Source organism: Paraburkholderia sp. Cpub6 (genome assembly GCF_014201065.1).
Lineage (GTDB): Bacteria > Pseudomonadota > Gammaproteobacteria > Burkholderiales > Burkholderiaceae > Paraburkholderia > Paraburkholderia tuberum.
In genome coordinates this window covers 56839-113948 of the sequence record NZ_JACHDM010000011.1, presented here as the reverse complement: position 1 = coordinate 113948, position 57110 = coordinate 56839, and the positions used below count along the sequence as shown (strand labels likewise).

The following is a 57110-nucleotide window of genomic DNA, read 5'->3' as shown; positions in this document are numbered from 1 at the left end:
CGTCGACGTCGTTCGGAAGAAACTTTCGTCCGTGCAACACAACCTCGAAGCCTGGCTCGACGTGTCGAGTTCCACCAACTTCGACCACTGACGCCTGGCAACTCATAGCCCTGGAGACGACATGTCCGCTTTGGACCCGTTCTATGCAATGCTGCGCGGTGAAAGCGACCCGTTTCGCAATCACCCCGAGAACCTTCGCGAGCTTCAGCTCGCTGCCATGAAAGAGCGCTTCGCCGAGCGCCGCGAACAGATCAGGCTACTGCGCCGCAGAGCGGAAGATGTCGGCGTCAGCGAGGTGACCCGCCATGAAGATATGGTGCCCCTGCTGTTCGCGCATCAGATCTACAAGAGCTACCCCGAGTCATTCATCGACAACGGCCGCTGGAAGCATCTTTCGGCATGGCTGCAAACGCTATCGAGCAAACGGGTAGCCGAAGTCGATCTGGACGGCGCGGACAACGTCGACGCATGGATGGACCGTCTGCGCTCAGCGGGACACCATGTTTTCAGCTCGAGCGGCACATCCGGCAAGTGCAGCTTCATCAGTCAGACGCAAGCCGATCTCGACAATGTCACCGAGTCGTGCGTGAAGCTGGGCGTCTATGGCAACGCAATGATCCGAAGAGATTTCGGCAAGCGCCCGGCTTTCCTCATGATGCCGCCTGCCGGCGCGCATCGGCATATCGAGCCGGTACTGAACGCAGCGCGACGGCTCGGCGCGGAAACCACGCTGATGTTCGACGAACCGGTGCTCGCATCCGCAACGATTTCGATGGGCCGCATGCGCCGCGCAATCGCCGACGGCTCCGCGAAACCGAGCGAGGTCGCGGCGTTTCAGGAGCAGGCGGTGGCGCGCCAGCGTCACACCGGCAAGATGATCGACCGGTTTCTCGACAAGCTAACCGCGCAGCGCGAAGTTCCGGTGCTCGTCCAGGGCAACTGGTCGTTGCACTGGACGCTCGCCGAGCGCGCCCGTCAGCGCGGCATCGCCGATGGCATCTGCCATCCGGATACGGTAATCACCACCGGTGGCGGCTTGAAGGGCACCTCGGCCCCCGCCGACTATCGGGAGCAAATCATCCGCTTCTACGGTATTCGTGCCGAGAACGTCCAGAACAGTTATGGCATGTCCGAGATGATCGGAACCGGCCCCTGGTCGGAAGTTGCGCAGGGCTATGCAATCTGCCCGTGGATCGTCCCGTTCGTCCTCGACAAGGCGGGAGAGCAACTGCTGAATCCTGCGGATGGACTGGGCGTCGTTGAGGGGCGCTTCGCGTTTTTCGATCTGCTGGCCGAAGGATACTGGGGTGGTTTCATCACCGGCGACAAGGTCGTGGTCGACTTTTCACCGGCGGAGAACACCGACGGCCTGCAAGGGCCATTGGTCCGTCAAGTCGGCCGCTACGCCGATCTCGAAGAAGGCGAAGACAAGCTCTCGTGCGCCGGCACGATGGAGTCGTATGTACGTGGCATGATCAACGTTTGAGCCCTGCTGCGCGCGGTCCGAGCCCCAGGGGCGCCATTACTGGCGCCCCCTTGGGCTCATGAGTATACTGATGTCCTGATTCCGACATCAAACACTCCCCGATGTACAAACCTATGTCAGTTCAGGCTCCCAACGGAGCCTCGCGGCTCGCTGCGGCGGACAAACCTCGAACGGCTGGCCGGCCCACCCACGACGATGCAGTTCAGTTGCGCGAGCGGCTGCTCGAAGCCGCCAAATCCGTGTTCATCAGAGAAGGTTTCGGCGCCGCCAGGGTCGAGGAAATCGCATCGCTGGCTGGCGTCAGCAAAACGACCGTGTATCGCCAGTTCGGCACGAAAGAAGAGCTTTTTCGCTCCATCGTCTGGCGCGGGATGGCCGATCTGCGGGGCAAGATCTCGGAGCACCTGGAACCGGGCCGCGATTTTTCGACGAACATGGCATCCCTTATCGATGCGCTCGTCGAACACATGGCAATACCGGACAGCATGCACACTTCACGCATGGTCATTGGCGAGGCGATTCGCTTTCCCGATGTCGCAAAGCAGTTTCTGCAGTTCGTGGTGACGATGCTGGAGCCGCTAACCGGCGTTCTGGAAGCCGCCGCGGTCAGCGGCGTAATCGCCATCGACGATCCCTCGAACGCGGCGCGCGATCTTCTCACACTGGTCACAGGCGCGCCCGAAGTGCACCTCGCGGTTCAGACCACCCGTTCCGAACGGAAACGCCGGGCTGAGCGGATTCATCGGCTTCTGTTGACCGCGTGGAGGTACCGTGCGGCACTGGATAAGGTTCGAGCCCGGTCAATGCCGTAACGTTCGCGCGGCCATCGAGGTCTCGCCGACGCACTAGCTGTCAATTTCACCCATCACCTGGAATTGCCCCGACGCCTGGGCGATGCATTTCGCATTCGCCCAGATCCGACAGTCGGAGAAAATCACCCGCTTTCCCGAACGTAGAACGTCGACGTGTGCTTCCACCCAGTCGCCCGGCTCCGCGTTCCCCATGAAATTGACCGTCAAACCCGTCGTCAACACCCTGACGGCTGGTTGACGCGAATACTTGCTCGCCCACGTGATGGCGGTGTCTGCAAGCATGCAAACAGCGCCCCCGTGCATCATCTGGCCAAGGTTGCGATGCGCTTCGCGAACGTACATGCCGACGACGTGTCCGCGTTCGCTCTTGCGAAAGTAGATGGCCTGCGAGACGGCGCCAATATTCCTTTTTCATCGATAAAACATAGCGTATCATTATTCGTACACAAGTCAACTATGTGAATGACCAATGGATACCACGTCGCTCTTTTCGCCTCTCGCCGTGCGCGGGGTCACGCTTGCCAACCGTATCGTCATGTCACCCATGACTCGCGGCTTTTCGCCGAACGGATTGCCCGGTAGTGACGTCGCCGCCTACTACAAGCGGCGTGCGCAGGGCGAGACAGGCCTGATCATCACAGAAGGCGTCGGCGTCGATCACTCCGCGGCGCTCGGCGAAGCCGGACTCGGAGAAAATTCGATTCCAGTGCTCGCCGGAGAGGAATCAGTTGCCGCGTGGCGACGCGTGACGGACGAAGTTCACGCTAGCGGCGGAATCATCTTTCCTCAGTTGTGGCATATGGGACCCATGAAAGAGGCGAATACGGGCCCCTTCCCGGCCGCCTCGCCACTGCGCCCATCGGGACTGTGGGGACCGGAAGGACGAACGACATCGCTCAACGCAGGTTACATGGAGCGCGTCATGCCGCCAACGCGCCCGATGACCGATGCCGAGATCGCGGACGTCATTGCAGCCTATGGTCGAAGCGCGCGCTATGCGACGGCCGCCGGCTTCGATGGCATCGCGATTCACGGAGCTCACGGCTATCTGATCGACGCTTTTTTGTGGGCAGAAACCAATCAACGCACGGATCGATGGGGCAAGGATCTCACGGCGCGCAGCCGCTTTGCCGCCGAGGTTGTCCGTGCAATCCGCGAAGCGATCGGTGCGACGATGCCGATCACGTTCCGCTTCTCCCAGTGGAAGCAGCAGGATTTCCGCGCGCGTCTCGCCAACGACCCGCACGAACTCGAGCACATTCTCGCGCCGCTCGCGGATGCTGGCGTCGACATCTTCGAGGCGAGCACCCGCTATTTCAACCGGGCGGAATTCGCGGGCTCAGAGATGAATCTCGCCGGTTGGGTGAAGAAGGTAACCGGCAAGCTTTCGATGACTGTTGGTGGGATCGGCATTAACAAGGGCTACTACGATTCAATGGCCGGGGCCGCGACAGCGGCGCAGCCCGACCTCACTGCCCTGCTCGATCGTTTCTCACGCAGCGAGTTCGATCTTGTTGGCGTGGGACGCTCGCTTCTGCATGATCCGAACTGGGCGCGGCGCGTACGGCTTGGCGAGCCGTTCCTCGGGTTCAGCAACGACTCGCTCGCACACCTCACCTGAAACGCGATTTGCAGTTGGCGCCTTGACTCGGACATCAACTGCTATTTCCGGTTCGGGATCTTTACGTACGCCCGGTGACAGGAATCAACGCACCGGTCACCCCCGACGCGGCGCCAGACGCGAGAAAGAGAATCACCTCGGCAATTTCTTCAGGCCGCACCCAGCGGGAAAAGTCAGCGTCGGGCATATCCTTGCGGTTCTGGGGCGTATCGATGATGCCTGGCAAGATAGCGTTGACGGTAATGGAACGGCCTTTGAGTTCTTCGGCCAGCGCCTCGGTCAAACGCATCACCCCTGACTTCGAGGCCGCATACGCTCCCATGCCCGCGCCCGCCTTCAGCGCAGCGCCGGCTCCAATATTGATGATGCGTCCGCCCTCCGCGCTGTCGGCAATATGGTCGAGTGCCGCTTTCGACGCAGTCGCCGCCGTGCGCACGTTCGTCCGGTACATCAGATCCCAGGTGTCGAGACTGCCGTCCGCCAGCGTTTCCCAGCGAAAGCCTCCCGCTACATTGACGATCACATCGAGCCTGCCAAGCTGCTCGACGACCGCGGAGAGCGCCGAGCGCGCCGCATCGAGATCGGTCAGCTCGACGCCTCCTCGCCACCAGGAAGCGTGCAGCTGCTCCGCGCTCGCGTTCTCCGGCTCGAGCGCCTTGTCGATCAGCGCGACCTTCCAGCCGTTCTCGGCAAACACGCGACCAACCGTGCGCCCAAGCGTGCCGAATCCACCCGTTATCGCCACTACCCGTTGCATGTGCATCTCTCCCTCGCCGCGCCCGGCGCCGCCTGTACCGCTGGCGCCGGACACTGTAAAAGCTCAACGTCCCTTGAACACCGGCTCGCGTTTCTCGCGAAACGCGTTGACCGCCTCTTGATGGTCTTCCGTCAGGTTCGACAGCGCCTCGTATGCAATCGACGCGTCGAGAATGGCATGCGCAAGTTGCTTCAGGCCGATGTTGATCGACGCCTTGGTCCACTGGATGGCGCGCGAAGCGCCGTTTGCGAGACGCTTCGCCATGGCGTCGACCACGGCATCCAGCTGGTCGGCCGGTACGGCATGATTGATGAGACCCAGTCGTGCCGCCTCTTCCGCGGTGACGAGATCCCCCGTCAACAGGTATTCCTTGGCCTTCGCATAGCCCACGAGCTGCGGCCAGATCACCGCGCCGCCATCGCCCGCCACGAAGCCGACTTTCACGTGCGGATCGCCAATCTTTGCATGATTGGCCGCGTAGCTAAGATCCGAGAACAGCGCGATCGTCGCGCCGAGACCAATTGCATGACCATTGATCTTGGCGATGACCGGCTTCGGACAATCCAGCATCGAGAAGACAATTTTCTTTGCACGCTGCATGCCTTCGAGAAACAGCGTGGGATTGTCGATGACCTGCTGCATATGCTCGATATCGCCGCCCGCGCTAAAAGCCCGCCCTGCGCCCGTCAACACCACGACACGGGTCTCAACGTCCTCGGCGACATCGAGAAAAAGCCGCGACATCTCAATGTCCATTTGCTCATCGAACGCGTTCAACGTTTCCGGGCGGTTGAGCGTAACGGTCAAGACGCCGCCTTCGCGTTCGAGCAATAGCGCCTGATAGTCCAAAATATTCATGGCTAACCTGTTCATAATGAAGAAATCGCGCGGGACGGACAGACCGTCTGCCGCCGCCGACCGGTACAAGGCCGATCACACGTGCAGCGGAATGAACCGGCGGCCGTTGTCGTACATGATCTTTTGCGTGTCTTCTTCCGAGAGCCCATTGCATGCTTCCGACGCGAAGTCCTTCGGTTCGGGCACGCCTTCCGCGTGCGGATAGTCGGAGCCCATCAACAGGAAGTCCGACGATCCCGTTTGAGCGATGATCTGGGCGATGTCGTCCTCCGGATACGCGACCACGAAGACATTTTCCTTGAAGATCTGGCTCGGGCGCTTCTTCAGCTGACCGCACGGCCAGTAGCCATTCTTCGCCATCCCCCGGCACTTGTCCATTTTGACGAGCAGCGAAGGCACCCATTCGGCACCGTTTTCGGCGCTGCACAGCTTGACCCGCGGGAAACGCTCGAAGAAGTTGTAGAAGATGAACGACGACAGCGTTTCCATGACCGGCCGCTCGCCGTAACCGTGCATCCAGACAAAGGCGGTCTGACGCTGGCGCGACTGCTGCACGGGTTCGCCCCACACCGCCATATGATCCTTCATGTAGATCGCTTCCGACACATGGAAGGTGACGCGCACGCCCGCTTCGTTGAGGACCGACCAGAACGGATCGAAGTACGGATCCGCAGGTGCACGGCCATTGAACGGCCCCATCGGCATCAGGATCACCCGCACACCGTTAGCAACCAGCCACCTGGCCTCGGCGACAGCCGCATCGAGATCGTCGAGCGTGACGACCGGCGTCGTGTAGATGCGGTCTTTGTAGTTGAAGCCCCAGTCGTCGAGCATCCACTGGTTATACGCATGCAACACCGCATTTGCCGCAACGGGCTCGTTGAGGTAGGAAATACACGCGACCATTTCGCCGATGTACATCGTGCAGGCTTCAACACCGAAATCGTCCATCTTCTTCAGGCGCGCGTCGCGGTTGAACATGTCTGGCGTCGGCGAAACCCGCATATCGACGTTATCCTTGCCATCCTTCATCGCGCGCAGCCATTCATGCAGCTTGCCCGGCGGCGGAACGTGCCCCTCGGCCGATGTGTATCCCTCGCTGATTTCCACCTTCCGGTCGCCCACATACATGCAGCGGTTGCCGTCTGCCGTGACACGGCTGGTAAAAGACCAGTCCTTCCTGAACTTCTCGGGCAAATGACGGTTGAATGCGTCCTCGACTTCGTAGAAGTGCGTGTCGGCGTCGTAGATCTTCCCTTGATACGTTTGCATGGTCTCGCTCCTGATTGTGGGGAGCGCTTCAGAACGTGCGCCCTTGAGAGCAGTATCGGGTCAAGCCATCGACCAAAAAACTCTCATATCGAACTCGAAAACGTCGATATCGATTTGATATCGGGCGGTGGCCTCGCGACCCTTGCGGTCGGTATCGAACTCTCCAAAAAACATCAATACGAACGACGTTCGCATATAAGTATAATCGAAACGAAGACACGCAATCGGAGACGTTTATGCAAGCCGAAGTACTCTCCCAGCCGGCACACCGAGCGCAACCGGTAGCGGGTCCACCGCGCGGGTTCACGATGGCGATCCTGCTTGCCGCGGTAGCGGCCTCGTCCGGCATCACCGTCATCTACACCGTGCTGGTCACGCTCTACAAGGCTTTTCCTGCGTCGAACTCCGTGAGCTGGACCGTCACCGCGTACTGGCTCGGCTCGGCCGTCTTTGCCGCCGTGAGCGGGCGACTCGGCGACCTGTTGGGCTACCGCCGCATCCTGCTCGTGGTGATGTCGGTCGCTGCGGCGGGTGCAGTCGTGGCCGCATGCGCGACCGATGTCGGCATGCTCGTCGCGGGGTGTGCGATGCAATCGATCGCGGCAGGCATTACGCCACTCTCCATCGGGCTGGTTCGTGAGAATCTGCCACCCGCCAGGCTGCCTGCCGCGGTCGGGTTGATCAGTGCGGCAGGCATGGTGTCGGCGGGGCTGATCTACATCTGCGCGGGCGTTGTCGTGGATCACTATTCGTGGCAGGGCGGCTTCTGGTTCAAAGTCGCGCTTTGCGTCGTGGCCGTCGCGGCGGTACGCGCGTGGGCACCGCCGTCGCCACCGAATCCCGGCGTGCGGATCGACTACATTCGAGGTCTCGCGTTCGCTCCAGCGCTTTGCGCCATCCTCTTCGCCGTGCAGCAAATCCGCACGTGGGGGCTCGCGGATCCGCAGCTGTGGGGCTTGATCGCTGGCGGGATGCTAGTGCTCGGACTCTGGGCACGCCATCAACACGGGGCGAGTCATCCGCTCATCAATGTGCGTCTGCTGAAGACGCGCGAAGTCGTGTTGGCCAATGCATGCATGGCATTCCTCGCGGCAGGCGCCATGCAACTAGGACAGGTCTTCTCGCTGCTCGCCCAGCAACCTGCCGGCACGCACGCCGGATTCGGGTTGAGCGCGACGTCAGCCGGATTACTGATGTTCAGCATCAACATCGTCGCGCTGGTCGCGAGCCCATGGAGCGGCCGGGTTGCTGCCCGCTACAAGGCCCGGCCCGCTGCCTTGATTGGCATGCTCATACTGGCCCTGGGCTGGGCCTCGCTGATCGTGCTTCATCGCAGCCTGCTGCTCTTCGTTCCCGGTGCGGTGCTGTGCTCGTTCGGCCTCGCCTTCGCAAGCACGGCGCTGTACAACCAGATCGTGGAAGCGACGCCGGCACATCAGACAGGCGAGGCAACGGGCATGCTCTACGTTTTCTTCTCGTGTTTCTTCGCGGTAGGTGCCCAGGCGGTATTTGCGCTGCTGCGCAGCGCGACGGCGGCACACGACGGTGCATCGTTTCCGGCCGATAGGGGCTATGTTTCGGTATTCGTCTACATCGCCTGCAGTTCGATCGCCGGACTGCTGGTCGCCTTCATGCTGCCGAAGCGTCGTACACACTGACGGTCGTTGCGACCGATCCGTTGCGCGCGGGTGCAACGCTTCTTCGACCGCACCGCGACCGCGGCGCATTGAAGCACCCGCTTCACTGCGCCGCCGGCCGACTGGCGAGTCACTCCTCTTCTGCCTGACCCAACGCAGACGCCCGCTGGGCGACTCTGATCATGTGCTCTTCGAGCCGGTGACGTTCGCGGTCGAAGCGTTCGAGCGGCGCACCAATTGCCATCGCCGCGATGACATTGCCATTCGGTCCGAAGATCGGCGACGACACGCCGGCCGAATCCGGCAGTAGTTCACCGCGACTCACCGACAGGCCGCTTTCGAGGATGTGGTCGAGTTCGTCACGCAACGCCTTCTTCGTCGCGATCGTTTGCGGGGTGCGGCGCTCGAATTTGACCGTCTTCATGTAGTCGGTAACGAAAGCGTCCGGTGCATGGGCGAGCAGCACGCGGCCCGCAGCCGTGCAATAGAGCGGGCGACGCAAACCGATGTGCATTGAATAGCGCACCGATTGCTCGCTCTCGATCACGTCGACATAGGTGATCTCCTTGTGTTCGACGTCAAGGACACCGACATACACGGTTTCATTGGTGCTCTTCGAGAGATCCACCAGGAACGGGCGCAGTATCTTCGAAAAATTCCACGCGGCCATCACGCCTGCCGACAACCGGAAGATCGACGGTCCCAGGCGATAGCGGCCTACGTCGTGCATCAAGTACCCCTCCGCCACCAGAGGTCTCAGCAGATTGAGCAGGCTGCTCTTCGGTGACTCGAGAGCGACATTCAGTTCTGCTAGCGACATCCCGTCCGGAGACTTCGCCAGCACATCGAAAATTCCGAGGAGTCGGGTCAGCGAGCGCGGCCCGCTGACGTCCCGGTCCGCCGGCGCTGAGGTCTCTTTCAACATGATTTTCCCCATGAATTGACTGTATCGATTATACGTGAACTATTCACATAGTTTTACATCGATCAAAATTTGGCACACTTTTGCACCACCCGAATTCGGGAATACGCCAGGGCGCTCCCTCACACAGCTTGAGATATATTTGAACGACGTTCACAAATCTGGAATTCAGAAGCATCATCTTCCAGACCCTTTACGCAATACGCTCGCGCGTCGAACAGCAACATCAACCTTCACTTCTGGATTCACTCATGTACACGAAAAAACTGGCAGAAAAGGTCGCCATCGTGACCGGAGGCGGGCAAGGCGTTGGGCTCGGCATCGCCCTTGCGCTTGCCACCGAGGGGGCGAGTCTGGTCCTCACTGGTCGCACGGAGGCCAAACTCACGCGGGCTGCTGAGGAATTGAGCGCCCTCGGTTCGCAAGTGCTGGTCGTGCCCGGCGATACGCGCAATCGCGCCGACGCCGTGCGGACGGTCGAGCTTGCCGTCGAGCGATTCGGACGTGTGGACGCACTCATCAACAATGCCCAAAGCAGCAGCCCGGGGGTGCCGCTCGAGTCCGTTACCGACGATGACTGGAGCAACACGCTCGAATCGGGCTTGTACGGCACGCTGCATTTCATGCAGGCCGCATTGCCGCGGATGAAGTCGCAGGGCCGCGGCGCCATCGTCAACTTCGGCTCGCGCACCGGTATCGAAGGCCTCAAGGGATTCGGCGCGTACGCCGCAACCAAGGAGGGCATTCGCGGGCTCTCGCGTGTTGCCGCGCGCGAATGGGGCATCTACGGCATTACCGTCAACGTCATTTGCCCGGCAGCGCTCACGCCTGCCGCCGAAGCGTACCTCGAAGCCAATCCTCAGGAACGCGCTCGCTATCTCTCTGAAATTGCGCTTGGCCGCTTCGGCGATCCTCAGCGCGATATTGGACGAACAGTTGCATTTCTATGTAGTGACGACGCTAATTTCATAACCGGGCAGACTATCAGTGTGGACGGCGGACAGTCAATGCTCTAGTGCGTCTTTTTGAACACGGTGCAATATATGAAACGTCCAGTTGCATTATCGCGAGCCTCGATCCGAGGAGTGAGCTTCCCGCCGGGCGCGTACCACGAAGCTTGAAGAGCGATCAGGTGTTTCTCCTCTCACACACTTCGCGAGAGCGTGTGGAGTTTGGCCTTGGCTGCGCGACACCGAGCCAAGGCGTTTTTTCGCCGTTACCTTTGGGACTCGATCGCGTCTGTTGAGAAATTTCTTAAAACCATTCCGACGTGAAGAACTCGCCGTTGATGTCCTTTCTATAGAACTTTCTTTTCGCGCAGGATATCGATATCCGACTGCGACATACTCAGCACATCACGCAGCACGTCGTCCGTATGTTGTCCGAGCGTCGGCGGCGCCCCATACGAATCGATAGGCGTGCCCGACATCTTGACCGGGTTGGCGACCATCCGAACCGCCTTATCCGTGAGCGGGTGCGCGACTTCGACGCACATCGCGCGTGCCTGCACATGCGGATCTGCGAACACCTGCTCCAGATTGTTGATCGGTCCGGCCGGCACCCCGGCGGCGTCGAGTGCTGCGAGCAGTTCGTCGCTCTGCCATTGAAGGATCAGCGGCTCGAACACTTCGCCCAGCGCGCGACGATTCTTCACGCGCAGCGCAATCTCGCTGAATCGTGGATCGCTAGCGAGCTCGGGGTGCCCCAGAACGTCACACATCCGCGCGTATTGCTCGTTGTTGCCCGCCACGATCATGATGTCGCGATCGGCGCAGCGGAACATGCGAGACGGCATCCCACCGTTGCCCTCGGTACCGCGCCGGATAGGAATCTGGCCGGAAACGAGATACTGGCTTGCATAGTGCGATGTGGCAGCAATCATCGCGTCCAGCAATGCCAGGTCGATGTACTGTCCCTGCCCGTTACCGCCTTGCGCCGCGTCGCGATGATAAAGCGCTGCGATGATCGCCGAAGCGGCGTACTGACCACACAGGATGTCCGCAAGACTGGGGCCGGTTTTCATTGGCCCGCCGCCCGGCACGTCGTCGCCGTTTCCGGTCACGCTCATCAGGCCACCCATCGCCTGGAAAATCGAGTCGTAGCCGGGGCGCGGGCTATACGGTCCGGTCTGACCGAACCCGGTTATCGAACAGTAGATCAGGCGCGGATTGACCAGCTTGAGGCTGTCGTAGTCGAGCCCGTAACGCTTGAGGTCGCCAACCTTATAGTTCTCGAGCAACACGTCGCAGTGCGCCGCCAACGAGCGGATCAGCGCCTGGCCTTCGGCCGTGGAGATATCGCACGTGATTGACTTCTTGCCTCGGTTCGCGCTGATAAAAAACGTCGACTCGCGCGTGACCTTTCCCTCCCGATCCATCAGGAACGGAGGGCCGAATTGCCGCGAATCGTCGCCCTTGCCCGGACGCTCGACCTTGATGACCTCCGCGCCGAGATCCGCCAGCATCTGAGCCCCCCAAGGCCCGGCGAGAATACGGCTCAGGTCGAGTACGCGAACACCCGCCAACGCGCCTTTTGTCATAGCAAACGGTCCCCTTGAATTCACACCGGCTGCGCCGGAAGCCTTGCATCAGCGTCCGACGAACTTCGCCGTACGTTTTTCGATGAAGGACTGAACCCCTTCCTTCGCGTCTTCAGTGTTGTAGAGAAACTGCTGGGTCGACTGAATCGTCGCGTAAGCATCCTGCCAGCCTTGTCCCAGCGAAACGCGCGCGTTCTGCATCGTGGCCTGCACGGCTAGCGGTGCCTGCGCCGCGATTCGCTCGGCGATCGCGAGCGCCCGGTCGAACTCCTGCCCCGCAGGCACGACATCCTGCACGAAGTTCATGTGCCGTGCCTCGTCTGCGGTGAATTCGTCGCCGGTGAGCAGTACCTTCATTGCGTTACCCCAGCCGGCTCGCTGCACCATGCGGAACGTCGCACCACAACCTGCCATGATCCCCCGTTTGACTTCAAGCTGGGAGAAACGGCAGTTGTCGGCCGCAACAGCCACTTCCGATGCAAGCATCAATTCGACCGCGACCGTGAAGCAGATTCCCTTCAGCGCAATGACGACCGGCTTGGTACGCAGCGGCGCGCGCAAGTTGAACGGATCGACCTCGCCTTCAGGAAGCAGCGGTTTCCCTTCGCGGCGCAACGGCGCGACCTTTGGCATGTCGAGCCCTGCCGTAAAGTGATCGCCTTCGGCATATACCAGCCCGCAAAAAATATCGCCGCTCTTCTCGAGCTGCGTGTAAGCCATGGCAAGCTCTCTGAACATTTTCGGCGTGAAACCATTGCGCTTTTCCGGCCGGTCAATGCCCATCAAGAGCAGGTTCCCACGCTGCTCAACGCGAATCTGTCCGTCCTCGTGACGAGTGGTCATGCAGTGTCTCCTCGCGGTGTTTTCCGTTAGCAATTCTGACCTCGCGCTCAATTGACAAAGCTGGGTCGCACATTCAGAATCATAAACGTCGTTCACAAAATTGGCAACGCGCGATACGCTCCGACGCTGCCGAGCGGCGCACCGCAGACACGCAAATCATCGGCGAGCAGGCCCCATCCGGGCCTAGGTGTTCACCCTCATTCGTTCAAGGAAGAACCATGGCCTACGAGACGATCATCGTCGAAACGCTCGGGAAAACCGGCTTGATCAGGTTGCACCGTCCGCAAGCCTACAACGCACTGAACAACCGGCTGATGGACGAGCTGACGGCGGCACTCGACGACCTCGAAACCGACCCCGCCATCGGCGCCATCGTGATGACCGGTAGCGAAAAGGCGTTCGCCGCCGGCGCCGACATCAAGATGATGAACGAATGGACGTACATGGACGTGTACAAGAATCAGTTCATCACGTCGAACTGGGAACGCACGTCGCGTTGCCGCAAGCCGGTCATCGCCGCGGTCGCGGGTCTTGCCTTGGGCGGAGGCTGCGAACTGGCCATGATGTGCGACTTCATTCTCGCCGCCGACAACGCCCGTTTCGCCCTGCCCGAAATCACGCTCGCGACCATTCCCGGCGCTGGCGGCACGCAGCGCCTTACGCGCGCGCTCGGCAAATCGAAGGCGATGGAAATGATCCTCACCGGCCGCAGGATGGACGCCATTGAAGCCGAACGATGCGGCCTCGTGAGCCGCATCGTGCCCGCCGACACGCTCGTCGACGAAGCGCTGAAAACGGCCGACGCGATCGCGCGATACTCGCAACCCGTCGTAGCGATGGCCAAAGAATGCGTCAACCGCGCCTACGAATCGAGCCTGGCAGAAGGCATCCTGTTCGAGCGGCGTATGGCGTATTCGACCTTCGCTACAGAAGATCGAAAGGAAGGCATGGCAGCCTTCGCCGAAAAGCGCAAACCTCAGTTTCGCGATTGTTGAATTGCTAAAAGGCGCCACGCTGTCGTGGCGAACAGAGCCCGCCAGGTCACGCGCGTCACGCGCATTTCTCTGGCACCCATACTTCCTATCCAGGCTACAGGCGCGCGATGAAACCGTATGTCAATCGCATTACTGAACTACTCGGCATTCAATATCCCATCATTCAAGGCGGCATGCGCTGGGTGGCGCGAGCCGAACTGGCGGCGGCCGTGGCCAATGCGGGCGGTCTCGGCTTCATCTCCGCGCACACCCATGCAAGCGCCGATGCACTCGCGCGCGAAATCGACAGGGTGCGTTCGCTCACCGACAAGCCCTTTGGAGTCAACCTGACCGTTCTCGGCGCCAATGTCGGTCTCGACTATGACGCGTATGTGCGCACGATCGTGTCTCAAGGCGTCCAGGTCGTCGAGACAGCAGGTAGCAATCCGGCGAAATACATCGCCGAGTTCAAGGCGCAGGGCGTCAAGGTCGTGCACAAGTGCGTGACGGTTCGCCACGCGGTGAAGGCCGAATCGCTCGGCGCGGACGCCGTCAGCATCGACGGGTTCGAATGCGCGGGGCACCCTGGCGAAGACGACATCCCTGGACTGATCCTGATTCCCGCCGCCGCCGACAAGCTGAAGGTGCCGATTCTCGCGTCCGGCGGCTTTGCCGATGGGCGCGGGCTGATGGCGGCGCTCGCGCTCGGCGCGGACGGCATCAACATGGGAACCCGATTCATGCTCACGCAGGAGTCCCCCGTCCACCCTGCGATCAAGCAACGGCTGCTGGAAGCGAGCGAGCGCGATACGGTGCTGGTTGGCCGCTCGATCGGCGATTCAAGCCGGGTGGTCAGGAACAGCGTGAGTCTCGCCGCGCTCGAACTCGAGCGCGCCGGCAACGTGACGCGCTCGGACCTCTACGCGCTGACCGGAGCACAGCGCTGGATGGACGCATTCGTGACAGGAGAAGTGGAAGGCGGCGCCTTCCCCGCCGGTATCGTGACCGGCCTCATTCACGACTTGCCGACCTGTGCGGAATTGATCGGTCGCATCGTGAAGGAAGCCGCCGCGATTGCGCAACGCCAGCTCGGCTTCAGCGCTGCTCTGGCATGAAACTGATCGGCCTTCGCGTCGTGGACCTGTCGCAATTCATGCCGGGTCCGTTCCTCGCCGCCAACCTCGCCGATCACGGCGCGCACGTCGTCAAGATCGAACCGGTCACCGGCGACCCCACCCGCGGCGCACCCGGCACCGACGGCGCATTCTTCGCCGCGATCAACCGCGGCAAGCGCAGCATCGCGCTCGATCTGAAACATCCGGACGCACGCGAGGTCGCGCTCAAGCTGATGAACGAGGCCGACGTCGTGATCGAATCGTCGAGGCCGGGCGTGGCCGCTCGGCTTGGCATCGACTACGACACGATCAGCCGGACGAACCCCGGAGTCGTTTATTGTGCGATTACCGCATTCGGCCAAACCGGCCCGCTCTCTCAATTGCCCGCACACGATCCGGTAGTTCAATCGCTTGCAGGCACGCTGCCGCGCGATGGCCGGGGCATCCCAATTGCCACGGGACCGTCGCTCGCTGCGCTGGCCGGTTCATTGACGGCGTTGTCCGCCGTGTTGATGGCGCTGCTGCGCGCGCGGGAAACGGGGCGCGGCGACTACATCGACATGGCGCTTTTCGATGCGGCGCTCACATCGCAGCCGTATCTGAGCGGCCGCTTGCTCAACGCGCCGGACAGCCGATTGCGAGGGCCGACTGAAGGCGACAGCGGGCTCGCGTTGCTCGACACCTATGAGACCGCCGATTCGAAGTGGCTCTGCCTTGGCGGCCGGGAACACAGCTTTGCAACCAACCTGCTTACACCACTCGGCCGTCCGGATCTCGTCGCCGACGCGATCGGCCCAGCCGGTGAAGGCCAGATACGCGTCCGGGCGTTCCTGACGCAAATCTTCCTGACTCGCACACTCGATGAATGGCTCTGCTGGTTCGAAGGCCGAAACATCAGTGTGGCGCCGGTGCTCTCGCTCGCCGAAGCGCTCGACCATCCGCATGCGCACGAGCGCGGGATGGTCCAGAGGGATCCGTCCGGAGGCAACCACGTTGCAAGCCCGATTCACTTCCGTTTGGAGCCTGGGTCGCCACCGCTCGCCGTTCCACACCTTGGCGAGCACACAGAACTCGTGCTGCGGAGCATTGGCTACAGCGACGAACGGATTGCGGAACTCGTCGCGACAGGCGCAGTACGTGGGCAGCACGACGAAGCCCAGGCCCTTGCGCAACCCGCCACCTGACGCAAACAACACCATGCCCTTACAGCTAGAGGCGGACACCGTCGATTTCGCGTCCATCATCCGCCCCGGCGATACCGTCGCATGGGGCCAATCGAACGCAGAGCCCCTTGCGCTCACGCGCACTCTACTTCAGCAGCGGCACAGCATCGGCGCGTTCCGGGTCTTTCTCGGCGCCGGCAACTACGACACCTGCCGGCCTGAGCACGCGGACTGCATCGATTTCGTTTCGTACTGCGGGAGCGGCTCCAACCGCGCACTGGCCAAGGCTGGCGCGCTTGATATCCTGCCCTGCCATTATTCGCAGTTGCCAGAGATGATGGAGTCGGGTCAGCTATCGATCGACGTCCTGCTGCTGCAGTTGGCGCCACCCGACGCGCACGGCCGCTACAGCTTGTCCGTCGCGCATGAGTATCTGATTCCGGCGCTCGAGCGCGCGCGCGTCATCATTGCGGAAGTCAACGAACAGGCACCCTGGACTTACGGCGAGCGATATCTTCGCGACGACGACCTCGACTTCATTGTCCCGACGTCGCGCGCTTTGCCCGAGAGTTCGCCCAGCGCCGTCAGCCCGACGGAGCTGGCGATTGCACAGCACACGGCCGGTTTGATCGAAGACGGCGCCACCATTCAACTCGGCCTCGGCGCGATTCCAGAAGCGATCCTCGCCTGCCTGGGCGATCGGCGAGACCTTGGCATCCATTCCGGCACGATCGGGGACAAAGTCGCCGATCTGATGGAAAGCGGCGTGATCAACAATGTGCGCAAAACCATCGACACGGGCAAGACCATTGCTGGCGTGATGATGGGGGGTCGCCGCATACACGAGTTCGCGCATCGAAACGACGCCGTGCAGTTTCGTTCGACCCGCTACACGCACGATCCGAACGTGCTCGCAAGCATCGACCGCTTCGTCGCCATCAACTCGGCGGTCGAGGTCGATCTGAGTGGCCAGATCAACGCCGAAATTGCCGGTGGCGTGTATGTGGGCGCGGTGGGCGGCGCACTGGATTTCCTGCGCGGCGCGCGGCGCTCGCGTGGCGGCGTTCCTGTCATCGCATTGCCGTCCACAGCGGGCAAGGGCGCGACCCGCATCGTCGCGTCGTTGAACGGACCGGTCAGCACGCCGCGCAGCGACGCCGCCATCGTGGTGACCGAATACGGCGTGGCCGATCTGCGCGGCCTGACGCTGCGCCAAAGGCGCGAACGCATGCTGGCAATCGCCCATCCGGACCATCGCAGCGCTCTCGATCAGATGGCGGGCGTCCCGCCTTCCAATCGCTCAAGAAGCGCGACGCTCGTCCGCTGATTGCAACCGCACCCGAATCAGAACTTCAAACTTTGCAAGGAAACGTCCGATGAAACGCGCGGCAATTGTCTCCCCCGTACGAACGCCCGTCGGCACCTTTGGCGGTAGCCTGCGCGGCGTTTGCGTCGAAGATCTCGGCGCGCTCGTCGCGAATGAAACGATCCGGCGCGCAGGACTCGATCCCGCTCGCATCGACGACGTCGTCTTCGCGCAATCGTACGCGAACAGCGAAACACCTTGCGTGGGCCGCTGGATTGCGCTGCAGGCGGGCCTGCCCGTGGAGGTGCCGGGCATGCAGCTTGACCGACGTTGCGGCGGCGGCCTGCAGGCGCTCGTCACCGCCGCGATGATGGTGCAGACCGGCGCCGCCGACGTGGTGTTGGCCGGCGGCGTGGAAAGTATGAGCAATATCGAGTACTACAGCACGGACATGCGCTGGGGCGCCCGGTCGGGCTCCGTCCAGTTTCACGACCGGCTCGCGCGAGGCCGCGAGCGCTCACAGCCGGAATCGCGCTTCGGCTTTATCTCCGGCATGATCGAGACCGCGGAAAATCTGGCCACCGACTATGGCATCAGCCGCGAGGCCGCCGACGAGTTCGCGCTGCGCAGCCATCAGCGCGCGGCCGCCGCATGGGAGTCCGGCCAGATGGCCGAAGAGGTCGTGGCGGTCAGCGTTCCTCAGAAAAAAGGCCAGCCGCTTCTGTTTTCCAAAGACGAAGGATTCCGCGCCGACGCCAGCATGGAAAGCCTCGGCAAGCTTCGCGCGTTGATGCCGGGCGGCACAGTCACCGCAGGCAACTCCAGTCAGCAAAACGATGCCGCTGCCGCTTGCCTCGTCGTCGCGGAAGACCGCCTCGAAGCGCTCGGACTCGAACCCATGGCCTGGTTGACCGGCTGGGCCGCGGCCGGATGCGAGCCATCACGCATGGGCATTGGGCCCGTGCCCGCAGCGCGGAAGCTGATGACGCGCATCGGGCTTACGCTCGAACAGATGGATCTTGTCGAAGTAAACGAAGCATTCGCGTGTCAGGTGCTGGCAGTCCTCAAAGGCTGGAACTGGCACGATACCGACCGGCTCAACGTGAACGGCTCTGGCATATCGCTGGGCCACCCGATTGGCGCAACGGGCGTGCGCATCATGACAACGCTGTTGCACGAGCTGACGCGCCGGAAAGGACGTTATGCACTCGAAACCATGTGCATCGGCGGTGGCCAGGGTATTGCCGCCGTGTTCGAGCGCGCCTGATCCTGAGCGATGAAGCGCACGGCCTTGCGCCGTGCGCCGTGCGCCCGCCCGCTCAGGCCTCCACTTCGAACATCACGAAGTCGGCCTTGGTCGCACCGCACTCGGGGCAGGCCCAGTCATCGGGGATGTCTTCCCAGCGAGTGCCAGGCGCGATGCCCTCCGCGGGAAGTCCCGCTGCTTCGTCGTAGTAAAAACCGCAAAAAATGCATTGCCACTTTTTCATGATCGTCGATGAGTCGTTGAGGGTGGGGATACTTCAGGGCGCTACGTCCCAGACGAGCGGCAGATAGAGCATGCCGTTGACGGAGCCCGAGCCGCATCGGGGCTTGTCGCCCTCGCAAATGCGAAAATCGGGAATGCGTTTGAGCCACTCCTGGAGAAAAACCTTGATCTCCGTACGCGCAAGGAACGACCCCGGGCAGCGATGCGGGCCGTTGCCGAACGCTGCGTGCAGCACTGGCTTGCGCGTCAGGTCGACGGCGAGCGGATCGCTGAACTTGCGCTCGTCGAGGCCAAACAGGGAGTTTGGCAACTGAATCTGGTCGCCCTTCCTGAACTGGATGCCCTTGTATTCCATGTCCTGCGTGATGAGCCGCGCGGTGTTCGCCACGCCAAAGCGACGAATCATCTCATCGACCGACGACACCATCAGATCGGGATTCTCGATCAGCTGCCTGCGGTGCGCCGGATTCTCCGCCAGAAAGCGCGCGATGAAACCCATCGTCGACGCGACGGTATCGAGGCCACCGAACAGCACGACGATAAACATCCCGAACATGCGCTCGGGGCTGATCGGCTTGCCGTCGATCTGCGCGTTGGCGATGAGGCTGACGAGATCGCCGCCCGCCTCTGCCTTGCGCTTGTCCACCCAGGTGGAGATATAGCCAATCAGCCGGTGCTGGGATTCGTTGCGCTGCTCGAAGTTGCCGCGCACGGCCCATTCCGCCCATTCGAGCAATTGTCCTCGATCGCTCAACGGAAGATCGGCAAGACGCAGGAAAATCACGATCGGCAGGATCTTCGAGAACTCCGAGACGAACTCGCATTCGCCTCGTGGAGCGATTTTTTCGATCAGCTCGATTGCGAGCTTGCGCACGTCGCTTTCCAGCGAGGAGATAGCTTGCGGCAGGAAAGCGGGCGTGATCAGGTTGCGGTACGCGGTATGTTCGGGCGGGTCAAGCTCGAGCGGCACGAGTTGCGTTTCGTTGAGCGGCGGGATGTTGACACTGCGATGCGAAAAATGGGTGTGGTCCTTCTGCATCGCCTCGATGTCTTCGCCGCGCGTGGCGATCCAGTGGCCGCCATGGTACGGGGACCAGACGATATCGGGCCCGGTATGCAGCCTCTTCCACGCCAGATGGACGTCGTCTTGCGCACCGGGCGGATTCATATAGTCGAAATCGACCACGAGTTCTCGCGGAACATGGTCCGGCACGGTCCAGTCTTTCGTAGGGTTCATCTCGCGTCTCCTATCATTTGGTCGTCTTCGAATGGATCAATCGTCACACTTTGCATCAACGCGCCAGCGTTCATATTATGCAACGCCGTTCAGTTTTGATATTATACCGAAGCGAGCTTTTTTACATCAACGCCTATCGAACGGAGACAAGAGTGAGCGATTTCGTCAGGGACAAGGTGGTAGTGGTAACGGGTGCGGGTGCCGGCATCGGGCGCGATTTTGCGTTGCAATTCGCGGCGAACGGCGCAAAGGTCATCGTCAACGACCTGGGTCGCAACGCCGAATCCGGCCAGTTCGCCGCAGAGCGCGTCGTCGAAGAAATCAAGGAGGCCGGCGGGCAAGCGCTTGCCTCGACGGATAGCGTCGCTGAATGGGATTGCGCGCAGAAGATCGTGCAGGCCGCGCTGGACACGTTCGGCCGCATCGACTGTGTGGTCAACAACGCCGGCATCGTGCGTGACCGCATGTTCTTCAACATGAGCCTCGACGAGTGGAAGGCCGTAGTCGACGTGCATCTGAACGGGTCGTTTTTCGTGGCACGCGCGGCGGCTCCGCATTTCAAGGCACAAAACGGCGGCAGCTTCGTTCACATGACCTCCACCTCTGGTCTGATCGGCAACATCGGACAGGCCAACTACTCCGCCGCCAAGATGGGGGTCGTCGGTCTGTCGAAGTCGATTGCCCTCGACATGGCGAAATTCAACGTGCGCTCGAACTGCATCGCGCCGTGGGCATGGACCGCAATGACGGCCTCGATCCCCTCGGAGACGCCTGAGCAAAAAGCACGCGTCGAAATTCTCAAGCGCATGGAATCGCGCAAGATCGCGCCGCTCGCGGTCTACCTTGCGTCCGACCAGGCCGCAAAGGTTTCGGGTCAGATCTTCGGCGTGCGCGCCAACGAGATCTACTTCTTCAACCAGATCCGCATGATCCGGTCGCTGCATCGCGACGGCGGCTGGACGCCCGAAGCGATTGCCGAGCAGGTCATGCCGGCGTTCGAATCGAGCTTCTTCCCGAACGTGCCGTCCATGGCGCTCACGCCCTGGGATCCGGTGTAAGCGATACCGTGTCACGCCCGCGCCACATGATGCGGTGGTGGCGCGGGCGGTGCGGCGCTCACGCGCCGCACCACTTACCCTTCCTCTGAACCTCGCACGCTTTCAGACAAGCCAACGATGCGTCTTGCCTTGAGCAATACCGGCAAGTCCACCATCCGTCCATCTACGGACACCGCCCCGCCTTCTGCCCGCTCATACGCGTCGACGATTCGCCGCGCCTTGGCAATTTCATCCGCGCTCGGGCTGAACGTCGCATTGACCGCTGCAATCTGGCGCGGGTGAATGCACAGCTTCCCGCCAAAGCCCAGCGATCGCGCCTTCGACGAATCGTGCGCGAGTTGCCGTTCGTCATCGATTGCCACGGTAACGCCATCCACGGGAGACTGAATGCCCGCTACGCGGGAGGCCAGCACGATACGCGAACGCGCGAACAACAACGCGTCCCATGAACCGTCACAATCCAGATCGAGTTCGAAGTCAACCGAACCGAATATGAGTCGCTCGACGCCGGGCATGCGCGCCACGTCCAGTGCGTTCCAGACGCCCTCGGCAGATTCGATGATCGGCAATATGGGTTTCGCCGTGGCCGCCGCGACAGCGGTCAAAGCAGCCGGATTCTCCGCCTTGGGCAACACCACGCCATCGATACCATCGAACGCTGCGAGCGAGAGGTCCCGCTGGAACGACTGCGTCCCCGCGCCATTGATGCGCAAAAGTACCCGAACCGTCGATGCCAAAAATGTACGTACCGCGTCGGCAACATATGCACGCGCCGACGCTTTGTCCGCATCTGCAACAGCGTCCTCGAGGTCCACGATCACCGCATCGGCGCCTGCCGCGAGCGCCTTGGCGAATCGTTCAGGCTTGCTGCCCGGCACAAAAAGAAACGAACGCATAAAGTCTCCCATTCAGCGTCCGGTCCGGCTATGGCGACCCCGCCATCGGACCGGCTCGACGATCAGGTCAGAACAGCCGTGGCTTCCATGCGCAACGATCCGTCGCTGCCGGCGATCCACAAGCTCACCTTGCTTTGGTCCGATTCGTGTTGCTTTCCGCAAACATAGAAAGGCGAAGTGTCCACCACCGGTTTGATCGCGCGGAACGAAAACGCTCCGACGCGCGCGCCCGGCAACTCCGATCCGAGCGAGTCCAACAGTAGCGTGGCGAGCAGCGGGCCATGCACGACGAGTCCCTCGTATCCCTCTGCGCCGATCGCGTAAGGCCGATCGTAGTGAATGCGATGACCATTCAACGTAAGCGCTGAGTAGCGAAACAGCAGCACAGGATCGGGATTGACCTCGCGCGCCCATTGAGCGCCCATCGGCGCGGCCTGTAATGCTGCGGGCTTTTCGCTGGCGGCCGGATGATCGCGATACACGATATCCTGGCGTTCGACGATCGCAAGGCCGGCAGCATCGCTGACCTCGTGCTTGACCTTCACGAACACGAGATCGCCGGTACGTCCACGCTTGTGCGCAACACTCTCGATGCATGAAAGACGCGTGATCGCACTCCCTGCTTTCAGCGGCCGTAGAAACTCGAGTTGACTGCCCGCCCACATGCGGCGAGGCAAATCGACCGGCGGCAGAAAGCCGCCGCGTTTCGGATGACCGTCCGCCCCCACCATCGACTGGCGATGAACCGGCAGAAAATAAAGCCAGTGCCACAACGGCGGCAAGTCATCGCCACGTGCTGAAAGCGCGTCATCGTGGTCAAGCATGGCGCTGAGAGCCGCCATCGGCGTGGAGGTGAGCTGGTCCTGCACTTCCTCAGTGCGCCCAGTCCATTGCTGCAAATACTCGATATCCATGCGCATCGTGCCAATCACTTCAGATCCAGTGCGTCGCGAATCGCCGCAGCGATCGGAAGCAGCGGATCTTCTTCCGGCGTGGCCGGGTTGAACAGCTTGTTATGGCAGATCGCGACGGCGAGCCCGGTATCCGGGTCCGCCCAGCCGATCGAATTGCCCTGCCCCGGATGGCACAAAGCGCGCGGCGAGCGTGCCGCCGTCACCGGCGGATGGTTGCCGCCGAACCAGAAGCCACCGATCGTGATTGGAATCGGAAAGCCGAACATCACCGGGTCGGGCTCCTCGCTATTGGCGCGTGGCGTGTTCAGCGTGGCGACGAGCTCCTTCGAGAGTATCCTCACGCCGTCCAACTCGCCGCCGCATGCCAGCATTGCCCAGAAGCGCGCCTCACTGCGTGCATTGAAGATCCCGCCAACGCCCGCTACTTCCGCGCGCCGCACGTCTGGGCGCTCGAACACTTGCGGCGCCAATGCGACCTGTTGCGGCATCGAACGCAGGAACAGCGGCGGCAGGTATTCCGCGGGAACCGGCACCATTGCATCGGTGAGACGCGCGATGCGCGGTTCGACTTCGTCGGGAATGCCGATCCATAGATCGTCGATGCCGAGTGGCATTGCAATCTCCTCCCGGACAAAACGGCCCAGCGAGCGCTTCTTCGGATCGGCGCGCCGCACCAGCTCGCCAACGATCCAGCCGAACGTCATCGAGAGGTACAGCGTCTTCGTCCCCGGCTCCGCAAGCGGCTCAAGGTTGGCGATGGCCCTGGTCATCCACTGCCAGTCACACATCAGCTCCGGTGTGACGCCTTCGGGCATTTGCGGCACACACGCGCGATGAGTCAGCACATCGCGCACCGTCGTTTTCTGCTTGCCGTGGGCACCGTACTCTGGCCAGTAGCGTGTCACCGGCGCGTCGTATTCGATGAGCCCGCGGTCGGCCAGGATATGCAACGCGGTTGCTGCAACGGCCTTCGTCACCGAATACACATTGAACAGCGTTTCGCCGTCGACCGGACGGCCGGTGGACGGATCGGCCACGCCGCTCCATGCGTCGATCATGAGCTTGCCGTTCAGATAGGCCGCCACCTGCACGCCGACCTCACCGCCTTCCCGTGTGGCGCGGTCGAGCGCCTGCTGAACGATCGCGTTGCGCTCCGTTGATGCTTGCACGACCAAGGTCATATCGTGTCTCCCATTCGTGAACATTCGCGTTGACGGGCTACCTCTTGCCGGACTGCGCGGTAATGCCGGCCAGTCCTTCTAGCGCGAGCCCGTAGCCCAGTTCGTCGACCATGCGGCGCTTGAACGGCTGCGTGAAGACCGCGCGCGTGTATCGCAGCGTTTCGATCGGCTTCGCCGCGAGTTCCTGCGCCATTTGCCACGCACGTTCGAGCAAGGTGTCGTGCGCGACGACTTCGCCGACGACGCCGAGCTCCCACGCGCGCTGCGCCGTGATGCGCTCGCCGCTGAGAAGAAAATAGCGGGCGCGGTTGTGACCAATCAGCATCGGCCAGACGATCTGCACGCCGTCCGCCGGCACGACGCCGTGAACGAAGTGCGCCTGGTCAGAGATTTCGGCGCGACTGGAGGCCAGCACGATATCGGACAACACGAGCAACTCGGCATGAATGAGTGCCGGCCCGTTGATCGCGCCGATCACCGGAACCGGAATGTCCAGCAGTTGCATCAGCAGATCCTGCCCCTCGCGCTGCAGGCGCGGCCAGACTTGCACAAGCGGCTCCGCCGGCAACTCGGCGTTATTCATCGCGTCGCAGAACGAATCGCCGGTGCCGGTCAGGATGACTACGCGATTATCGAGGTCGCGTGCGATCCGGTAGAACGCCTCGCCTAGCTGGCTGTGAATGCTGCGATCGAGCGCGCCCCACTTGAGCGGGCCGCCATCGGTATGCAGGCGCACTTGCAAAATACCGTCGCGTCGCTCGCAGTCGATGTTCGTAAAGCGCCCGCTGTAGTCTTCAAGGCGGCTCATCGCGCGTCCTCCAGGATCAGGCCGGCGGCGCGCCATGCCATCGCCATCATGGGGCCATTCGTGTTGCCGGAGATCATCGTGGGTGTTACGGAGAGATCCATCACGCGCAGGCGTTCGACACCGCGCACGCGCAGCCGCGAATCGAGCACGGCAAGCGTGTCCGATCCCATCTTGCAGGTACCGCAAGCGTGATAGCCGGATTGGCCTTCACGCCGGTAGAGGTCGAGAATCTCGTCATCGGTCTGGACGGCGGGGCCTGGGCGTGTCTCCCCTGCCAGCAGGCTGGCAAGCGGCTCGGCGGCCAGCACGCTGCGCATGAACCGGAATGCGTTGACAGCCATCTGCCGGTCGTACGGATCGGCAAGGTAGTTCGCGACGACTTCGGGCACGCGGGCGTCCGCGGACTGGATCCTGACGTGCCCTTCGCTGCGCGGGCGCAGCGGGTAGCTGAAGAGCTGCATGCCTGGGAACGACTCGAACGCGAAACCGTCCGCGCCGAAATCCATCGAGTACGGCGCCATCATCAGTTGAACATCGGGACGCATCGCATCCGCCGCGGTCTTGACGAAGCCGCCCACCTGGTACGAGCCGAGCGACATCACGCCACGGCGGAACAGCAGATACTGCATCGCGTTGCGCCATAAGCGCATGCCGCTGAACTGCCGGTTCTGCGAATCGCGCCAGTGCCGCAGGCGGGCCTGCAGCATATATAGATAGTGCTCGCGCAGGTTCCGTCCGACCCCCGGGCTTGCTGCCACGACAGGAATGCCAAGCGACCGCAGATGGCCGGGATCGCCAACGCCCGACAACTGCAAAAGCCGCGGCGACTCGATCGCGCCCGCCGAGAGCACGACCTCGCGACGCGCACGGTAAGCGATCTGCTGCCCCGCGCTTTCGCACTGCACGCCGACGGCGCGCGTGCCGTCAAACACGATTCGCGCGGCTTGCGTGCCGGTAGCGACTGTGAGGTTCTTGCGCGCCCTCGCGGGCTTCAGAAAGGCTTCGGCCGAGCTTTGCCGACGACCGTTGCGTATCGTATAGATCAGATAGGCCACGCCCTCATGATCGAGCCTGTTGATATCTTCCAAGCGCCGCACGCCGAGCGACCGGCACGCTTCGAGTACGGCCTCGCCGATTCGATTGCGCTGCGCGTACGGTGACACTTTCAGCGGGCCGCCCTCTCCACGCAGCTCATCGGCGCCGAGCGCGTGATCTTCGATGCGCCGGAAGCAAGGCGCCAGGTTCTGCCAGCTCCAGCCCTCGACACCCAGTTCGGCCCATCCGTCGTAGTCCTCGGGATGACCTCGCATATACACCATGCCGTTGATGCTGCTGGAACCGCCGAGCATCTTGCCGCGAAGCCAGATTTCGTTGCGATGCCCGTTGCCATGATCGGGCTGCACCGGAATGATCCAGGCATGAGCTGGATCGCCCAGCAGCTTGCCAAAGCCTTTTGGCATCCGGATCAACGGATTGCGATCTTCCGGACCTGCCTCGATGAGTAACACGGTATGGTGCCCGCTCTCCGAAAGACGATTGGCTAGCACGCAACCCGCCGCACCCGCGCCAATCACGATAAAGTCAAACTCGGTCATCTATGCGTTCTCCACCGTCCGTGCCTTGTCGGCCGGCCCCATCCATAGCACGCGAGGCCGGCGTTGTTCCTGTTAGCCGAAGATGACGGGAATCGAATGCGGAACGCGCATCATGATCCCGTTGATCGGTGGAGCTGGCGCGGCCGGATCGAGCCGAAGATTGGGCAGGCGATCGAGAATCGCGTTGAGCGCGCGCGTCATTTCCACGCGCGCCAGGTGCTGGCCGATGCACACGTGCGGGCCATAGGCGAATGCAAAGTGCCGGTGACCCGCCTTGCGATAGATGTCGAACCTGTCCGGATCGGCGAAACGGCTGGGGTCGCGATTGGCGCTGCCCGCCACCACGTCGAGAAATGCGCCGGCAGGAATCTCGACACCGCCGAGCGTGACATCACGCGTCGCCATACGCGACTGCATCAACACGGGGCCGTCCCAGCGCAGAGCCTCTTCGATCGCCGCCGCGACCAGCGTGCGATCCTGGCGCACCGCTTCGAGCTGTACCGGATCGCGCAGCAACGCAAGCAACAGTACGCTGGTCGCGCGATAGGTCGTGTCGCCGCCCGCATTCACCAGCTGGCGAAGAAACGAAATGACGACCTCGTCCGGTAGCCGCTCGCCGTCCACCTCCGCGGTGGCCAGCGAGCTCACCAGATCGTCGCCGGGATGACTGCGGCGCTCGTCGACGAGCCGCGCGAAATAGGTGCCCAGCTTCGTCGATGCCTCCACGCCATGCTCGACATCGATCGAAACCAGCGTCTGTGCGATGGCGAGCTTGTGAAAGATCTTCACATCTTCCGGCGGCAATGCCAGTTGCCGATAGATGATGTTGAACGGGTAGTGAAGCGTGAACTCGTTGACGAGATCCGCATGTCCGCGATCCATGAACTTCGACATCAGCTCGCTCACCACTGGGTCGACCAGCGTATCGCCCCATGCCGCGACGGTGTGCGGCAAAAAGGCCTTCTGGAAGATGCGGCGGTAGCGCGAGTGCTCGGGCGCATCCATCGTCGAGATACTGCGCCCGAAGCTGATGCCGAGATTGCGCTCGTAAGACTTGTTTGAAAACGTTGCCGGGTCGCCAAGCACCTTCGAGACTTCGTCGTATCCGAATACGGAATAGTGCGCGACATCGGACATGGTCAAGTCCGCCGCGCCGCCCATCAGCACACGGTAGTCGCCTTCCTGAACCGCAGCCTTTTCCCGCAGTTTCGCAATGCGTGGATAAGGGTCCGCATCGGCACCGTAAGCGAGTGAATCCTCGAAAAAGGGGTTGAACTCAGGATCGTCGAAGTCCTCGAGTCGCAGCGCGCCGGCCATGGTTCCTGTCTCCATTAATCGTTTGTTTGCAGGCACCTCTGCTTTTGCGTGAGGTACCAATATTTGAACTATGTTCTATTTTGCACAAGTGTGCAAGATCGATTTATCATTCGCGGAAGGGGATGTTGCGCGCTTTCTGGCTCGCGCCCCGCCATCAAAGGGAAACCATGCCGTCCAGCACCACGCACGCCGCCAGCAGACGGGCGACTGCCATCAATGAGCCGCGTGCCCCAGCGCGCAGCACGACGCCAGAGCGCATTCTCGATACGGCCGAGCGGCTGTTCGCGATGCACGGCTACTTCGGCACGTCGATTCGCGACATCATGCAGAGCTGTGGCATGGAGCTGAGCCTCGCGCGGTACCACTTCGGCAGCAAAGACGCGCTGTTTCAGCAGGCGATCGGCCGCCGCGCCGCGGTGATCAGCCGGCAGGTCATCGAATCGCTCGAGGCCGAACTGGCACCCCTGCAAGGCAAGCGCCCCGACGTGGAAGCAATCGTGACCGCACTTTCCGCACCGGCCTTCGCGCATCTGAAGAGCGGCGATCCGGGGTGGCGAAATTACTTGCGCCTGCTAACCCAGATTGGCTGTCTTCTGGAGCGCCCCGATCTCACGGCGCCGTTTTATGATCAATACGCGCCTGCGGCCGCGCGCTACCGTGACGCCTTCGCCAAGGCACTTCCCCACGTCACGCGGGAGACCGTCGAACTGGTGCAGCATTTCGTCGAGTCCGTGTTTCATCTCGTGCTCAACGAGCTTTACGCGCAGGAAGCGCGCTCCGGAGCCGAGGCACTCGCGACAGCACATATCGAGCGCATGCGCACCTATCTGATTCGTTTCGCGGTTGGCGGCATCGAGGCGATGGTCAGCTCCGCCTCGGCCCAACGGGGTTCATGAGCATTGACAGTCGCAGCGACCGTCGTTCACAATTTAGAACATTATTCAGACTTACTGTGGCCGCAGCGAGCCTGCGGCCGTGCGAGATGGAGTTAGCCTCATGACAGCTGAAGACGCAGAGAACATCGCGCTGATCGTCGGGGCGGGTCACGCAGCAGGAGAATGCGCGACCGCGATCCGAGAACAGGGATGGACGGGACGCATCGTGATGGTGGGAGAAGAACCGCATTTGCCCTACCAACGGCCGCCGCTCTCCAAGGCATTCCTGTCGGGCGAATCGACCGCCGAGCAGCTGTACCTGAAACCGCTGTCGACGTACGACAAAGCGCGTGTCGAGTTCATCCCGAACACGCGCGCGCAGCGCATCGACCGTGACGCGAAACGGGTCACGCTGTCCAACGGCAGCGAAATCAGCTATACGAAACTGGTTCTGGCCACCGGCGGCCGCGCGCGGCGCCTCGCGTTGCCGGGTATCGAAGCGACCGAGAAGCTGCAGAATTTTCACTACCTTCGCACGCTCGATCACGTCGCGCGCATTCGAAACCAGTTTCATGCCGGCTCGCGCCTCGTGATCATCGGCGGTGGATATATCGGGCTGGAAGTGGCTGCGGTAGCCGTGAAGCGCGGCTTGCGCGTCACCGTGCTGGAGGCGTTGCCGCGCGTCCTCGCGCGCGTCACGGCTCCCGAGCTTTCCAGGTTCTACGAGGAAGTTCACCGCGAAGCCGGAGTCGACATCCGTACCAACGCGATCGTGAGTGGGTTCGAACTCGACGCATCCGGCGACGCCGTTGCCGCCGTGTGCTGCGCGGACGGCACGCGCGTCGCCGCGGATCTCGTCATCGTCGGCGTGGGACTGGAGCCCGCCACCGAACTCGCGCAAGCGGCCGGCCTTGCTGTCGACAACGGCATCATGGTCGACGAACACACGCGCACGTCCGACCCGGACATCTTTGCGGTCGGGGATTGCACCAATCACCCCAACCCTTCCCTCGGACGCCGCCTGCGCCTCGAGTCGGTCCCTAACGCGCTGGAGCAGGCCCGCACCGCCGCTGCGTCGTTGTGCGGCAAGGAGCGTGTCTACAACAGCGTGCCGTGGTTCTGGTCCGACCAATACGATCTGAAGCTCAAGATGGTCGGCTTGTCCCTCGGCTACGACGAGTTCGTCCTGCGCGGCGATCCCAAAGCCCGCTCTTTCTCGGCGTTTTATCTCAAGGACGGCGTCATGCTCGCAGCCGATACGGTCAGCCGTGTACCCGAATTCGTGCTGGCCAAGCGTTTCGTTGCCGAGAAAATTCCGGTCCGCGCCGCCGATCTCGCCAACGAATCGATCCCGTTGAAAAGTCTGCTTCCCTAGTCCAATTCATTTTTCAGAGGTTCAGAAGCCATGCCGCTCATTCGATTCATCCAGCCGGACGGCAGCGAGGCCGCCGTAAGCGCCAACGTTGGCGATTCAGTCATGCAAACAGCGGTGAACAACCAGATCCCGGGCATTCTCGGCGATTGCGGCGGCAGCTGCAGCTGCGCAACCTGTCACGCGTATGTCGACGACACCTGGAGCAGCCACATGCCAGCGGCGCAATCCTATGAAGTCGACATGCTCACCTGCGCGATGGACGTGCGCGAAAACAGCCGCCTGACATGCCAGATCTTCATGACGCCGGAACTGGACGGGCTGGTGGTGCGTCTGCCCGATCTGACGGCGTAAGCGCAATGGGCACAGAGGCCTCCCGCACGACGCTGATCACCGGCGCCGGCGCTGCCTCAGGCATCGGCGCGGCGCCGACCCGGCATCCGACGACGCTCGGCGAACGGATGATCGGCGTCGATCTCCACGATGCGGAAGTTTGCGCGGACCTCACTCCTTGCATTCCTCGCCAGTCCCACGAATGGCTACGTGGCGGGGCCAGGAGCCGAAGACGAGACCTCGCTTACGGCGCTTTCGTCAACGCGTCGATCGCGTGCTGTTCGCTGTTGCTCCAGAACGCCGCCCACGTCGGAAATCCTTGCGGAAGACGCGGCTGATACCGATCGCCTTCATACTTGCCGGGCCAGTTCTGCAAGCGCGGCGCACCGGGCCGAGCGAGCCAGTCCGTCGAATACCAATGCTGTTCGTCGCGACGCTCGAAGCACCACTGCCCGTCGCGCCGCACATAGTGATCGAAGTAGCGGATCGCCATCACCACCCACGCTCCGTTGTCCTCGTGCTCCGCGCGACAATAGACGCTTCCCGTTGCATGGTCGGCATCGACGAAATCGACGACGTGGCCGCAGATCTGGTGAATGCTGCGATAAAAGCCACGCAGAATATGCCCGGACCCGTAGAACGTCTTCAATGCCGCGCGCCCTACGCCCCATCGGCCGCAATCGACGTTTTCGGCGAACAGTTGCACCAGGCTGTCCAGATCGCGCGAATCGACCGCGAGCGCGTATCGGACGGGCAATTGTTGGATGGCGAGCTGCGCCTCGATGCGCTCGATACGCGCGAGCAGCGCTGATTCCGTCGTCATGCCTTCCCCTTCGTAGCGTTGGCCATCGCGGCCGGGCGCGCGCGGATTTCGTCGGCATAGTAAGGCTGGTGTGAAAGAAGTCCGCCATCGACGTTGAACACCTGGCCCGTGACGAACGCCGCCTCATCCGAAGCGAGATACACCACCGCGTGTGCAATGTCTTCGGGCTGCCCGAGGCGAGGCGTGAGATGGTGGCTCAGCATCATCTCTCCGGTCTCCCCCGCGTAGTACGCCTGGGTCACCGGCGTGACGATCAGGCCCGGAGCGATCGCGTTGCAGCGTATCCCCTCCTTGCCGTGCTGCGCGGCGACATAGCGCGTCAGCGCCTCGATACCGGCCTTGCAGACGCCGTACGCGCTGTACCCCAGCGCGCCCGCCTGAGCGGCACCGGAAGAGGTATTGATAATCGAACCGCCGCCTCGTGCGCGCATCAGTGGCAGCGCGCACCGCGAGGCCAGCATGGTGCCGCGAAGATTGATGCGCATCGTGTCGTCCCAGACCCCGACGTCGAGTGCCTCGACTGCCGCATCGACCGTACTGGAAAGCGATGTGGCCGCGGCGTTGTTATGCAGGATATCGAGCCCGCCCCAAGTCTTGAGCGTCAGATCGAACAATGCATCGATCGAACTTTCGTCGCCGATATCGACCTGCGCCGGGACCGCGTGCCCCCCCGCTTCGTTGATACGACGAACCTGTTCCTGCGCGCCTTCGAGATTCAGGTCCGCCACGACGAGCAAGGCGCCCTCCTGCGCGAGCCTGGCGGCACAGGCAGCGCCGATACCGGATGCGGCCCCGGTCACGATGGCAATCTTTTGCTTCACGCGTTGCATGATCTGCTCCCTGTCTCAGGCCGTTATCGGTGTCCGGCCGCCTGCTGCAACGCGGTCGAGATGAAAGTCGATATCGCCGAACATCTTCTCCATCATCGTCATCTTGCGGAAGTAGTGCCCTACCGGATATTCCTCGGTGAGCCCCATGCCACCGTGCAACTGGATGCCCTGCGCGCAAACGAAGCGATTGGCGCGCGCGGCAACGGCTTTGGCCGCCGAGATGACGCGGCTGCGTTCGGCCGCCGGGCCGTTCAGGTGCGCGATCCCGCAGTACAGCATCGAACGCGCCTCCTGCGTGGCGACGAACATCTCAGCCATGCGATGCTGCAACGCCTGGAACTTGCCGATCGGCTGGCCGAACTGCGAGCGTCCCTTGATGTACTCCGAGGTGATCGCCATCACGGCTTCCATCATGCCAAGGCTCTCGGCCACGCTCGCGAGACTGGCGAGTTCCGTTGCCTGCGTGAGCACCTGCAGCGAGCGTTCAGGTCCGACGATCAATGCATCTTCACTGAGCTCGACGTTATGCAGGTCGATATCCGCGGCACGCGATCCATCGAGCAAGCGGTACGACCGGCACGTTACGCCCGCGGCCCGGCGATCGACAAGAAAAACGCCCACGCCTTGCGACGCGCCTTCGACTCGCGCGGTCACGAGCAGCTGGTCCGCCGACGCGCCGGCGACCACCAGCGTCTTCGCGCCGCTGATCAGGTAACCCGAAGCGCTCTTGAGCGCGTGCGTTTGCGCGTGGCATCCCAGCTTGTACCGGCTGCCCGCTTCGCTGTCCGCGAGCGACAGCAGCAGCGTGCCGTCGATGACGGCGGGCAGCAGCGTCTCACGCCGGCGCCGCGCATCGCCTCGTTCGACGATCGTGGCGCAAAGCAGCGCCGTCTGCACGACCGGCTCGAGCGCCATACCGCGACCGAGCGCCTCCATCACGATCGCCGTTTCAACGAACGAGCACCCGAGACCGCCGACGTCTTCCGGCATCGTCAGCCCGAGCCAGCCGAGTTCGGCATAGGCGCGCCAATGTTCGCGGCTGAAACCCTCTTGCTCCGCCGCGATGCGCGTGCGCGCCTCGAATCCATACTCCTGCTGAACGTAGCGCTCTGCGCCGTCCTTCAGCATCGATTGTTCTTCGGAGAAGTTGAAGTCCATGGCTACAGTCCAAATGCCAGCTTGGCAATGATGTTCTTCTGCACTTCACGCGCGCCGCCATAGATCGTGGAGGCGCGAGCGATCAGATAGCCCGACGTGCGGCCGCCCATGTAATCCGGCCAGTTTTCGTCGACCGCCAGATCACCCTGCGGCTCGCCGTGGTCGTCGAAACGCATCGCGCGGGGACCGAGTGCGTCCATTTGCAGCTGCGTCACGCGCTGTTGCATCTCCGACCCGCTGATCTTCAGCGCAGAGACGACCGCATCGAGATTGCGCTCGCTCTTCTCTTCGGCAAGGATGCGGAGCACCGACCATTCGAGCGCCATCAGGTCCGCTTCGACCTCCGCGACCTTGCGCGCGAACCCGGGTGTATCGATGAGCCGCACGCCGTCCTGTCGCTCCTGCCCCGCGATGTCTTTCGCGCGCTGCAGCTCGCGTTTGTTGAAGTACAGGAACGCGCTCGCCGTGCGCTCCTTCTCGAGGAGGTACTTCGCATAGGTCCATCCCATGCCGGCCTCGCCCACGAGATGCGACTTCGGCACACGCACGTTTTCGAGGAACACTTCATTCAGGCCCTTGCCGCCCTCGATCGAAACGATCGGACGCACCGTGATGCCCGGTGTGTCCATTTTGACCAGCAGGAAGGAAATGCCTCGTTGCGGCTTGACGCTCGTATCGGTCTTGACGAGGAAGAATCCCCAATTGGCAATCGTTGCGTCGCTGGTCCAGATCTTCTGGCCGTTGATCACGTACTCGTCACCGTCGAGCACGGCCGTGCTCTTCAGTCCAGCCAGATCCGAGCCCGCGTTCGGCTCCGAAAAGCCCTGGCACCAGAACTCGTCGCCGCGAAGAATAGGCCCGAGAAAACGCTCCCTCTGCCAGTCCGAACCGAACGCGATGATGACGGGCGCCACCATCTGCGTCGACTGCCACCCATAGTCCATGGCATCGGCGTTGTACAGCTCTTCCATGAAGATATGCTTGCGAAGCCCGCTCCAGCCGGTGCCGCCATGTTCGACGGGCCAATGGGGCGCACCCCAGCCGCGCTCGTACAGAATGCGCTGCCATCTACGGATGTCATCACGCGTAGGCGGATGCACGCCGACACGCCAGCGGCGTGAAATGTCGGCCGGCGCATGCTCACTGAAAAACGTTCTGACTTCCCGACGAAATGATTCGTCTTCCTCGCTATAGCCCAAATGCATGCCTGACTCCTGAATCTCTTGCGCCCTCGTTGTCTGCTCTGTCGTGCCACTGCGCCGCGCTTGTGCGGGTGCTCCGCCTAGCGGCCTCTGAAAGCCGGGGCGCGTTTTTCTCTCGCGGCGAGCCGGCCCTCCGCGGCGTCCTCTGAGTTCACCGCGAGCGCCACCGCGTTCAGTTCCTGCGCAAGAAACTCTTCCATGCCACCGGGGTTCAACCTGAACAACTGCTTGGTCAGCCCGAGCGAGAAAGTCGGGCCAGCCGCCAGCTCGCCAGCCAGCTTTTCGGCGGCCGCGTCAAGCTCGCCGTCCTCGACGAGATGACTGGCAAGACCCATATCGAGTGCTTCCTTGCCGCTCAGCCGGCGATTCAGATACATGATTTCCTTGGCGCGAAACTCGCCGCAATGACGCGCAAGCAGATACACCATGCCGCCTTCAGGTAAGGTGGCGCGCATCAGGAAGGCGGGAATGAACTGCGCCGTATCGGAAACGATCAGCTGGTCCGCGCACAGCGCAAAGCTCCACGCAATTCCCACGGCAACCCCGCGTACCGCCGCGACCACTGGCTTGTTCAGGTTGTACAACCGAAGCGCGACCTTCTGATACACCGCCATCGATGCGCGCGCGTGCGCCACGCTCATCTGCGGTGGCGCGGCGCCGCTGCCCTTGATGTCGGCACCGGCGCAAAATGCGCGGCCTGCGCCAGTGAGAATCACCGCGCGAATCTCCGGATCCTTTTCGATGCGATCGAGGTGGCCGAGAATCAGATCAAGCATTTCCGGCGTCAGCGCGTTGAGCTTCTCGGGGCGGTTCAGACACAGCGTCGCAACCGCGCCGTTCAAAGTGAGTTCAACATCCATGATGTTCGGCTCCTCGTCTGAGTTTGGTTCGTCCGTCCGACGGTCTGGTCAACTGCCGCGAGCATGCAGGCGGATCATCCCGTCGCCAAACGGCTCGTCGCGGCGCTTGAGCGCTTCCTTCAGGCCAACCGCTTCCATGTCCGCCTTGAACTGCGAGCGGCGCGGCCCCTGGCTCTGGTGAGCCCGTGAGTCGTTTTCCACCGCGAGCCGCTGAAGCGTGCGCGAACCGGCCAGCTCCAGCCCGATGTTGACAATGCGCTTGTTGGCCGCAAGCAGATCGGCATCGACAAACGACAGACGGCGTGCCAACTCGCCCACCTCCGCTTCGAGCTGCTCTGCCGGCACCGCATCCATGACGAGCCCGATCTTCGCGGCGTCGCGGCCCGTCAGCGAGTCGCCAGACAGCAGCAGACGCTTCGCCCACTGCGGGCCGACGTGATAGAACCACATGTGCGCAGGCGGCGAGCCGTTCGCGCGCGTGGCGGGAAAGCCGATCCTTGCGTTGTCGGCGGCGATCACCATGTCGCACGCCAGCGCGAGATCCGTGCCGCCCGCAAGACAGTTGCCATGCACCTGCGCGATGATCGGCTTGTGGATATCGGCCATCAGATTGACCGTCTCCGACTGCCGCTCCATCGACCAGCAGTCGTCGTCGAAGCTGCGAATCGTTCCACGATAGTCCCCCGGATCAGCGGCGTCCGCGGCCCGATCCGAATACGTCGTCACCAGATCGTAGCCTGCGCAGAAGTCGCGGCCAGCTCCCGACAGTACGATCACGTTCACCGATTTGAGGTCGTCAGCTTCGAGCAACGCCGCCTTGAGTTCCTGCAGAAGCGGATTGTTGATGGCGTTGCGCTTGTCCGGACGACTCAGCGTGATGCGCGCAACGCGTTGCGCCACTTCAAACTTCACGCACTCCGATGTTTTCAGCCATTTGGCCATGGTCGATTCCCTCCAATTGAGGCGATTGCCGTTCACCGGGCAAACTGCGCGCGCAGACTTACCTTGCTGATCTTGCCCGTCGGCAGCCTCGGCAATTCGTCGACGAATGCTATGGCTTTCGGACATTTGTAGCTCGCGATCAAGCCGCGACAGAACTCGATCAATTCGGCTTCGCCCGCTTGCTCGCCACGGCGCAACACGACGATCGCCTTGACGCACTCTCCCCACTTCTCGTGCGGCACGCCGATCACCGCCACGTCGATGACTGCCGGATGCTGGAGCAGCGCATCTTCGACTTCACGGCTGTAGATGTTCTCGCCGCCGGAAATGATCATGTCCTTCTTGCGGTCGACGAGGAAAATGTAGCCGTCCTCGTCCTGGTAGCCCATGTCGCCCGAGCGATACCAGCCGTCGCGCAGTGCTTCCACCGTCGCCACGCTGTTGTTCCAGTAGCCACTCAACTGCGTCAGCGAGCGCAGCCACACCTCGCCGGTCTGACCTTGCGGCAGATCGTTGCCGTGATCGTCGACGATGCGCAGGTCGATGCCGGGGCACGGGCGCCCTACCGATGCGAGACGCCGTACCTGTTCCGGAGACCCTTTGGGCTTGACCTCGTGCGCAGGCAACCAGCAGGCGTTGCTCTCGGTCATGCCGTACTGGACCGAAAACACCGGGCCGAGCACCTGAATGCCGCGCGACAGCAGCGGTGCAGGCACCGGGGCTGCCGCCGTGACGATGTTTTCGATGCTGGACACGTCATAGCTCGACAGTTCGGGCACATCGAGGACCGCCTGAAGCATCGCGGCAACCATGAACGTGAAGGTGATCCGTTCTTCGGCGATCGTCTCGAGCATTTGCTTCGGCTCGAAGGCGCGATGCACGACCGTCGTGCCGCCCATCCAGGCCACCGAATTAACGAAGCCAATTCCACCGACGTGGAACGCCGGCGTCGTCTGTAGCACGCGGGTATTGCCCGAAAACTCCGTCACCAGCGCGCAGCTTTCGGCGGTGACGCACATGGCATGGTGCGTGCGCACGACGCCCTTGGGACGCCCCGTGGTGCCGCTCGTGTACATCAGGTACGCGTAGTCTTCCGGTTTCGAACGGATCGGCGGCCCTTCCACTGGGCCGGCTTCCATCACCGCCTCGAATGAAACGGCCCAATCCGGTGCGTCGCCAATGCAGATGTACTGCTCGATTTCGGGCAGTTGCGAACGCAGTCCGTTCACGACATCGACATATTGAGCCTCGAATACGAGCGCCTTGGGGGCCGCGTCCTTAAGAATATAAAGAATCTCCGCGGGGGCCAGCCTGAAATTGACGGTTGCCAGAATGAAGCCGGCCCATTCGCATGCACGGTAGCTCTCGTAGTACTCCGCGCAATTCATCGCGAGGATCGCAACCCGGTCCTGACGCCGCAGGCCGCGCTCATATAGCGCTCCCGAAAAGCGGCGTGCACGCTCCGCCAACTGACTGTGCGTCAGACGCCGGTCGGCGTACACGAGCGCCGTGTGGTCGGCATGCAAGCGCGCGTTTCGCTCGATCATCTCGCCAAGGGTTCTCATCTCAATCCTGTCGTTGTTTTGTCAGATCGACTGTTAGCCAGCGAGCGTCTGCGGATCGGCCAACACGGTTCCAATGAATGCGGAAAACCCCGCCGCGTCGGCTCCGTTGATCACTCGATGGTCGTAGCTGAGCGACAGGGGCAGCATCGTGCGCCAGCTGACGCCGCCGTCGTCCGCCGGCGCGGCTGCCAGCCGGGTTTTAGTCACGCCGAGAATCGCCACCTCCGGCGCGTTGACGATAGGCGTAAAACCAGTACCGCCAAAGCCGCCGAGCGAACTGATCGAAAAGCAACCGCCCGACATCTCTGCCATCGATAAACCCTTTTCGCGCGCCTTCTGCGAAATTGCTGCAAGTTCCACCGAGAGTTCTTCGACGCTCTTCCTGTCGCAATCGCGCAGCACCGGCACGAGCAATCCGAAGCGCGTGTCCACGGCGACCCCGATGTGGAAGTACTTCTTCAGAACGATGTTTTTGCCGTCACCGTCGAGCGACGCGTTGAATTGCGGGAACTCCTGCAAAGCCCGCACCACGGCTTTGATAAGGAAGACGAGCGGCGTCAGCTTAACCGCCGTGCCCGCCTCGTTACGGGCCTTGCGATAACTTTCGAGCGACGTAATATCAGCGTCGTCGTGGTGGGTCACATGTGGGATCGTCAGCCAGTTGCGCGACAGGAAGGCTCCTGTGAGCTTCTGGATGCGCGACACCGGCTTGACTTCCACCTCGCCGAATTCGGCGAAATCGACCTGCGGCCAAGGCGGCAGATTCGCGCCGAAAGCGGGGACCGCAGCCTCGCCGGGGCCGGTATTCACATCGGACTGCGGTCGCGTAGCAACGGATTCGACACTCATCGCGGATGCCTCTTCGAACGACTGTTGGACAGCGTGACGGCCTGCGGCCAATCAGACGATTTCCGCCAGCACCGTGCCGACGGGATACACTTCGCCAACCTGGGCAACGATGCGCAGCGTGCCCGACGCGGGCGACTCGACCTCCTGAATCGATTTGTCGCTTTCGAGCGCGTAGAGAATCTGCCCTTCGCTCACGGTTGCGCCGTCGTCCGCCAGCCATTCGGCTAGCGTGCCTTCGTTCATCGAAAAGCCCAGTTTGGGAAGCAGAACTTGTGTGGTCATGACCTTGCTCTATTGATGATGGAATTCCGGGTGTTCGTGCTTGTCATTTCAGCGTCGCGCGAACCGCCGATTCGATTTCGGCCACGCCCGGTACGAACGCGTCTTCGAGCGGCTTCGAGAACGGCACGGGGCAGAATTGCGCGCCTACGCGCTGCACGGGCGCCTTGAGCTCGCGAAACAGGGCTTCGTAGATACGGGATGCGATTTCCGCACCCACGCCGAACGGTTTGACGGCTTCGTGCACGACAACGGCGCGCCCGGTTTTTGCAACCGAAGTCAGGATAGTTTCGGTATCCAACGGAGAGACAGTGCGCAAATCGATCACTTCGCAGGCGACACCATCTTTGGCCAGCACTTCGGCAGCAGCCATGGCTTCCTGCACGCGGCGGCTGTAGCTGATCACCGTCACGTCGGTACCCGCGCGAATCACGTTGGCTTTGCCAAGCGGAATCGCCACGCCGCGCTCCGGCGCACTGCCCGGATTCCAGTAGGTCGGCATGTTCTCGATGAAAAGGCAAGGGTCGTCATCACGGATGCAGGACAGCATCAGGCCATACGCATCGGCAGGATTCGACGGTGTGACGACCTTGATGCCGGCAACGTGCGCAAACCAGGCCTCGAGGTAGTCGGCATGCTGGCCACCCGTGCCGAAGCCGGCGCCCGTCATGGTGCGGATGACGATCGGCACATTGGTCTGTCCGCCCGACATGAACCGCAGCTTCGCGGCGTGATTCACGATCATGTCCATCGCGACAGTCGTGAAGTTCATCAGCATGATTTCCGCCACAGGACGCATCCCGACCATCGAAGCGCCGATTGCCGCACCGATGATGGCCTGCTCTGAAATCGGCGTCGAACGCACCCGCGACGTGCCGTATTTCGACGACAGTCCCTTCGTTACGCCGACAATGCCGCCCTCCTGGCCGTCGGCAACGTCTTCACCCAGCACGATTACGTTGGCGTCGGCGGCCATCGCGTCGTCGAGCGCGAAGTTGACCGCCTGGATGGTGTTGATGTTGGTTGGCTGCTGGCTCATGCAAGCACCTCGTCCTTGAAGATGTCGAGCCGAAGCTCCGCGACATCGGGATATTCGCTCGACAGCGTGAATTCGACCGCAGCGTCGATCTGCGCCTCGTGTTCGGCTTCCATCGCAACCAGTTGCTCCTCGGTCGCATGCTTCGCATCGATGAGCCACTGACGGAACAGCGGCACCGGATCCTTCGCGAGCCAGGCGGCCTTTTCGTGCTTGTCCATATAGGCGTCGGGGTCGCCGAACACGTGCCCCTGAAAGCGGAACGTGTTCGCTTCGATCAGCGTCGGGCCGCCGCCGTTGCGCGCGCGTTCGACCGCTTCGTGCGCCGCCTTGTGCATCTGAATCGGATCGTTGCCGTTCACCGTGATGCCCGGCATCTGGTACGCGACGGCGCGCTGGGCGATGTTCGGCACGGACGTGCCATACGCGTATTTGGTGTGCTCGGCATAGCCGTTGTTCTGGCAGACGAAAATCACCGGCAACTTCCACACGGACGCCATGTTCAGCGACTCGTGGAAGGCGCCAATGTTTGATGCGCCGTCACCGAAGTAGGCCACGGCCACGCGTGATTCACCGCGAATCTGCGCGGCGAGCGCAAGCCCATTTGCGATCGGCATCGAACTGCCGACAATGCCGGTCGTCACCATGACGCCCGACGCGGGATGCGTGACGTGCATCGGGCCGCCCTTGCCTTTGCACGTCCCCGTCACTCGCCCTCCGAGCTCGGCCCAGAGTTCCTTGAGCGGCACACCTTTGGCGATCATGTCGTGGACGCCGCGGTAGATCGTGCAGATGTAGTCGTCGTCGCTGAGACACACCGACATCGCCGACGGAATCACTTCCTGGCCGCGCGGCGAGTAGTACGGCATCACCAGCTTGCCGGCCTTGATAACGGCACGAAAGCGCTCATCGTTCTGCTTGATGAGAGCCATGCGCCTGTAGATGTCGACCAGGACTTCGCTGCTGGGCGGCTGATAGGCATTCATTCGTCACTCTCCTGTGTCACCAGATCTTTTGCGCGCCGCTCGCATGCAGCGCCGCGATGTAACCGAACACGAACGATGCGCCGATGCTGCTGCCGGCGCCCGGATAACACCGGCCAACCACGGATGCCGTGCAGTTGCCGGTGGCGTACAGCCCAGGGATTTGCGAGCCGTCGTCCTTCAGCACACGTCCGAACTCGTCGGTCACGAGACCGCCTGCCGTGCCCACATCCCCTGGATACATGCGCACGGCGTAGAACGGCCCCTCCTCGATCGGCCCGAGATTGGGGTTCGGTTTGATGGTCGGGTCTCCATGACAGCGATCGAATGCGCGCGAGCCGCGACCGTAATCTTCGTCGACGCCCGTTTCGCAGAAGCCGTTGAAGCGCTTGACGGTCCCGAGCAGCCCAGCACGGTCGATGCTGCATATCGCGGCCAGTTCTTCGAGCGTGTCAGCCTTGATCATGTATCCACTGTCGAGCCACTTCTGCGGAATCTGGCCCGGCATCGCCGTGCCCCACGGGTAGTACTTACGCTGCCGGCTGTCCATGACGACCCATGCGGGAACGGCCTTACCCGTCTGCTTGTGGCGCTGGTACATGCGTTGACCGATTTCCATGTACGCTCCGGCTTCGTCGCAAAAGCGCTCGCCGTCCTGGTCGACCATGATCGAAAACGGCAGCGACAGGTCGAGGTGATGCATGAACGGCAGCGGCGAACCATCCGGCGCGCGTGCACCTTCGGGCAATTCCTCGTTGGGGCCGAGCGACGTCACGACCCACCACGCTTCCTCCATGCAGTCCACTGCGCCGCCGAGCGCAATCGCGGCTTGCAGGATTTCACCGGTATCGCCCGGATTCGCATTGGTCCAGTCCGCGGACGACGGCTGCGGCTGGTACCTGCGGCGCATTTCCGCGTTGTGTGAAAAGCCGCCGGTATTCAGCAGGACGCCTTCGCGAGCGCGCACGCGCAACTCGCGGCCGCTGCGTACCGCGACGATGCCGGTCACGCGTCCGTCCTCGACGATGAACTCGCGCACCGGCGTGTCCGTCCAGATCGGCACGTTCGCGCGCAGCGCCATCTGCAGCATGCGCCCTTGAATCGCCGCGCCGTTGGCCACGAGCTCCTTGCCGGTGATCTTCTGATAGAGCATCCGGCCACCCAGTTGCATCGCCTTGCGCTTGCCGCCCCACGTCCGCTTCATCAGAAACAGTTGCGGATACTCGTCCGAGTTGGCCGGCATCGACGGGCCCTTGTAGCGCGACAGACGCGGCGCCCATTCGCCCAGTTCCTTCACGTCGAACAACCTGGCCAGCAGCGACCGGCCACGCGGCTCGCCGCCGGGCAGCGTGTCGTAGTAATCGGACCAGCCGTCCGCGTACACGAACTGCATCCCCTGCTGCTCGAGAAACTCGGCCATCTTCGGGCCGGTGCGCAAGTAAGCCTCGCGTCGCGCGTCAGAAGTGCCCGGGCCTTGATAAGTAACCGCCGCATCGAAGTACTGGCGCGCACGTTCATAGGAATCGCTGACGCCGTGACGCTTCATCACATGATTGTTCGGAAGCCACCAAACCCCGCCCGAATATCCGGTCGAGCCGCCGACCTTCGCCTGCTTCTCGATGATCAGTGCTTCTTTGCCCACCGACTTGCAGGCAAGCGCCGCACACATCGAACCCCCGCCGCTGCCGACCACCACGAAGTCGTAGGTTGCGTCCCAGTTTGTCGACATCACTCATCCCGCGCGATGAATTCGCGCAGCGCGCGATGGAAGTTCGAAACCGACGATTCCTGCAGCGGATTGGTGCGCAAACCCTTGAAGCCGCGCGACTTCATGCCCTGCTGAACGTTGGTCATGTTCTGGAAGTCCTGCCACAGGATCAGGCCGAAGTTCTCCTGCGCGTTCTCCTTCCAGTCGTCCACGCCGTAATAGAACTCGCGCTTCAACGGCGGCTCCGCCCCAGGCGCGAAGCGCTGCAGCGACCAGATGTCGTAGATGCACGAATCCGAATTGTCGCCATCCGGCCGCGCGCGATAGAACAACGCGCCGTCCGGGTACGGCAGGAACACCAGATTCGGAAAGACGTGCCAGTCCGCTCCCGCGCGACCCAGTTGCTCGAAAGAGATCTCGGGCCAGCCCGCACCCTCGGCGATGGCCGCCTCGCGCTGAAATTCCATCGCCTTCCCAAGGACTTCGAACTGGTTACCCGACGGCGACATTTCGGTCATCAGGCGCTTCGCGGCTTCGTAATCGCGCGCGGTATTGATCGCCTTCAGAGTCTCTTCCATTACCCGGAAAAAGTTCACGAGCCCCTGGCGTACGTCTTCCGGCATCGGCTTGCCGGTTCGCGGCGAGGGCGCGCCGATCATCCGCGTCGCCGTCGAATAACCAAACATCCCATGGCGGCCATAGGAGAAACTGCGCGTCACGTCATCGCCTGCGACGTCGAGCAGTTGCGGATGCGTTGCCGCTACGTGATAACCCTCGTTGAACGCTTCGAGTGCAACCTTCCAGTTGCACGGCAGACGAATCGACTTGTACCAGCGGTAGCGCATCTTTTCGAACTCGAAGCAGTTGGTGATCTCCGGCACCGGGTCGAGAAATTTCGCGAGCGGCTCTGCATCCGGATCCATATTGATGAACACGAACCCGCCCCACGTATCGACCAGCATGTCCGTGAGACGAAGGTCCCCGTCAGCCATGTCCGGGCAACCTTCCCAATCTTGCCTGTCGAGCACACGCGCAAGACTGCCATCCAGATTCCACTGCCAGCCGTGATAGGCGCAGTGAAATTTCGCGGCCTTGCCACAGCCGTTAGTCAGGCGCCGGCCACGGTGCTGGCAGACGTTGAAGAAGGCCTTGATCTGATCTCCCGCGGTTCGCACCACGATGATCGATTCGCCGGCCACGTCGAAGGTCACGAAGTCGCCCACGTTGGGAATCTCTTCCAGACGGCAGGCGACCTGCCAGGCTCGCGGCCAGAGGCGCTCGTTCTCGCGCTCGAGAAACTGCTTCGACAGGTAACTGTCCTTCGGGACAAAATCGAGGCGGACAGTGTGCTCACCCGAATCGGGACTGGTGTTACCCATTGTTATCTCCTTCGTCATATGGCCGGCGTAGGCGCCGGTTCCGGCTTTTTATGTGGCGGCCGCGCGCTCGACGGTCCTATTGCAACTCTCAGTTCAATTATCTTGAACAGCGTTCGGGCCAGTGTCAATCCGGGCGAACGTCAATCGAGCGCCGCGGTCAGTGCCGGCACGGCCTCGAAGAGGTCGGCGCTCAGACCGTAGTCGGCCACCTGAAAGATCGGCGCCTCGCTGTCCTTGTTGATCGCGACGATGACTTTCGAGTCCTTCATACCGGCGAGATGCTGAATCGCGCCTGAGATACCCACCGCGATATACAACTGAGGCGCGACAATCTTGCCGGTCTGGCCGACCTGATAGTCGTTCGGCACGAAGCCGGCGTCGACCGCGGCGCGCGACGCGCCGACCGCGGCGCCAAGCTTGTCCGCAAGCGCGTCGAGCAGTTTGAAGTTGTCGCCGTTCTGCATGCCTCGGCCGCCCGACACCACGATGTTGGCTGCCGCAAGCTCCGGCCGGCTCGATTTCGTCAGTTCCTGGCCGACGAAACGGGCCTTGTCGAAAACCGCTGCCGATGCGACTGCGCGCGACGGCGCGGCGGCCGAACCGGTAGCGGCCGCATCGAAGGCGGTCGGACGAATCGTGACGACCTTGATTGCGTCGGACGATTGGACCGTGGCGAGTGCATTGCCGGCGTAGATCGGACGCACGAACACATCGGGAGCCTTGAAAGCGATCACGTCGGAAATCTGCGCGCTGTCGAGCAGCGCGGCTACCCGCGGCATGAAGTTCTTGCCCACGGCCGTGGAGGCCGCGATCACGTGCGTATTACCGCTAGCCAGCGAAACGACGAGTGCGGCCAGATTTTCCGGCAGCCCATGCGCGTATTCGGGTGCATCCGCGACGAGCACTTCGGCGACGCCGGCAACGTTCGCGGCCTGCTCTACCACCGCCGACGCGCCGTGGCCTGCGACCAGTACATGAATCTCGCCGCCCGCAGCGCCTGCCGCCGTGATGGCGTTGAGCGTGGCGCGCTTGAGGCTTGCGTTGTCGTGTTCGGCGATAACGAGAATAGTCATGATCAGATCACCTTCGCTTCGTTACGAAGCTTTTCAATCAGCGCTGCAACGTCGGGAACCATCACGCCGCCCTTACGCGCCGGCGGCTCGGTCACTTCGAGAACCTTCAGACGAGGTGCAACGTCGACCCCCAGCGCGTCGGGGCTCAGCGTCTCCAGCGACTTCTTCTTCGCTTTCATGATGTTGGGCAGCGTCACATAGCGCGGACTATTCAGACGCAAGTCCGTCGTGACCACCGCCGGCAGATCGAGCGCGACACGTTCGAGTCCGCCATCGATCTCACGCGTGACGAGTAGTTGTTGACCGTCCACTTCCGTCTTGAACGCGAACGTGGCTTGCGGCCAGCCGAGCAACGCGGCGAGCTTCTGGCCGGTTTGTCCCGCGTCGTTGTCGATGGCCTGCTTGCCGAGCAGCACCAGTTGCGGAGTTTCCCGCGCGGCCACGGCGGCCAGCAGCTTGGCGACCGCGAGCGGCTGCAGATCCGCATCGCTTTCCACCAGCACCGCGCGATCAGCCCCCATCGCGAGCGCCGTACGCAGCACCTCCTGCGATTGCGCGGTTCCCGCCGACACCACGACGACTTCACTCGCCACGCCGGCTTCCTTGAGGCGCACCGCCTCCTCCACCGCGATCTCATCGAACGGGTTCATGGCCATTTTCACGTTGGCCAGATCGACGCCCGAACCATCGGACTTCACCCGAGGTTTCACGTTGTAGTCGATCACGCGCTTCACCGCGACCAGTATTTTCAATTTGACGCTCCGAACGCTTTGTTGAACAATGTTCTATATTCTGAACTCATCTTTTTGTAGCTGTCAACGAGAAGAATGAGGAGAACGTCGCTTGTCGCTCAATTCGACGCCCTCGTTCGACACCATGGAGACGACCAATGAAGCTCTATCGATGTGAACGGTTTGAAGGTATTGCGGGTCTGGCACTACGCGAGGAACCCGATCCGGCGCCGCCCGGCGCTCACCAGGTACTGGTGCAAATCAATGCGAGTTCGTTGAATTTCCGCGAGTTGCTGCTGATCAACGGTGCATATCGCGACTGGATGGCGCCCAACTTCATCCCGGCCTCGGACGGCGCGGGCGTCGTGCTTGCCGTCGGCCCAGGCGTGCGGCGCTTCCGACCCGGCGACCGGGTGATGGCCAATTTCGCGCAGAACTGGCACGGCGGCACCCGCCCGCAACACGCGGATACGCTGGGCCGCGGCGCTATCGTCGAAGGCATGCTGCGCGACAAGGCGGTGCTGAGCGAGGAAGAGCTGGTTAGCGTTCCGGATCATCTTTCCGACGAGGAGGCCGCAACGCTGCCTTGCGCCGCGCTCACCGCATGGAACGCGCTGTGCCAGCATGCGCCGCTGCTGCCGGGCCAATCCGTGCTCGTACAGGGCTCTGGCGGGGTATCGCTGTTCGCTCTGCAGTTCGCCCGTCTGTTCGGCGCGCGCGTGATCGCGACTTCGTCGAGCGAAGCGAAGCTCAAACGGCTTGCCGAACTCGGCGCCGACGCCACGATCAACTACCGCGACACGCCGAATTGGGATGACGCCGTGCTGCGCCTGACCGATGGCTTTGGGGTCGATCTGGTCGTCGAGGTGGGCGGCGCCCAAACCTTCGGCAAGTCCATTGCCGCCACTCGCGACAGCGGGCGCATCAGCGTGGTCGGGCTGCTGACCGGCGCCCCTTCTCCCGGCGAAGGATTCTTCACGCGCGGACTGTCGATCGCGCCGATCCGCGTCGGCTCCCGTCAGGATTTCGAAGCGATGAACCGCGCGATCGGACTGCACAAGCTCAAGCCCGTCATCGACTCGGTTTATGACTTTGCGCGCGTACCGGATGCGCTGCGGCACCTCGAAAGCCAGCAGCATGTCGGCAAGATCGTCATTCGCCACCGGTAACCAGCCTTCGCATGATCCACGGAGTCAGACTATGAAACTCTTTTCACTGGAAGGACGGATTGCGCTCGTCACCGGCGCGTCGCGCGGCCTCGGCTTCGCCATGGCTAACGCGCTGGCGGCAGCGGGTGCGACCGTGATACTGTGCGCGCGTTCGCGCGCGAGCCTCGAAACCGCTGCGGAATCGATTCGTAAAGCGGGCGGCGACGTCGATATCGAACCGTTCGACCTCACCGATCAGGGCGCAATCAGAAACGGCGTTCGCAACGTCCTTGCACGCCACGGACGCATCGACGTCCTGCTCAACAATGCCGGCATTTGCGAGTGGAGTGATTTTCTGCAGTCGAACCTCGACATGTGGCAAAGAACGATGGATACCAACGTCACGGCCGCCTACGTGCTCGCGCAGGAAGTTGCGCGCCAGATGATCGAACGCGGACACGGACGCATCATCAACGTCGGGTCTTATGTGTCGGTGCTCGGTCGCGAGAAGCTGCAGGCATACGTGGCCAGCAAGCACGCGATTGCCGGACTGACGAAATCGCTCGGCGCGGAACTGGGCCGACACGGCATTCGTTGCAACGGCATCTGCCCCGGCTACTTCCTCACCGAAATGGCCGAGCCCGTCACGTCCAACCCGCAGATGAAGGAAATCGTGCGCTCGCATATCTCGGTGGGACGCTGGGGCAACCCCGAGGAACTCGGCGGCGTCGCGGTTTTTCTCGCCTCCGAAGCGAGCTCCTACATGAATGGGCAAATGCTGATGGTCGACGGCGGGGTCTCGGAGATCCTGAGCTTCTCGATGTCCGTGGTGTAGCGCAACGGGCGGTTCGCCTCAACGCGCCGCGTGACCTGCAGGCAAACCGGCCCGCTATCTCCACAGATAGCGGGCCAATTCTTTTGTCCTGCCAGGGTGCTGCTTGAAGAGCGGCACCCGTTACGCAGTCACGACCGCAGCGTTGCCTCACCGCTACAGGCCTCGACCTTCGTGGAGCCGGCGGCGCCGCCCTTCGCCACTGCTTTACGCGAAATGCCTTGCAGCAGGAAATGCGACAGCGCCGGAATGAGGATCAGCGCGCCGATCATGTTCCACAGGAACATGAACGTGAGCAGGATGCCCATATCGGCCTGGAACTTGATCGGCGAGAACGCCCACGTTATGACGCCGGCAGCCAACGTCACACCGACCAGCGCCACGACCTTCCCGGTGAACTGCACCGCGTGCCGATAGGCTACACGCAGCGGCTGCCCAGCGCGCTGATACGCGAGCTGCACACTCAGCAGATAGAGCGCGTAGTCGACGCCGATGCCCACGCCCAGCGCGATCACCGGCAGCGTTGCCACCTTCACGCCGATGCCGAGCTTGACCATCAGCGCCTCGCACAGCACCGACGTGATCCCGAGCGGCACGACCGCCACCACGACCGCGCGCCAGCTGCGGAACGTGATGAAGCACAGCAGGATCACCGCTGCATACACCATCAACAGCATCGTGCGGTTCGCCTTGGCAACAACGACGTTCGTCACCGCGTCGATGCCCGCCGACCCGGCGACCATCAGGAACTGATGATCGGCGTCGCTATGGGTTTTCGCGAATGCCTCTGCAGCCTCCATCACGCGCGACAGCGTCGCCGCTTTGTGATCGGTCAGATAGGCGATGACCGGTGCGGTGCCGCAGGTCTGGCTCAGCAGATCAGGATGATCGAGCAGGATCTGCCACACCGTCTTGTTCACGATCGAAGGCACGCGGTCGATCGTGTACCACTTCGGGTAGCCCTCGTAGAACCCGGACGTCACCCAGCGCGCGAGACCGCCGACCGAGGTGGTGGTCTGCACCCCCGGCACGCCCCGCAGTGCGGTTTCGAGCCGGTCCGCCTCGAGCACCAGCGGGAAGTTGTTGGTGTCGCAGGTGCCGTGCGACGACTTGCCGATCACGACGAACAGGTCGCTCGACAGACCGTAGTGCGCGTTGGTGTACGCGTTGTCGAGGTTATAACGCGACTGCGGCCTGAGTTCCGGCGCGCCCGAATCGAGGTCGCCGATCTGCAGGTGCTGACTGATCGACCAGCCGAACACCGTGAGCGCCGCCGCACAAACGATCGCACCGACAGCCCAGCGGCGCTCGGTGAAGCGATCAAGCAGATTCCACAACGCGCCCGCCGACGAGGTGCCGCGCGCGTCGTTCTGCTCGCCACGCACGCTGCGTCGTGCAGCCGACGGACTCACACCAATGTATGACAGTAGTACCGGCAGCAGCAGCAGGTTGGTGAAGACCAGCACGCCCACGCCAACGCTCGCGGTAAATGCCAGATCCTTGATTACCGGAATGTCGATCACCATCAGCACGGCAAAGCCAACCACGTCAGCGAGCAACGCCGTGAGACCGGCGAGAAAAAGCCGCCGGAACGTGTAGCGCGCCGCCACATAGCGATGCGTGCCACGCCCGATGTCCTGCGTGATCCCGTTCATCTTCTGCGCGCCATGCGAGACGCCGATCGCGAAAACGAGAAACGGTACGAGCACCGAGTACGGGTCCAGCACATAGCCGAGCGTGCGAATGATGCCGAGCTGCCAGACCACCGCAATCAGCGAACACCCCACCACCAGCAGCGTGCTGCGATAGCAGCGCGTATAGAGAAAGATCACGACGAGGGCGATCCCCGCGGCCACGCCGAAGTACATCGCTACCAGCTTGAGTCCGTCGATCAGGTCGCCGATCAGTTTCGCGAAACCCACCACGTGAACCTGCACCTCGCCGCGGCCCTCCGCTTTGATGACCTCGTCGATCCGGTGCGAGAGCTTCGCGTAGTCGAGCGGCTTGCCGGTATCGGCGTAATGATCGAGCAGCGGCAGCTGGATCATGCTCGAATGCAGATCGTTCGACACGAGGCTGCCCACGATGTTGGCGCGGGCAACGTTGGTGCGCAGCTGTTCGACTGCCTGCGCGGACGCGTCGAAGCCGTCCGGCATCACCGGTCCCCCTGCGAAGCCGCGCTCCGTGACCACGTTCCAGCGCACGATCGGCATCCAGAGCGACTTCACGCCAGGCCGGTCGACGCCCGGAATCAGGAACAACGCGTCGTTGATACGCCGCAGCGCCGCGAGATATTTCGGATCGTAGATGTCACCCGACGGATTCACGACGACGATCCGCAGCGAATTGCCGAGTCCTTTCAGATCCGCCTTGTTGGCGAGGTAGTTTTTGATGTACGGATGCGACAGCGGAATCATCTTCTCGAAGCTCGCATTCACATCGAGCCGCAGCGCCTGAAATCCCAGCACCGCCGTGATGATCGCGCAGATGATGATGAGCCACGGACGCCGGTTGAAGATCAACCGCTCTAGCGCGTTACCCGAGCGCGTATCGAAGCTGGCAAGATCCGCCACCACGGGCATCTTGTCGAATTGGGCATTGTTGCCGCCAGCCATGTCTGCTCCCCCTTAGTGCAACTTCGACAATGCGATCCGCGACAGGCCGGCCGCACCGGCCAGCACCGCGGTGTCGCCGCGCAGCGCCATGGCGAAGATGCCGCCTGGCTGGCTCGCGCCGAGTGTATGAAACGTTGCCCCCTGGTCGACGCTCTCGAGCAGCTCGCCCGCCTGGGTCGCGAGAATAAGGTGGCCGTTCGGCAGTTCAGCCGAAGCGAGAATGCTCGCGCCGGTCGGCAGCGTGATCTTGTCCCACGTCGCGCCGCCGTCGGTGGAGCGATACGCGTTGCCGAGCAGACCGTAGACGATCATGGCGTTGTGCGTGGAAGCGAGACCGAAGAAGCTACCCTTCGACGGCGTAGGCACCGCGACGAAACGCTGCTTGTCGGGATCGAGCTTGAGCAGCAGCCCCTGTTCGCCCGCGATATAAAGCGTGCCGTTGATACGGCGCATCGCATGCAGGTTCAACGCGTTGGGATTGTCGACGCGATCGAACCAGGGCACCCAGCTCTTGCCGCCGTCGTCGGTATGAAAAATGATGTTGAACGAACCGATGACCCAGCCGGAACGCTCGTCATCGAACCAGACGTCGAGAAACGGACGGCCTCCCTGATCTGCTTCAAAGCGCTCGGCCTCTTCGCGCGATGCCTTGAGATCAGGTGAATCGCCCTGTTGCTTCGCGTAGTACTCGCTCATCAGCCTGGCCGCCTGCTGGCCGTCGAGCTGTCGCGTCCAGCTATTGCCACCGTCGGTGGTATGGAGCACCTCGCCGTCGTGTCCGACCGCCCAGCCCAGCGCGGCCGACTTGAACGTAACGGCCACCAGATCGGAACTCACCGGCACCTGTACCTGGCGCCAGTGCACGGCAGCGTCGTCCGATACGAGAATTACTCCGCGCGGACCTACCGCGACCAGGCGCTGTCCGGCCTGCGCCAGCGCCATCAGCGGTTCATGCGCGGCCTGCGGGTTGATGACGGCGGGCGAGCGCATCGGGTCGGCGAATTCGGCGTAGACCGACCCGCTCGCGGCGCATGCCGCGGCGACGATTGCCAACCAACGAAACAGGGTCTTGCGCATTGTGTCTCCTTCACAGTAACTGGCGATCGATCACGCGAACAGTCCTGAGCTTTTTATGAAAACTTCTTTGTGCGCCATGCCATAGCCGGCACGGCGCACGTGCTGCGCCCTTCCTTGTGCCTGGGCCGGCAGTACAGTGAACTCTTGAATTGGGCAGCGAGGATCGGCGTGCCGCTCGAGTCAACCAGCCATGGCTTCACATTATTGCGCTGCGCCGTACCCACGTAGCGCAGTTCCCAATCCCACAACGCTTCCTGACCGTCCTTCGGCACAGGGAACGGCTTGCCGCCGGATGCGCCGGAAACGAACAGGCCATTCTTTTCGAGCTTCGCGTTCTGCTGGTGATGCGTCCCGCCAGGCAAGCCGGGCAGGGACGCATCACTCAATACCTCATCCTCAACTCGGCGCGCAATTAGCGCACACCCGCGGATTGCATACGCTCCGGCGTGAAGTAGTCATTTGGGAAATTCACGTTGAAGAAAATCCCGGGCGAGTCCGCCGGATGGCTGCCGAAGATATAAATGCCGCTGTTGAAGTCGTAGAACCAGTTACCGAGCGAATACGGCACCTTGTAGTCGTACGCTGGAACCGTGGTCTCAAAGCCGGCCCGATAGAGCTTGCCGGACTGGTCGTAGGCATCCATCATTCCCCCGCCGCCATCCTCGTCGAAGTACAGCGTCTTCTTGCTGTAGATGTGACGCGCGCCCGGCTTGAGCGTCAGCTCCACGACCCATACGCGGTGCAGCTCCCACCGGACATAATCAGGATTCACGAAATGCGGCGTGGTGATCTTGCTGGCCGGCGTGTCGTACTGCTGCTTGTAGTCGTTGTACGGAATGTACATTTCCTTCTTGCCGACCAGCTTCGCGTTCCAGCGATCGATCTTGCCGTAGAACAACTGGATGTCGTCCATCGTGATCGCGCCGGAATAGCCGGGGTTCGGCGTGTCGTAGGCGAGATCGGGCGCCACGCGCACGCGGCGTTGGCCCGGGTTGTATTCCCACGATTGCTGATCGTGATCGGCCGAATCCGTGAAGTACCAGAAGAGCGACGTGTCGCCAATCAGGCGGGCCGGCGCCGCGTAGTCGTTATATACCTGATACCAGATCGCGAGGGGGCCCTTCTTGCGAAACTCCGCTTCGTCCTTCGGCTCGAAATACGGATAGAGCAGCGAACTCTTGAACTGCGCAGCAAGAATCGGCGTGCCGCTCGAATCGACGAGCCACGTCTTCACGTTGTTTTTCTGGGCCGTTCCGACGTAGCGTAATTCCCAGTCCCACAGCGCCTCCTGACCGTTTTTCGGCACCGGGAACGGCTTGCCGCCGAACGCCCCTTCGATATAAAGGCCGTTTTTTTCGAGCTTGGCACTTTCCGCGTCCTTTTCCGAGTTCTGGAGATACCAGTCCGGATACGAAACCGAGCGGTGCGTCGGGTAAACGTCCATCCGGTAAGTCGGATAGCGCTTGAACAGCTCGATCGAGGCGGCACTCAGTTTGTCGGCGTATTGCTGATAGTTCTGAGCCGTGATTTGCAGAACCGGCTTTTCACCAGGAAACGGGTCGGCCCATTTTCCGGAGTCGGCCTTGAACCCGGTCGGAAAGTCCTTGATGCCCCCCGTGTATGCTGGAATCGTGCCGTCCTTATTGCCGGCAATTTCCGCTCCGAACGGCGTGATCCCACTCTCGATCGCCAGCGTATACGGTGAGGCCCAAACCGCGGCGAGTATCGCCAGCGCCTTAAGAAGCTTTGGGAATCTTTTCACACGTGCCTCCGTCATCAAAACGTTGTCTGATAGGTGATGCCGATCCACGACTTGTCGCTGTACGGTGCACCGAGCGCCGTCGCGGCTCCCGCCGTTGAGTACCCCTTCTTGTTCATGTAGTAGGTGTAGGTAATGTCCACCTCATGCTTGTTGTAGATCGTGAAATCAAGCCCGACCACGAAGGTGTTCTGCCCCTGTGATTCGGCCGCTGGCGCGATGACAGATGAGTAGCCCTTCAGATTCAGATTAACGAACAGCGGCATCGTCAAATCAACCCCAGGGAATACCTGATACCACTGCGGGCTCGCACCAATGCCGATCCCGGCCCAGAAGCGCGTCGAGCAGTTGTTAAACGCGGAGTTGCCCGATGCCGAACATTGGCCCGTGGTGTCATAACTGGAGTTGGCAAAATTCCGCGCATTCGATTGCACGCTTAGCAGCTGGTTGAACGCGAATTCCGCCTGCAGGAACATGTTGTCCCACAAGGGCGTCTTGCCGAACGACTGCGTGACGTTCAGCAGACCGTGCAGCGTGCGACCCGTCGGCGCATCGTTGACCGTCGTCGTGTTGACGGCATTGAGTGGCATGTTCCAGCGGTACGACAGCTCGCCTGCCACTGCCGCGCTGCCGATCGCACTGTTGAAGCCAGCGCCGATCAGGTTCACGTCGTTGCCGTACTTCGCCGTAACACCGGGAAGGTTGGTGCCCGGGAAGAGTTCGGGTCCGGCACCCGGGAGTAGCACCGCCGCCCACGGCATCTTCATGGCGAAGTGGCGGTACGTAAATTCATAGGTCGTTGCGATCGAATCGACACGCCACTTGCCGTCGATGCCGATATCGCCGATCTGGCCTTTCGTCGGCGCGATGCGCGGAATCGCGAATGTGCCCAGCCCCGGAATGTTTTGGTAGCTGGCGATCGGAGGGCCGTAAAGAATAGGATCGGCACCGCCGAAATATGTGCCGCCTTCAGGCAGCCGATCGTGATTCCATTCGAACGTGTACTGCGCGCCGAGAGAGAACGTGTCGGTAATGCTCGTCGTCACGTTGGCCTGAGCCGTCGGCAACACGATTTCCTTGAGCGAAGCGCTCGGGCTCTGCGTCAGTTTCATCAGGTCGAGCGGCTGCTGACCGATGGCCACCGAGTTCGCGCCACCCAGCGTAGCAAACGCCGACTGCCCCCAGGTGACTGCCGTCCGGCCGAGCTTGACGTTGACAGAGTGACCACCGAGGTCAAAAGTGTGGAACACGAACGCATCACGCAGCTCGGCGCTCGGCCCCTGGTAGTACTTCTTGATGTAGCTGGTGTACTCGTTGTTCGGATAGTTCGGAGGAAATGCAGGATTGCTCGTATTGTGATTCTTGAACGTCGGGTCGTACCACGCGTCCATACTGATGCGGAAGCCGGACGTGTCCTTGTACTTGAAATCGAATTCGCTATAGAGGTTCAGCCTCGACTGGATCGTGCTGAACTTCGGCGTCGATAGATCGCCTTCGTCGTAGGTCGGGCTGTTCGTGTAGAAATGGCTCGGGTTCTGAAGCCGGATGCCGTAGTCCGCACGCACCGTGTTGTCCCATTCCATGTCGATGTCCGGGTTCGGCACATCGAAGTGGAAGGCGTTGGCGTTCGCGCTCCACAACCCGCACGCTGCAGCGATGCAGGTCGCGTGCACGCCAAGGCTGATCGCACCTGGCTTTAGACTCTTCTGTTTCATGCGTCTCCTCTTGTCTTTGTCGAGCTGCCGCAGAAAAGGCCCAGGCCGTTGGACTGCCGCAGACTTTTGCAATGAAGCGAAACCGGCCTCCCTACCTCGTCAGCATCGCGCCTCGGATACCTCCCACAGCGTCACCAGAATGCGAATGCTGTTCGGAAAGATAAACGCTCGAAACTCGACTGTCAACGCTCGCTCACCCCTAAGTGATGCAATTTTCCGAACGACGTTCAAAACGCGGGGTAAACGTGGATTTGAGTTTGGTGATGAACTCGAAGCGGTCCGCGCATGGCCGCGTGACGCTGACGAGACAGTGGCGACGCTTGCATTTGCGAGGTGTCCGATTCGACTGCGCAGATTGACGATGCAAACCATGGATGGCTTTCGGAACACCGTCCGAGCCGATGATGAATCGATAGGCAGGCCGGGCGCAGCCCGGACTCTTCGATTCTAGTCCGGTCCGCAGTACAGGCCACGATGAGCCGGCCTTCCGCCTTTCCATTCATGCGCGAAAGCAGGACGAAATCGCAGAAGCAGCCGAAAACGCTTGTGCGATCGGATCAGTTTCCTTTGCAGTCCTTTTATATAGGCTGTTCATGGACCGCGATCAGACGAATCCCTTATCCCGTTCCTGCGTAGAAGTGCCTTTCTGGTTTGCGGGGAGGAGGCGGGAACACGCGCCATGCCCCGTCGTCGTGCCGAAAGAAGAATATCGCGAGGGAGTTCTCAGCGGCGGACGACCGCGCAAGTACACACCTCGTCTGGCCTGAATTTGCGAAAGTACATCGGGTGATGTGCACCGAGGTGGTTGCAGTGGGCGCAATCCACTTGTCGATCAGCCAACGCAAAGAACCTTCCCCAACCTTCATGTCCAGCTCCTTCTACGGCCTGTGCGCGCTGCTGACATCACAACCACGAACGCAAATTGGCGACTCTAACCGGCCAACCCCAAACCCTGCGAATCTGCTGCTTCGGCTTGCGACACAGCGGGAATGGTCGGGTTCCGACGTAATGTGTCGATTGACTAAATATTAGTAGTCAGCCGACCCATTATCAAGCCCAGATGACACCAGGGGAAATGCTGGTATGGACAAATCCACCCTTTATTCGGGTAGGATATGTGATGTCGCGAGTGACTGGATCAGACTTTATCTAAAAGCTAATTAGTCAGAAGACGCATATTTATTCGTCATCTGACTATCATCAGATCAATGCCGGCGCTGCGCGATCAGGATCGAACGCCGTTTGTATCAGGCGGGGTATAGCCCGCAGATACACATCCCGGACTGGCAACAAGCGCGAGGACAGCGGACGCCAAGGAGAACACAACAGATGAAAGACCTGACCATCTCATCGGCAGACCTCGGCAACACGGCAGCAGACGGCCCCAGACGGCGCGGGAACAGAACGACCCGCGTGCCCGCCATCATCGAAGTGGCGATCGAGGTCTTCGCATCCGAAGGTAACGCTGGTTTCACTCAACGCCGCATTGCCAGCGAGGCAGGGATTCGACTGAGGACCTTGCAGCACTACTTCAGCACTCGTGAAGAACTATTGCGGGCCACGATCGAGGCATACACGGATCGCTATTTCGAGCACTATCGGACGATCGCCCAGGACCAATCCCGGCCACCGGAGGCGCGACTGGATGTCATCGTCGACGAGGCGTTCTCCGTACTAACGGCGAGCGGCGGAAACCGCGTTAGCGCCTTTGTGCTGGAATGCTGGAGCCTCGCAGAGCATGAGCCCTTTCTGCATGCCCTGATGGCGAAATCTACTGCGGATTTTCAGGGTCTCCTGGCGGAACTGATCGCGCAGATCAACCCAACCTTGCCCTCGGGAGAATGCACGTTGCGCGGCGCCCTACTCCTTTCACATCTGCACGGTCTGGTCGTCTTTCTTCGCCGGTCCGGCGCGGACACATTTAATGCGGACTCGTTCCGTCACGCCATGAAGGTCGTCTGGCGAGCGTTGAGCAAGGCATCTCCATAAAACTGCAAGGCAGCTGCTTGTGCCAGAATCGCGCCTGGATGGAGCGGTCGGCGCGCCATGTGACGGGCGCACCGAACCGCAGATCCCTTCTACAGACGCACATGGTCGCAATGGCCTGCTCAGGCCATTGCGATCGATCCTCAGCGGACCACGTCCCAGACAAGAGGCAAGTGGTAT

Annotated in this window: 54 protein-coding genes (2 of these 54 only partly in view); 18 read left to right on the top strand and 36 right to left on the bottom strand. The window is 61.9% G+C overall.

The window, feature by feature from the left end; translation table 11 throughout:
- From HDG33_RS19855 to HDG33_RS19845, 3 genes are all read left to right on the top strand, one after another.
- A protein-coding gene (locus HDG33_RS19855) for an oxidoreductase (RefSeq protein ID WP_184032277.1) crosses the window boundary here: on the top strand, positions 1 to 91 show its 3' portion. 761 nt of this gene lie to the left of the window's left edge; only the last 91 of its 852 coding nucleotides appear in the window; its start codon lies beyond the left edge, outside the window; its stop codon occupies positions 89 to 91.
- 30 nt (positions 92 to 121) lie between these two features.
- The gene (locus HDG33_RS19850) at positions 122 to 1486 is read left to right on the top strand and encodes a hypothetical protein (RefSeq protein WP_184032276.1); all 1365 of its coding nucleotides are present in this window, start codon (positions 122 to 124) and stop codon (positions 1484 to 1486) included.
- A 113-nt stretch (positions 1487 to 1599) separates the two neighbouring features.
- Entirely contained in the window at positions 1600 to 2298 is a 699-nt protein-coding gene (locus tag HDG33_RS19845) for a TetR/AcrR family transcriptional regulator (protein WP_260330514.1), read from the top strand.
- Between the two features lie 33 nt (positions 2299 to 2331).
- On the opposite strand, the gene HDG33_RS19840 is transcribed toward HDG33_RS19845, so the two are convergent.
- Positions 2332 to 2679: a PaaI family thioesterase gene (locus HDG33_RS19840; RefSeq protein ID WP_311548357.1), complete on the bottom strand. Its 348-nt coding sequence runs from the start codon at positions 2677 to 2679 to the stop codon at positions 2332 to 2334.
- An 88-nt stretch (positions 2680 to 2767) separates the two neighbouring features.
- Here HDG33_RS19840 and HDG33_RS19835 point away from each other — a divergent pair, with 88 nt between their 5' ends.
- Positions 2768 to 3919: an NADH:flavin oxidoreductase gene (locus tag HDG33_RS19835; protein WP_184032272.1), complete on the top strand. Its 1152-nt coding sequence runs from the start codon at positions 2768 to 2770 to the stop codon at positions 3917 to 3919.
- A gap of 61 nt (positions 3920 to 3980) precedes the next feature.
- Here HDG33_RS19835 and HDG33_RS19830 read toward each other — a convergent pair whose 3' ends face one another.
- The 3 genes from HDG33_RS19830 to HDG33_RS19820 form a co-directional block, all read right to left on the bottom strand.
- Entirely contained in the window at positions 3981 to 4676 is a 696-nt protein-coding gene (locus HDG33_RS19830; RefSeq protein WP_184032270.1) for an SDR family NAD(P)-dependent oxidoreductase, read from the bottom strand.
- Between the two features lie 63 nt (positions 4677 to 4739).
- Positions 4740 to 5534, bottom strand: coding sequence for an enoyl-CoA hydratase/isomerase family protein (locus HDG33_RS19825; RefSeq protein ID WP_184032533.1), 795 nt, complete (start codon positions 5532 to 5534; stop codon positions 4740 to 4742).
- 75 nt (positions 5535 to 5609) lie between these two features.
- A complete protein-coding gene (locus tag HDG33_RS19820; RefSeq protein WP_184032268.1) occupies positions 5610 to 6806 on the bottom strand; it encodes an amidohydrolase family protein in 1197 nt (398 codons plus the stop codon).
- Positions 6807 to 7042: 236 nt separating this feature from the next.
- Here HDG33_RS19820 and HDG33_RS19815 point away from each other — a divergent pair, with 236 nt between their 5' ends.
- Positions 7043 to 8464 carry an MFS transporter gene (locus HDG33_RS19815; protein WP_260330512.1) on the top strand — a complete coding sequence of 474 codons (1422 nt, stop codon included), beginning with the start codon at positions 7043 to 7045 and terminating at the stop codon, positions 8462 to 8464.
- Positions 8465 to 8573: 109 nt separating this feature from the next.
- On the opposite strand, the gene HDG33_RS19810 is transcribed toward HDG33_RS19815, so the two are convergent.
- Entirely contained in the window at positions 8574 to 9368 is a 795-nt protein-coding gene (locus tag HDG33_RS19810) for an IclR family transcriptional regulator (RefSeq protein WP_184032266.1), read from the bottom strand.
- A 248-nt stretch (positions 9369 to 9616) separates the two neighbouring features.
- Here HDG33_RS19810 and HDG33_RS19805 point away from each other — a divergent pair, with 248 nt between their 5' ends.
- Positions 9617 to 10381: an SDR family NAD(P)-dependent oxidoreductase gene (locus tag HDG33_RS19805; RefSeq protein ID WP_184032264.1), complete on the top strand. Its 765-nt coding sequence runs from the start codon at positions 9617 to 9619 to the stop codon at positions 10379 to 10381.
- A 281-nt stretch (positions 10382 to 10662) separates the two neighbouring features.
- Here HDG33_RS19805 and HDG33_RS19800 read toward each other — a convergent pair whose 3' ends face one another.
- A complete protein-coding gene (locus HDG33_RS19800; protein WP_184032262.1) occupies positions 10663 to 11904 on the bottom strand; it encodes a CaiB/BaiF CoA-transferase family protein in 1242 nt (413 codons plus the stop codon).
- A gap of 48 nt (positions 11905 to 11952) precedes the next feature.
- Positions 11953 to 12747 (bottom strand): crotonase/enoyl-CoA hydratase family protein, encoded by a 795-nt coding sequence (locus HDG33_RS19795; RefSeq protein WP_184032260.1) that lies wholly within the window; start codon positions 12745 to 12747, stop codon positions 11953 to 11955.
- Positions 12748 to 12965: 218 nt separating this feature from the next.
- On the opposite strand from HDG33_RS19795, the gene HDG33_RS19790 reads away from it, so the two are divergent.
- From HDG33_RS19790 to HDG33_RS19770, 5 genes are all read left to right on the top strand, one after another.
- A complete protein-coding gene (locus HDG33_RS19790) occupies positions 12966 to 13742 on the top strand; it encodes an enoyl-CoA hydratase (protein ID WP_184032253.1) in 777 nt (258 codons plus the stop codon).
- A gap of 107 nt (positions 13743 to 13849) precedes the next feature.
- Positions 13850 to 14836, top strand: a complete 987-nt coding sequence (locus tag HDG33_RS19785) for a nitronate monooxygenase family protein (RefSeq protein ID WP_184032247.1) — start codon at positions 13850 to 13852, stop codon at positions 14834 to 14836.
- Entirely contained in the window at positions 14833 to 16020 is a 1188-nt protein-coding gene (locus tag HDG33_RS19780; RefSeq protein ID WP_184032245.1) for a CaiB/BaiF CoA-transferase family protein, read from the top strand. Before HDG33_RS19785 ends, HDG33_RS19780 begins: the two co-directional genes overlap by 4 nt.
- A gap of 13 nt (positions 16021 to 16033) precedes the next feature.
- Positions 16034 to 17326 carry an acetyl-CoA hydrolase/transferase family protein gene (locus HDG33_RS19775; RefSeq protein ID WP_184032528.1) on the top strand — a complete coding sequence of 431 codons (1293 nt, stop codon included), beginning with the start codon at positions 16034 to 16036 and terminating at the stop codon, positions 17324 to 17326.
- A gap of 49 nt (positions 17327 to 17375) precedes the next feature.
- Positions 17376 to 18572, top strand: coding sequence for an acetyl-CoA C-acetyltransferase (locus HDG33_RS19770; RefSeq protein ID WP_184032243.1), 1197 nt, complete (start codon positions 17376 to 17378; stop codon positions 18570 to 18572).
- 52 nt (positions 18573 to 18624) lie between these two features.
- Here HDG33_RS19770 and HDG33_RS19765 read toward each other — a convergent pair whose 3' ends face one another.
- On the bottom strand, positions 18625 to 18795 hold the full coding sequence (locus tag HDG33_RS19765) for a rubredoxin (RefSeq protein ID WP_090808851.1): 171 nt from the start codon (positions 18793 to 18795) through the stop codon (positions 18625 to 18627).
- Between the two features lie 33 nt (positions 18796 to 18828).
- Positions 18829 to 20031 carry a cytochrome P450 gene (locus HDG33_RS19760; RefSeq protein WP_184032241.1) on the bottom strand — a complete coding sequence of 401 codons (1203 nt, stop codon included), beginning with the start codon at positions 20029 to 20031 and terminating at the stop codon, positions 18829 to 18831.
- 152 nt (positions 20032 to 20183) lie between these two features.
- Here HDG33_RS19760 and HDG33_RS19755 point away from each other — a divergent pair, with 152 nt between their 5' ends.
- Positions 20184 to 21089: an SDR family NAD(P)-dependent oxidoreductase gene (locus HDG33_RS19755; protein WP_184032524.1), complete on the top strand. Its 906-nt coding sequence runs from the start codon at positions 20184 to 20186 to the stop codon at positions 21087 to 21089.
- Between the two features lie 74 nt (positions 21090 to 21163).
- On the opposite strand, the gene HDG33_RS19750 is transcribed toward HDG33_RS19755, so the two are convergent.
- From HDG33_RS19750 to HDG33_RS19725, 6 genes are all read right to left on the bottom strand, one after another.
- Positions 21164 to 21985, bottom strand: a complete 822-nt coding sequence (locus HDG33_RS19750) for a CoA ester lyase (protein WP_184032240.1) — start codon at positions 21983 to 21985, stop codon at positions 21164 to 21166.
- Between the two features lie 62 nt (positions 21986 to 22047).
- A complete protein-coding gene (locus tag HDG33_RS19745) occupies positions 22048 to 22905 on the bottom strand; it encodes a MaoC family dehydratase N-terminal domain-containing protein (RefSeq protein ID WP_184032509.1) in 858 nt (285 codons plus the stop codon).
- A gap of 8 nt (positions 22906 to 22913) precedes the next feature.
- A complete protein-coding gene (locus HDG33_RS19740) occupies positions 22914 to 24068 on the bottom strand; it encodes a serine hydrolase domain-containing protein (RefSeq protein WP_311548350.1) in 1155 nt (384 codons plus the stop codon).
- A gap of 49 nt (positions 24069 to 24117) precedes the next feature.
- Positions 24118 to 24888 (bottom strand): enoyl-CoA hydratase/isomerase family protein, encoded by a 771-nt coding sequence (locus HDG33_RS19735; RefSeq protein ID WP_184032238.1) that lies wholly within the window; start codon positions 24886 to 24888, stop codon positions 24118 to 24120.
- Entirely contained in the window at positions 24885 to 26483 is a 1599-nt protein-coding gene (locus HDG33_RS19730; protein WP_184032237.1) for a GMC family oxidoreductase, read from the bottom strand. Before HDG33_RS19730 ends, HDG33_RS19735 begins: the two co-directional genes overlap by 4 nt.
- A 72-nt stretch (positions 26484 to 26555) precedes the next feature.
- Positions 26556 to 27800: a cytochrome P450 gene (locus HDG33_RS19725; protein WP_184032236.1), complete on the bottom strand. Its 1245-nt coding sequence runs from the start codon at positions 27798 to 27800 to the stop codon at positions 26556 to 26558.
- A gap of 125 nt (positions 27801 to 27925) precedes the next feature.
- Here HDG33_RS19725 and HDG33_RS19720 point away from each other — a divergent pair, with 125 nt between their 5' ends.
- The 3 genes from HDG33_RS19720 (at position 27926) to HDG33_RS19710 (ending at position 30401) form a co-directional block, all read left to right on the top strand.
- Positions 27926 to 28696, top strand: a complete 771-nt coding sequence (locus HDG33_RS19720; protein ID WP_260330510.1) for a TetR/AcrR family transcriptional regulator — start codon at positions 27926 to 27928, stop codon at positions 28694 to 28696.
- A gap of 100 nt (positions 28697 to 28796) precedes the next feature.
- Complete coding sequence (locus HDG33_RS19715; protein WP_184032235.1) at positions 28797 to 30050, top strand: NAD(P)/FAD-dependent oxidoreductase; 1254 nt, start codon at positions 28797 to 28799, stop codon at positions 30048 to 30050.
- A gap of 30 nt (positions 30051 to 30080) precedes the next feature.
- Positions 30081 to 30401 (top strand): 2Fe-2S iron-sulfur cluster-binding protein, encoded by a 321-nt coding sequence (locus tag HDG33_RS19710; RefSeq protein WP_184032234.1) that lies wholly within the window; start codon positions 30081 to 30083, stop codon positions 30399 to 30401.
- Between the two features lie 223 nt (positions 30402 to 30624).
- Here HDG33_RS19710 and HDG33_RS19705 read toward each other — a convergent pair whose 3' ends face one another.
- The 15 genes from HDG33_RS19705 to HDG33_RS19635 all read right to left on the bottom strand — a co-directional run bounded on the left by HDG33_RS19705 (position 30625) and on the right by HDG33_RS19635 (position 45819).
- A complete protein-coding gene (locus HDG33_RS19705) occupies positions 30625 to 31203 on the bottom strand; it encodes a nuclear transport factor 2 family protein (protein WP_184032233.1) in 579 nt (192 codons plus the stop codon).
- Complete coding sequence (locus HDG33_RS19700) at positions 31200 to 32033, bottom strand: SDR family oxidoreductase (protein ID WP_090808830.1); 834 nt, start codon at positions 32031 to 32033, stop codon at positions 31200 to 31202. Before HDG33_RS19700 ends, HDG33_RS19705 begins: the two co-directional genes overlap by 4 nt.
- A gap of 15 nt (positions 32034 to 32048) precedes the next feature.
- Positions 32049 to 33191, bottom strand: a complete 1143-nt coding sequence (locus tag HDG33_RS19695) for an acyl-CoA dehydrogenase family protein (RefSeq protein ID WP_184032232.1) — start codon at positions 33189 to 33191, stop codon at positions 32049 to 32051.
- 2 nt (positions 33192 to 33193) lie between these two features.
- Positions 33194 to 34396, bottom strand: coding sequence for an acyl-CoA dehydrogenase family protein (locus HDG33_RS19690; protein ID WP_184032231.1), 1203 nt, complete (start codon positions 34394 to 34396; stop codon positions 33194 to 33196).
- 77 nt (positions 34397 to 34473) lie between these two features.
- Entirely contained in the window at positions 34474 to 35253 is a 780-nt protein-coding gene (locus tag HDG33_RS19685) for an enoyl-CoA hydratase/isomerase family protein (RefSeq protein ID WP_184032230.1), read from the bottom strand.
- A gap of 48 nt (positions 35254 to 35301) precedes the next feature.
- Complete coding sequence (locus tag HDG33_RS19680; RefSeq protein WP_184032229.1) at positions 35302 to 36195, bottom strand: crotonase/enoyl-CoA hydratase family protein; 894 nt, start codon at positions 36193 to 36195, stop codon at positions 35302 to 35304.
- 32 nt (positions 36196 to 36227) lie between these two features.
- Entirely contained in the window at positions 36228 to 37760 is a 1533-nt protein-coding gene (locus HDG33_RS19675; protein ID WP_184032228.1) for a class I adenylate-forming enzyme family protein, read from the bottom strand.
- Positions 37761 to 37793: 33 nt separating this feature from the next.
- Positions 37794 to 38609, bottom strand: coding sequence for a 2-oxo acid dehydrogenase subunit E2 (locus tag HDG33_RS19670; protein WP_184032227.1), 816 nt, complete (start codon positions 38607 to 38609; stop codon positions 37794 to 37796).
- Between the two features lie 51 nt (positions 38610 to 38660).
- Complete coding sequence (locus tag HDG33_RS19665; protein ID WP_018425497.1) at positions 38661 to 38891, bottom strand: biotin/lipoyl-containing protein; 231 nt, start codon at positions 38889 to 38891, stop codon at positions 38661 to 38663.
- A 43-nt stretch (positions 38892 to 38934) separates the two neighbouring features.
- Positions 38935 to 39927, bottom strand: a complete 993-nt coding sequence (locus tag HDG33_RS19660; RefSeq protein WP_184032226.1) for an alpha-ketoacid dehydrogenase subunit beta — start codon at positions 39925 to 39927, stop codon at positions 38935 to 38937.
- Entirely contained in the window at positions 39924 to 40910 is a 987-nt protein-coding gene (locus tag HDG33_RS19655; RefSeq protein WP_184032225.1) for a thiamine pyrophosphate-dependent dehydrogenase E1 component subunit alpha, read from the bottom strand. Before HDG33_RS19655 ends, HDG33_RS19660 begins: the two co-directional genes overlap by 4 nt.
- 16 nt (positions 40911 to 40926) lie before the next feature.
- Complete coding sequence (locus tag HDG33_RS19650) at positions 40927 to 42636, bottom strand: FAD-binding protein (protein WP_184032224.1); 1710 nt, start codon at positions 42634 to 42636, stop codon at positions 40927 to 40929.
- Positions 42636 to 43994, bottom strand: a complete 1359-nt coding sequence (locus HDG33_RS19645; RefSeq protein ID WP_184032223.1) for an SRPBCC family protein — start codon at positions 43992 to 43994, stop codon at positions 42636 to 42638. Before HDG33_RS19645 ends, HDG33_RS19650 begins: the two co-directional genes overlap by 1 nt.
- A 140-nt stretch (positions 43995 to 44134) precedes the next feature.
- Positions 44135 to 45067, bottom strand: a complete 933-nt coding sequence (locus tag HDG33_RS19640) for an electron transfer flavoprotein subunit alpha/FixB family protein (protein ID WP_184032222.1) — start codon at positions 45065 to 45067, stop codon at positions 44135 to 44137.
- A gap of 2 nt (positions 45068 to 45069) precedes the next feature.
- A complete protein-coding gene (locus tag HDG33_RS19635) occupies positions 45070 to 45819 on the bottom strand; it encodes an electron transfer flavoprotein subunit beta/FixA family protein (protein ID WP_184032221.1) in 750 nt (249 codons plus the stop codon).
- A 137-nt stretch (positions 45820 to 45956) separates the two neighbouring features.
- On the opposite strand from HDG33_RS19635, the gene HDG33_RS19630 reads away from it, so the two are divergent.
- Together HDG33_RS19630 and HDG33_RS19625 are read left to right on the top strand one after the other, a co-directional pair.
- On the top strand, positions 45957 to 46967 hold the full coding sequence (locus HDG33_RS19630) for an NAD(P)-dependent alcohol dehydrogenase (protein ID WP_184032220.1): 1011 nt from the start codon (positions 45957 to 45959) through the stop codon (positions 46965 to 46967).
- A 31-nt stretch (positions 46968 to 46998) separates the two neighbouring features.
- Positions 46999 to 47781, top strand: coding sequence for a glucose 1-dehydrogenase (locus HDG33_RS19625; RefSeq protein WP_184032219.1), 783 nt, complete (start codon positions 46999 to 47001; stop codon positions 47779 to 47781).
- 128 nt (positions 47782 to 47909) lie between these two features.
- Here the strand turns inward: HDG33_RS19625 and HDG33_RS19620 are convergent, their stop codons facing one another.
- From HDG33_RS19620 to HDG33_RS19600, 5 genes are read right to left on the bottom strand one after another with little or no spacing between them, the layout of a single operon-like run.
- Complete coding sequence (locus HDG33_RS19620; protein WP_184032218.1) at positions 47910 to 50393, bottom strand: RND family transporter; 2484 nt, start codon at positions 50391 to 50393, stop codon at positions 47910 to 47912.
- A 12-nt stretch (positions 50394 to 50405) separates the two neighbouring features.
- Positions 50406 to 51470 carry a YCF48-related protein gene (locus tag HDG33_RS19615; RefSeq protein WP_184032217.1) on the bottom strand — a complete coding sequence of 355 codons (1065 nt, stop codon included), beginning with the start codon at positions 51468 to 51470 and terminating at the stop codon, positions 50406 to 50408.
- Positions 51471 to 51523: 53 nt separating this feature from the next.
- Positions 51524 to 51856, bottom strand: a complete 333-nt coding sequence (locus tag HDG33_RS37485; protein ID WP_260330509.1) for a DUF1329 domain-containing protein — start codon at positions 51854 to 51856, stop codon at positions 51524 to 51526.
- A 26-nt stretch (positions 51857 to 51882) separates the two neighbouring features.
- On the bottom strand, positions 51883 to 53232 hold the full coding sequence (locus HDG33_RS19605; RefSeq protein ID WP_184032216.1) for a DUF1329 domain-containing protein: 1350 nt from the start codon (positions 53230 to 53232) through the stop codon (positions 51883 to 51885).
- A 14-nt stretch (positions 53233 to 53246) separates the two neighbouring features.
- Positions 53247 to 54944 (bottom strand): DUF1302 domain-containing protein, encoded by a 1698-nt coding sequence (locus tag HDG33_RS19600; RefSeq protein WP_260330508.1) that lies wholly within the window; start codon positions 54942 to 54944, stop codon positions 53247 to 53249.
- A 1329-nt stretch (positions 54945 to 56273) separates the two neighbouring features.
- On the opposite strand from HDG33_RS19600, the gene HDG33_RS19595 reads away from it, so the two are divergent.
- Positions 56274 to 56933, top strand: coding sequence for a TetR/AcrR family transcriptional regulator (locus HDG33_RS19595; RefSeq protein WP_184032215.1), 660 nt, complete (start codon positions 56274 to 56276; stop codon positions 56931 to 56933).
- 140 nt (positions 56934 to 57073) lie between these two features.
- On the opposite strand, the gene HDG33_RS19590 is transcribed toward HDG33_RS19595, so the two are convergent.
- Positions 57074 to 57110 carry the final stretch of a cytochrome P450 gene (locus HDG33_RS19590; RefSeq protein WP_184032499.1) on the bottom strand. It continues 1193 nt past the right edge of the window, so 37 of the gene's 1230 nt are visible here — the last part of the coding sequence; its start codon lies beyond the right edge, outside the window — the gene reads right to left on this strand; the stop codon is at positions 57074 to 57076.

Coding starts and splice junctions, on each gene's coding strand:
- HDG33_RS19850 (WP_184032276.1), top strand. CDS start 122: ATGTCCGCTTTGGACCCGTTCTATGCAATGCTGCGCGGTGAAAGCGAC.
- HDG33_RS19845 (WP_260330514.1), top strand. CDS start 1,600: ATGTCAGTTCAGGCTCCCAACGGAGCCTCGCGGCTCGCTGCGGCGGAC.
- HDG33_RS19835 (WP_184032272.1), top strand. CDS start 2,768: ATGGATACCACGTCGCTCTTTTCGCCTCTCGCCGTGCGCGGGGTCACG.
- HDG33_RS19830 (WP_184032270.1), bottom strand. CDS start 4,676: ATGCAACGGGTAGTGGCGATAACGGGTGGATTCGGCACGCTTGGGCGC.
- HDG33_RS19825 (WP_184032533.1), bottom strand. CDS start 5,534: ATGAATATTTTGGACTATCAGGCGCTATTGCTCGAACGCGAAGGCGGC.
- HDG33_RS19820 (WP_184032268.1), bottom strand. CDS start 6,806: ATGCAAACGTATCAAGGGAAGATCTACGACGCCGACACGCACTTCTAC.
- HDG33_RS19815 (WP_260330512.1), top strand. CDS start 7,043: ATGCAAGCCGAAGTACTCTCCCAGCCGGCACACCGAGCGCAACCGGTA.
- HDG33_RS19810 (WP_184032266.1), bottom strand. CDS start 9,368: ATGTTGAAAGAGACCTCAGCGCCGGCGGACCGGGACGTCAGCGGGCCG.
- HDG33_RS19805 (WP_184032264.1), top strand. CDS start 9,617: ATGTACACGAAAAAACTGGCAGAAAAGGTCGCCATCGTGACCGGAGGC.
- HDG33_RS19800 (WP_184032262.1), bottom strand. CDS start 11,904: ATGACAAAAGGCGCGTTGGCGGGTGTTCGCGTACTCGACCTGAGCCGT.
- HDG33_RS19795 (WP_184032260.1), bottom strand. CDS start 12,747: ATGACCACTCGTCACGAGGACGGACAGATTCGCGTTGAGCAGCGTGGG.
- HDG33_RS19790 (WP_184032253.1), top strand. CDS start 12,966: ATGGCCTACGAGACGATCATCGTCGAAACGCTCGGGAAAACCGGCTTG.
- HDG33_RS19785 (WP_184032247.1), top strand. CDS start 13,850: ATGAAACCGTATGTCAATCGCATTACTGAACTACTCGGCATTCAATAT.
- HDG33_RS19780 (WP_184032245.1), top strand. CDS start 14,833: ATGAAACTGATCGGCCTTCGCGTCGTGGACCTGTCGCAATTCATGCCG.
- HDG33_RS19775 (WP_184032528.1), top strand. CDS start 16,034: ATGCCCTTACAGCTAGAGGCGGACACCGTCGATTTCGCGTCCATCATC.
- HDG33_RS19770 (WP_184032243.1), top strand. CDS start 17,376: ATGAAACGCGCGGCAATTGTCTCCCCCGTACGAACGCCCGTCGGCACC.
- HDG33_RS19765 (WP_090808851.1), bottom strand. CDS start 18,795: ATGAAAAAGTGGCAATGCATTTTTTGCGGTTTTTACTACGACGAAGCA.
- HDG33_RS19760 (WP_184032241.1), bottom strand. CDS start 20,031: ATGAACCCTACGAAAGACTGGACCGTGCCGGACCATGTTCCGCGAGAA.
- HDG33_RS19750 (WP_184032240.1), bottom strand. CDS start 21,985: ATGCGTTCGTTTCTTTTTGTGCCGGGCAGCAAGCCTGAACGATTCGCC.
- HDG33_RS19745 (WP_184032509.1), bottom strand. CDS start 22,905: ATGCGCATGGATATCGAGTATTTGCAGCAATGGACTGGGCGCACTGAG.
- HDG33_RS19735 (WP_184032238.1), bottom strand. CDS start 24,888: ATGAGCCGCCTTGAAGACTACAGCGGGCGCTTTACGAACATCGACTGC.
- HDG33_RS19730 (WP_184032237.1), bottom strand. CDS start 26,483: ATGACCGAGTTTGACTTTATCGTGATTGGCGCGGGTGCGGCGGGTTGC.
- HDG33_RS19725 (WP_184032236.1), bottom strand. CDS start 27,800: ATGGCCGGCGCGCTGCGACTCGAGGACTTCGACGATCCTGAGTTCAAC.
- HDG33_RS19715 (WP_184032235.1), top strand. CDS start 28,797: ATGACAGCTGAAGACGCAGAGAACATCGCGCTGATCGTCGGGGCGGGT.
- HDG33_RS19710 (WP_184032234.1), top strand. CDS start 30,081: ATGCCGCTCATTCGATTCATCCAGCCGGACGGCAGCGAGGCCGCCGTA.
- HDG33_RS19705 (WP_184032233.1), bottom strand. CDS start 31,203: ATGACGACGGAATCAGCGCTGCTCGCGCGTATCGAGCGCATCGAGGCG.
- HDG33_RS19700 (WP_090808830.1), bottom strand. CDS start 32,033: ATGCAACGCGTGAAGCAAAAGATTGCCATCGTGACCGGGGCCGCATCC.
- HDG33_RS19695 (WP_184032232.1), bottom strand. CDS start 33,191: ATGGACTTCAACTTCTCCGAAGAACAATCGATGCTGAAGGACGGCGCA.
- HDG33_RS19690 (WP_184032231.1), bottom strand. CDS start 34,396: ATGCATTTGGGCTATAGCGAGGAAGACGAATCATTTCGTCGGGAAGTC.
- HDG33_RS19685 (WP_184032230.1), bottom strand. CDS start 35,253: ATGGATGTTGAACTCACTTTGAACGGCGCGGTTGCGACGCTGTGTCTG.
- HDG33_RS19680 (WP_184032229.1), bottom strand. CDS start 36,195: ATGGCCAAATGGCTGAAAACATCGGAGTGCGTGAAGTTTGAAGTGGCG.
- HDG33_RS19675 (WP_184032228.1), bottom strand. CDS start 37,760: ATGAGAACCCTTGGCGAGATGATCGAGCGAAACGCGCGCTTGCATGCC.
- HDG33_RS19670 (WP_184032227.1), bottom strand. CDS start 38,609: ATGAGTGTCGAATCCGTTGCTACGCGACCGCAGTCCGATGTGAATACC.
- HDG33_RS19665 (WP_018425497.1), bottom strand. CDS start 38,891: ATGACCACACAAGTTCTGCTTCCCAAACTGGGCTTTTCGATGAACGAA.
- HDG33_RS19660 (WP_184032226.1), bottom strand. CDS start 39,927: ATGAGCCAGCAGCCAACCAACATCAACACCATCCAGGCGGTCAACTTC.
- HDG33_RS19655 (WP_184032225.1), bottom strand. CDS start 40,910: ATGAATGCCTATCAGCCGCCCAGCAGCGAAGTCCTGGTCGACATCTAC.
- HDG33_RS19650 (WP_184032224.1), bottom strand. CDS start 42,636: ATGTCGACAAACTGGGACGCAACCTACGACTTCGTGGTGGTCGGCAGC.
- HDG33_RS19645 (WP_184032223.1), bottom strand. CDS start 43,994: ATGGGTAACACCAGTCCCGATTCGGGTGAGCACACTGTCCGCCTCGAT.
- HDG33_RS19640 (WP_184032222.1), bottom strand. CDS start 45,067: ATGACTATTCTCGTTATCGCCGAACACGACAACGCAAGCCTCAAGCGC.
- HDG33_RS19630 (WP_184032220.1), top strand. CDS start 45,957: ATGAAGCTCTATCGATGTGAACGGTTTGAAGGTATTGCGGGTCTGGCA.
- HDG33_RS19625 (WP_184032219.1), top strand. CDS start 46,999: ATGAAACTCTTTTCACTGGAAGGACGGATTGCGCTCGTCACCGGCGCG.
- HDG33_RS19620 (WP_184032218.1), bottom strand. CDS start 50,393: ATGGCTGGCGGCAACAATGCCCAATTCGACAAGATGCCCGTGGTGGCG.
- HDG33_RS19615 (WP_184032217.1), bottom strand. CDS start 51,470: ATGCGCAAGACCCTGTTTCGTTGGTTGGCAATCGTCGCCGCGGCATGC.
- HDG33_RS19600 (WP_260330508.1), bottom strand. CDS start 54,944: ATGAAACAGAAGAGTCTAAAGCCAGGTGCGATCAGCCTTGGCGTGCAC.
- HDG33_RS19595 (WP_184032215.1), top strand. CDS start 56,274: ATGAAAGACCTGACCATCTCATCGGCAGACCTCGGCAACACGGCAGCA.